Here is a 55,436-nt window from a genome sequence, read left to right on the forward strand (position 1 = left end):
TGAGCATTTTTCCGACCTCGGTCGAACCGGTAAACGTCAATTTCCGAACACGTGTGTCTTGTTGCCACGCTTTGACGATGTCGGAAGCCGTGCCCGTCACCAAGTTGATGACGCCCGGCGGGAAACCGGCCTTTTCTGAAAGTTTGACGAGGTCGATGGCGGTCAACGGTGTGGCCGACGCGGGCTTGATGACGACGGTGCAACCCGAGGCGAGTGCCGGACCGACTTTTCGCGTGATCATGGCCGCCGGGAAGTTCCATGGCGTGATGGCTGCGACAACACCGACCGGTTGCTTGATGGCGAAGATGCGTTTGTTGTTCGCCGATGCGGGAATCGTCTCGCCATAGACGCGCCGTCCTTCAGCCGCGTACCACTCGATGAAGCCGTTCGCATAACGGATTTCTCCAATCGCTTCTTTTAGCGGCTTGCCTTGTTCTTCGACCATCGTCCGGCCGAGTGTTTCCGCCTCCTCTTCAATCAAGCGATGCCACTCGAGTAAAAGCGCCCCGCGTTCCTCGGCCGTCTTTTGTTGCCACTCCGCCAACGCCGCATGAGCGGCATCAACGGCACGACGGGCCTCCGTTTCTCCGCTCTTCGTGACCGTTGCCATAATATTTCCGGTCGCCGGATTTCGGACTTCGATTGTTTCATCCGTCTCGATCCATTCCCCGTTAATCCAGTTATGTTCAGCTCGCATCTTGATTTCCCCTTTCATCTAGGTGCACAGTAAGAAAGTACCCGTTTTCAAAAATCATACACAATTTTACAAAGGGGAGACGAATCATGTGGATGATTCTCATTGGTTATCTCGTGGGCAGTGTGCTCGGGGGACGCCTCTACGGTTTAATAAGTGGACACGACCTCTCGAAGAGTGGATCCGGTAATACAGGGGCGAGAAACGCGTTTCGCGCAGGTGGAGTCAAAGCATTTTTATTTGTCTACGGGTTCGACGTCTTGAAGACAGTCCTCGTCTTATCGTTTAGCGGAACGTATTTTTGGGAGACCGCCCTCGCTTTGACGGTGGGGCACATTTATCCTCTCTGGCAGATGAGACGTGGTGGGAAGGGATATGCCGTTTTTTCTGGAATTATTTTAGCGTATAGCCCGCTTTGGTTTGTGGCAGGTCTTTTGCTTTTACTCGTCTTCATCAAACTGACGGGCAACTCTCGGGAGACAGGGCTCGTGATGCTCATCTTGTTGCCTCTTGCGGCACTCGGTGAATGGAGCGACGTGATGATTTCATGTGTCATCCTAAGCATCATCTGGTGGCATCATCGAAAGGGGAAAACGACATGATTGAATTTCGACAAGCAACGCCGGAAGATGCGCCGGCGATTCATCGGTTGAATTATGAGACGTTCGTGGAAGAGATTCCACAGCACCAACCGAACGAGGAACGACGCCTCGTCGACCGGTTTTATGACACGAGTACATATTGGGTCGGGGAACAGGATGGCCATCTCGTCGCGATGTGCGCCTTACGTACAGCGCATCCTTTTTCATTGGAACAAAAAGGGGTCCGGCTACCGCCGGGGGAATGGATGGAAATTCGTTTACTCGCGGTGACCCGTTCTTATCGAAATACGCGTACGTTCGCCGGTTTGATGCGCGCCGTGATGGAAGACGCATTAGCACGAGGTGTCGAGGGCGTCGTGATTAGCGGGACGACACGTGAACAAAAGCTGTATCGCCGTTTCGGATTTGTTCCGTTCGCCCCTCCAGTCGGTCCGGTGGAAGCCCGATACATTCCGATGCTGTTGACGCGCGCTGGCTTCTTTGAGTCGGAGACGTCTGCAGTTTTACGGCCGAAATTGCTACTTGCCGGTCCGGTCGAACTTTCTTTGAACGTACGTCAAGCCCTCACGTCACAGCCGATGCCCCATCGTTCGAACGAAGCGAAGCGATTATTGCAAAACGTGCAGGCGAAGTTATCCCGTCTCGTGAAGTTGCCATACATGTATACATTACTCGGTAGCGGGACCGTCGCGAACGACGCGGTGGCGGTGCGTTTAGCGGGACGCGGGCTCATCTTGGATACGGGCGAGTTCGGAAAACGGCTCATGGATCATGCGAGACGTGCCGGCCTTTTATTTGACGTGCTCGCGATGCCCCATTCAGAGGCAGATTGGCGCGAAGTGGAACGGTATGCACCGAGATGGATTTGGACCGTTCACTGTGAGACGTCGACCGGAGAACTTGTCGACATGGAACGATTGCGTCGCTATGCAGGCGAACACGACACAATCGTGGCGATCGATGCCATCAGTGCGGTCGGAACGTTTGAGATCGACTATTCATTTGCCGATCTGGTGACATTCGTTTCTGGAAAAGCGCTCCGGGCCGCTCCGGGCCTCGCTTTTGTCGCCATGAAGAAACGAGCTGAACCGATTCGACGGATTCCTCGCTATCTGGATTTGGCACAGTATGATCCCATCGCGTTCACGCAGTCGATGTCTTTAATCAAAGCACTCGAGGTGGCGTTGGATGAACTGACCGAGGCCGAGATTGAGACACATCAACGAAAGATGGACGTTCTGCAGGAGACGTTCGCAAAGCACGGTGTCCCTTTCAAAAAGAAACCGAATCAAGCGCCTGGGATTTTAGCTCTTCATTTACCCGATCCTCTCTCGTCATCTGAACTTGGGAACCAACTGCACTATCATGGGTACCGCGTCCAATTTGAAAGTGACTACTTGAAGGCGGCGAACTGTCTACAAATTTCAACGATGGGCTGGACGACAACGCGCGACGTACGAGCGGTCGCCACGCTCGTCGCGACATGGATGCAACAAAAAACCGCCACGATGGAACGTGACGGTGTTAAACCCGAAAGTCTTGCCGGGCCAAATGACGAATCTTACGACCGAGGCGTCTTGAGTTGAAGTAGGCGACGACGGCGACGACACCGCCGGACCAGAACAACCATTCGTCAGGACGGATGTAGCCGAGAAGACCGACGAGCAGGCCGAGGAGAATCAATCCTGAATTGAACAGCTGACGGTGCAACAGTTCCTTCGATTCGAGCTGACGCTGGAACATCGCTTGTTCGGATAAACGTTTACGGGTTGGCTCTTTTAAAAAGTTGTCGAGTAACGGTGGCACGTTCAACAACTTTTTACCGTAGTTGAGTGCCGTCATGACATACCGGTTTTGAATCGTCGTCCCGTCCGCTTCGAGCCACTGGATGACGATTGGCTTCCCGAGCGTAAAGAGGTCAATTTTCGAGTCGAGGATTTGTAAAATCCCGAGTAACGTTGAGGCGGCCCGCCCGAAGAAAGCGAACTCGGCCGGCAACTGAATCGGCTCATTTTTAACAAGCAATTGAATATCTTGCAACACTTTTTCGATGAGCTTCGTATCGACCGTGTCGATGTCGGTCTCTAAGTAAAAGGTGACGGCTTTCTCGAGCGCTTGGCGAATGTTATGTTTATTCGCTGTCGGTAGAAGGAACCGCAAATCTTCCAGTCCATCGACGACCCCGTCGTAGTCGAGAGAGATGAACGCCTGCAAGATTTTTCGAATCGTCGCCATGTCTTGCGGTGTCGTCGAACCAACCATCCCGAAGTCGAGCAAGATAATCGTTCCGTCGGCCCGAATTTGGACGTTGCCAGGATGGGGATCGGCATGAAATTTCCCACCGAACAAGAGTTGCTCAGCGGCCATCGTGAACAGACGTTCGGCGAGCGCGGAACGGTCGATGTTGTTCTCTTTCAAGAAGGCGAGGTCCGTGATGCGACGCGCGTCGACCCAGTCCATCGTCAATACCCGGTTCGTACAGAGGTGCTCGTAATAGTCCGGGATATATACGTTCGGGTTTTCGGCATATTTCGCTTTAAAGTAGTGTGCATTTTTTAATTCGGTTTGAAAATTTAATTCATCCCCGATGACAAAAATCATTTGGCGATATAAGCTATCTAAGTCGGTCGATTTTGCGAGCGAGGTCCGTTTGAGCATCGTCGTGACGATGCGCATCGCTTTAAAGTCCGTCCGGATGATTTTTTCGATGTCTGGGCGTTGGATTTTCAAGGCGACCCGCTTGCCGTTCTCGATTAGTGTGGCGCCATATACTTCACCGATCGAGGCCGAAGCGACGGCGTCGATGTCGACGTCTTTGACGACCTGTGTGTACGGGACGCCCCAATCCGCCTCTAAAATGGCACGCGATTTCTCCCAACCGGACGTCGGGACACGGTCGACGAGCTCGGACAGTTCATTTAAAACGGACGTCGGCAATAAGTCGGCCCGAATCGATAAGAATTGCCCGAGCTTAATCAAGAGCCCTTCTAACCGCAAGGCGTTCCGCTTATACTCGCGGGCGAGACTGAGCATGAGTGCCTCATATTCTTCTTGATTTGTCAGGCCTTGTTGTTGCTTGCGCGAGAAGGCGTAAATTTTAATGATGAATCGGGTGAACATTGTGACGATTATCCATATGCGGAACAAGGCGATTCGTTTCATAAAAGTACCGACATCCTTTACAAGCAGTCGCATGACTGTTCTGATTTTTTGTATCTTTACTGTACCATACAATGCTTAAGAGAAAGGGCCAGGGATGTTCATGGAATGGGAATTACTCAACGTCGTCGGAACGGTCGCGTTCGCGGCGAGTGGTGCCATCATCGCGATGGACGAAAAGTACGATATCTTTGGGGTATGGCTGCTCGCGTTTACGACCGCGTTCGGCGGCGGGGCGATTCGAAACGTCCTGCTTGGCAATCCCGTCAGTTTAATTTGGCAACAAAATGATTTATTTATTCTCTGTTTTCTCGTCGCTCTCCTCATCTTCCTGCTACCGAGCGTCGTCTTGCCACACTGGGAACGCTGGGGCGTCATCGTCGATGCCATCGGACTCGTCGCTTTCGCGTTCCAAGGGGCGCAAGTCGCGATTAAACTCGATTTGCCGCTATCAGCAGCGATTGCGGCGGCCGTATTGACCGGTGTCGGCGGCGGTGTCGTCCGTGATTTACTTGCGGGTCGAAAGCCGCTCGTTTTGCAATCGGAAGTGTATGCGATTTGGGCGATCATTATCGCCGTCGTCACGTACTACTTTCGTCTCGAGAGCGGATTGCCCGTCTATGCGTTACTCATTGTCGTTGCAACCCTTCGAGTGATATCCTACTATCGAAAGTGGAATTTACCAGCACGACAAGTTAGATAAGGGGGAACGAATTATGAAAGTCTTACTCATCATCGGCGCAGCACTCATGGCGCTCGGCGTCGCACTTGGTGCGTTCGGTGCGCATGCATTGAAGGAACGCCTCACACCAAACATGCTCGCGAACTGGCAGACGGGTGTACTCTACCATATGATTCATGCAATCGGGATTATTGCTCTTGCCTCGATTTTAATGCGTGTCAGCATCAGCCAATTCAATACGGCAGGCTGGCTCATGTTCGCTGGAATTATCTTTTTCTCGGGTAGTCTATACGTCATGGCGCTTACAGGCATCACGAAGCTCGGTGCTGTCACGCCGATCGGTGGCGTTCTCTTCATCGCAGCCTGGGTCTTCGTCATCCTCGGCGCTTTGAAATTGTAATCAAAAATCCATAGCAGGTTAATAATCGAGCGGTATACTTCATCTTGTAAGACCCTCGTGTTCATTGCAACGAACCACTCGGTCGTCCTTCATGTACACCTTCGGGCTGATTGAAGGATGACCCTTTTTACGTTTTTTGGGAATGGTGAATTGTAGAAACGTTGGAAAAGATGTTTTTTGAACATAAGGGTAATACGTTGCTATTTTCAACTATTATTACAAGAACATTTCGAAATATCACAAATGATTAGATCGCTGACAGTAAGCGAAAGTGGGTGTACCAGGAGGTACACCCACTTTTTTATCGTAATAAAAGTGAAATATAACTTTAACAGGAAAACATTGAACTCTTCGATATAATTAATCGTGTTGAAACTGAAAATTTAATCGTTTTTGTTACATAGCAAAATCGACCTCATAAAAGACCGTTATGTATACTCTGTTTAGTTTAGAAAGGATGTCCGCATTGATCAACTGGAAACGCACCGTCTCGACACTGACGCTCAGTGCCTTGCTTCTTGGATCACACTCGGTGGCTGATGCCTCGACGACAATCAAAGAGAAACAAGAGCAACAGAAGAAAGTTCAAGACCAACGTAAAAACGTAAAAGACAACCAAGCGAACACATCTTCAAAAATTCAAGCGAACAATCAAGAAATTTCGAAGGTGCAAGAAGAAGTAAATAAAATGGACGCGCAGCTCCAAGATATCATCTATGATGTCGCAGCGAAGCGCCAAGAAATCAAACGTACTGAGATGAAGATTGAAGATCTCGAAGCAGACATCAAAGCATACCAAAAGAAAATGGAAGCGCAAGAAGCGATGATGCGTGAACGAATGGCCACGATGCAAATCAATGGCGGAGGCTCAATCAACTGGGCTGAGTTCATTTTCGGTTCAAAAAACTTCTCTGACTTGATTACTCGTATGATCACGGCGGGGACGATTCAACGCAGTGACCAAGAGCTGTTCGATGACTACGAAGCGACACGCCAATCCCTTCAAGAGGCACAGGCCGCATTGAAAGAGCAACGTGCATCGCTTTTAGAACAACAAAAAGCGCTCGAAGCGCGTCAAGCCGACCTCGAGAAGAAAATGAAACAGCGCGAAGCACGCATCAAAGAGCTTGAAGAAAAGAACATCGAGTTCGAGACACAAATCTTTGACCTTCAAGAAATCGAAGCGACGTTAATCGCGCAAGAAGAAGCAATCGCAGCTGAAATCGAAGCACAACGCCGTGAAGAAGAAGAAGCACGTCGTCGCGCCGAAGAGGCAGCGCGTCAAGAAGCGGCTCGTAAGGCAGAAGAAGCGCGTCGTGCCGAAGAAGCTAAGGCCGAAGCAGCTCGCCAAGAGGCAGCGCGCCAAGAAGCAGCCCGTCAAGAGGCTGCACGAGCAGAAGCAGCGCGTCAAGCTGCTGCTCAGCAAAAGCAGAACAATAATAATAGTACCCAGTCGTCAACATCTTCAAACCAAACGACACAAAATTCGACGCCGGCACCAAAACCGGCTGCGCCAGCGCCGAAACCAGCTGCACCGGCTCCGAAGCCAGCAGCTCCAGCACCAAAACCAGCACCGAGCACACCGACTGCATCGACGCCAGCGCCAACTGGTGCGATGTTTATCCAGCCTGCAGCGGGACGCTTCTCGCAAGGGTGGGGACCGGCAAGCGGTCAGTTCGGCTATACGTTCCATAACGGTGTGGACATCGCTGGACCTGTCGGCACGCCAATCCGTGCATCAGCAACCGGTACCGTGATCCGTGCAGGATGGGGTGGGGCTTACGGGAACCACGTCATGATTGCACACGTCATCAACGGACAAGTGTGGACAACAGTTTACGCCCACATGAACTCGGTGTCTGTTAGCGCCGGACAGCGTGTAACGCAAGGTTCGAACATCGGGACACTTGGAAACACTGGGAACTCGTCAGGCCCGCACCTCCACTTTGAGATTCATAGAGGGAGCTACTCGTACTCGTCATCGAGCGCGGGGAACACGGTCAACCCACGTCAGTTCTTCTAATCAAATGCCACGAGCACCTGTCGATTGCGATAGGTGCTCGTTTTCATGAAAAAAATCGCTCCTACCATAACCGGTAGGAGCGATTTTTTAGTTCGCCTGTTCGATGTCATCGGATGGGTTCTCCGATTTCCGGAAGCGTTCCCGGACGAAGTAGACGATTGTTAAGCCAATCAACCATGGAATCCCAAACTTGAGCAAGATGTCAAAGTCGGTGAACCATGTCGTGATCATCAGGCTGAGCAGCAAGACGGCTCCGAGGAGCGGCAAGACCGGGTATCCGAGCATGCGGACCGGGAGCTTACGGCCGGTCCATTTCTTGCGGAAGAACAAGTGGGAGACGAATACCATGAACCATGTGAAGATCGCACCGAACATCGAGATGCCCATGAGGAACGGATACGACGTCTCCATGAAGATTTGCAGGAGTGCCGCGAGAACGATTCCGCCTGTTGAGACGAAAAGCGCATACGTCGGGATGCCGTTCTGGCTCACTTTTTTAAACACACGTGGTGCGTCGCCAGCTTCGGCGAGCGAATACATCATCCGAGTCGAGGCATACAATTGGGCGTTCATCGCCGAAAGTGCGGCAATCAAGATGACGAAGTTCAAAATACCGGCTGCGCCAGGCACGTCGAACTGTTGCATGACGAGGACGAACGGGCTTTGATCGATGCCCGCCTGCTGCCATGGGATGAGCATGAGCATAATCGCAATCGTGACGAGATAAAAGAACGTCAAGCGGAATACGGTCGCCCGTAACGCTTTCGGGACGGCGCGGTCCGGGTCTTTCGCCTCGCCTGCCGTGACGGCGACGAGTTCAGTCCCGAGAAAGCTGAAGAGCGAGATGAAAATCGTTACCCACATCCCATAAAAACCGAAAGCGAAGAAACCTTCGTTCCCTGTCGTAATCGATTCAATCGGAGAACCGGGCTGGCCGAACAACGTGGCCGTACCGAGAATGATGAATAAGAAAATGGCGCTAACTTTGATGAAGGATAACCAGTATTCGGTCGTGCCGAACGTGTGGACGTGGCGGGCGTTGATGTAGATGAGGAGCCCACCGAACAAGGCGACCCAGACGAAACCGTTCACATCCGGGAACCAGTAACGCATATAGATGGCAATCGCACTCACCTCGACGCCGATGGCGAGGACGTTGGCGACCCAGTACGAATAACGGACCAAAAAGCCGGCGAGCGGATGCACGTAACGTTCGGCAATCGTGCCAAACGAACCAGATGTCGGATGGGCGACCGTCATTTCTGCGAGACAGCCCATGAGTAAGAGGACGATAAACGCCCCGATGGCGTAGCTGACGAGCACGCTCGGTCCCGCTGTCTGGATGGCGAGCCCGCTTCCGAGGAAGAGGCCCGTCCCGATGGCGCTCCCGAGCGAAATCATCGTGAGTTGCCGGGTCGACAGCTCACGTTTTAGTTTGCTTGTTTCCAATTGTCTTATCTCCTTTAGCCAAGTGAAGTGTTGTTGGGGACGACTATAGCAGACGAAAAAAACGTATGTCAACTTGCCGGGTTGCGAAAAACGTCGCCTTTTTCGTGTCACTTATAGAAGCAAACTTTTTTTGCACGCTTTTGTTTGACAGGGGAGTCCGTCCCCTGTATAGTACGAGTTAACTTAATTGAAACGAACAAAGGCGTTGACGAAGAGAAGTAACGACAGGCCCCGCATGACAGAGAGCTGATGGTTGGTGTGAATCAGTATGTGGGACGTCGCGAATGGACTTCCGAGCTCTAAACCGAAACTTTGAGTAGGCTTTAGCGGGTGACCCACCGTTATCACGGGGAAGCGGATGATCGTCCGTGAAGTGGGTTCTACGGAACCAACGAAGGTGGCACCACGGGGTTACTCGTCCTTCTCATAGCGTAAGCTATGGGTAGGCGAGTAACCCTTTTTTCGTTTCACATAGAAAATCGATGATTGAGAAGAGTAGCATGGAGCAGTCTCGTCCAGAGAGTCAGGGGTGGTGAGATCCTGACCGAGACCTTTATGCGAATGGGCTCATGAGAGCACGGCCGAATGCAGTAGGTCGTGACGGTTTCCCCCGTTATCGGGATACGATGTGATTGCATCGGAAAAAGCGGGATCTTATGCATGATCCAACGAGAGGTGGCACCGCGGTCCATACCGTCCTCCATACGACAGACGTCGTATGGAGTTTTTTTGTACCGAAAATTAGAGGAGGAACTATACATGTTGACACGACTACTGACGAACCGAGTGACAGCGACAGAGATGAAACAAGCCGCGGAGGAACTGTTCACGGCGGACACGGCCCGCATTAAAGAAGTGCTACTCACGTTAAAAGCGCGAGGTGAGACAGCCGACGAGATGGCAGGACTCGCCGCCTACATCCGTGAAGCGGCGACATTCCCCGAGACGACGTTGCCTGTCCTTGACGTTTGTGGCACGGGCGGGGACGGCGCCCATACGTTCAACATCAGTTCGACCGTCGCGTTCGTCTTGGCGGGGCTCGGCATCCCAGTCGCAAAACATGGGAATCGGAGCGTGTCGAGCCGGTCGGGCAGCGCGGACGTGCTTGAGGCGTTAGGCGTCCCGATCGTCCGGACAGCGGAAGATGTGCTAGCGGACCTCGAACGAGCCAACCTCAGTTTCTTGTTCGCTCAACACGTTCATCCGATTATGAAACATGTCATGCCGGCACGAAAAGAGCTCGCGACCGCCACGATCTTTAACCAAATCGGGCCGCTCACGAACCCGCTTAAACCGAGACGACAATTGATTGGCGTGTATCATCCGTCGCTCCTCGAGAAGATGGCGGCGGCGATGAAGCAACTTGGCGTCGAACGCGGCATGGTCGTCCACGGCGCCGGCGGTCTCGATGAAGCAAGCCTTGCCGGTGAGAACGACGTATTGTTCTTTGACGGCAATCAGACGGCGCGCTATAAAGTTGACCCACGCGACGTCGGGTTGATGCGGGCCCCGCTCTCGGCACTTCGCGGCGGAACACCATCAGAAAACGCGGAGACGCTCGTCGCCGTGTTGAACGGACAAGAAGGACCTGCCCGGGACGTCGTCCTCTTGAACGCGGCACTCGCCTTATGTACGTATGGGGCAGTGAAGACACTACGTGAAGGAGTCGCAAAAGCGAGCCATAGTATCGATGAGGGCCTCGCGCTTGGCGTACTCAACCAATTACAACAAACGGAGGTTCGACTATGAGCTACTTGACGAAAATCATCGGGACGAAGCTAGAAGAAGTGAACGAGATGAAGGCGATGGACGTCGTCCGGACCGAGCCGATTCGATTGCTCGACGTGATGAACGACGGCTTCCACGTCATCGCCGAAATCAAGCGGGCGTCCCCCTCAAAAGGGTTGATTCGGGACCGAGTCAATGTCGCGGAACGTGCCCGAGCGTATGAAGCGGCCGGGGCGACGATGATTTCCGTCTTGACCGATGCGACGTATTTCAAAGGATCGTTCGACGATTTAAAGCTCGTCGCGGAGGCGGTCGAGATTCCGGTTCTCTGTAAAGACTTCATCATCGACGAACGACAGCTCGACCGGGCGAAAGCGGCCGGTGCGAGCGCGGCGCTTTTAATCGTCGCGGCGCTTCATCCGAGTCGGCTCACCGCGCTCACAGCATATGCCCGAGCGATTGGCCTCGACGTTCTCGTCGAGGTGCATGATGAGACGGAACTCCAAACGGCGCTCGAACTCAAGGACGTATTGATTGGCATCAACAATCGTAACTTGAAAACGTTCGAGGTCACGCTCGAGACGTCAATCAACTTGATGCAGAAATATCCGAACGTCACGTTCGTCAGCGAGAGCGGCGTGGATCGAAAAGAAGCGGCCGAGCGGCTCCAGGCAGCCGGTGCGAGCGCGATCCTCGTCGGGGAGGCGCTCATGCGTGAAGAAGACCCGACGTCACTCATCGAGGAGTTGACAGCATGTTCGTTAAAATATGTGGAGTGAAGACGGAAGAAGCCGTCCGGGTTGCGGTCGAGGCGGGGGCTGACGCGATTGGATTCGTGTTTGCCGATAGCTCCCGGCGTATCGATGTGGAGACCGCAAAGCGGTTACGTCAGCATATCCCAGAGTCGGTACGCGTCGTCGGGGTGTTCCTCGACCCGTCACCGGAGGAAGTCGAACGTACGCTTCCCGCCGGGTTGACCGATCTTCAACTCCATCGCCGGACATGTCCGCTTGACGCGTTCCGACGTTTTGGGTTACCGATTATCGAAGCGAGTCGTGAGGCGGAAGCGGATCTTGTGCTCTTGGATGCACCCGTTCCAGGAAGCGGGAAAACACTCGACTGGGCGACGTTAAGACGACCAAATCAACCGTTTTGGCTCGCCGGAGGGTTAACCCCAGAGAATGTCACCACGGCGATTCAAATCGTAAGACCTGATGGGGTCGACGTTTCAAGCGGCGTCGAGACGGACGGAGAGAAAGATGTTGAGAAGATTCGCACGTTTGTCAAACGTGCCAAGGAGGAGTATGTATGTACAGCCAACCAGTGAACGGAAAGTTTGGACCTTACGGAGGGAAATATATACCGGAGACACTCATGCAAGCGGTCGAAGAGTTAGAGGTCGCTTACGAGGAAGCGAAGCAAGACCCGGCATTCCATGAGCAGTTCGAGGAACTTTTAAGCGAATATGTCGGGCGTGAGACACCGCTTTACTACGCGGAGAACATGAGCCGCCGCCTCGGGACGAACGTCTATTTGAAGCGAGAAGACTTGAACCATACCGGCGCCCATAAAATCAACAATACGATCGGCCAAGCGCTGCTCGCCAAACGGATGGGCAAGCAGAAGATCGTCGCCGAGACCGGAGCAGGACAACACGGTGTCGCGACCGCGACGGTGTGCGCGTTACTCAATCTCGAATGTACAATCTTTATGGGCGAAGTAGATGTCGAGCGCCAACAGTTGAACGTGTTTCGGATGGAGCTACTCGGCGCGACGGTCGTCCCGGTCAAGTCGGGGAGCCGGACGTTGAAAGATGCAGTGAACGAAGCGTTACGCTACTGGGTCAAACACGTCGACGATACGCATTACGTCATGGGTTCCGTGCTCGGACCGCACCCGTTCCCGGCGATGGTCCGTGATTTCCAAAGTGTGATTGGCATGGAGACGCGTCGTCAAATGCTCGACAAGACCGGTCGCTTGCCGGACGCGGTCATCGCTTGTGTCGGCGGCGGCAGTAACGCGATGGGTATGTTTTATCCGTTCTTGAATGATGAAACGGTCGCCTTATACGGTGTCGAGGCAGCGGGGAGCGGAATTGACACACCGGAGCATGCGGCGACGCTCACAAAGGGTGAGGTCGGCGTGCTCCACGGGTCGCTCATGTACGTGCTCCAGGACGCGGCCGGGCAGATTCAAGAAGCGCACTCGATTTCAGCCGGACTCGATTATCCTGGCGTCGGGCCGGAGCATAGTTTCTTGAAAGACATCGAGCGGGTTCGCTACGCTGCCGTCACGGATGATGAGGCGCTTGCGGCTTGCATGTCGCTCAGTCGGAATGAAGGCATCATTCCAGCGCTCGAGTCATCGCATGCACTCGCCTATGCCGAGACGCTTGCTGAAACGATGACGGAGGATGAGATTCTCGTCATCTGCTTATCGGGACGAGGAGACAAAGACGTACACACGATTCGAGAAAGGGTGACAGGATGATGCGCTTAGATGAAGCGATTCGGGAGCGGAGTGAAGGGACGGCGTTCGTCCCGTATATCATGGCAGGAGACGGCGGACTCGACAACTTGATTCCGACGATTGAACGGCTTGAAGCGATGGGGGCGACAGCGATTGAACTCGGCATCCCGTTCTCGGATCCGGTAGCGGACGGACCAGTCATCGAGGCGGCCGGTATGCGCGCCCTCGCCGAAGGCGTGACGCTCGCACAAGTGCTCGACCGTTTAATAGAAGGAACTGGACGTTTTTCAGTCCCGATTGTCCTCATGACCTACTTGAATCCGGTGTTTCGCTTCGGAGTGCAACCGTTCTTTGAAAGAGCGGCAGCATGTGGAGTGAGCGGGGTGATCATCCCGGATTTGCCATTTGAAGAAAGTCTCGAACTGTTCGCCGAGACGGATCGCCACGGCGTTGCCTTCATCCCGCTCGTCACATTAACGAGTAGCGCGCAGCGGGTCGAGACGATATTGAATCAGGCCGAGGGATTCGTCTACGCGGTCACGTTGAAAGGAACGACTGGGAAGGCGGATGTGTTTCCAGACGAGTTGCTCGGACATTTACAGGCGCTCACGGCTCGTTCGCCGGTGCCCGTGCTTGCCGGATTCGGCGTTCATCTGGCCGAACAAGTCCGAGTACTCGGCGAGGCGTGTGATGGCGTCGTCGTCGGCAGTTTTATCGTCGAGGCGCTCCACGAAGGACGAGACGAGGAAGTGGCAGCTTTGATTCGAGCGGCGAAGACAGTGGACACAAAAAGGTAAGGAATGTGCCGAGGCACACCCCTTACCCTTCAATTTCAATCGTACGTGTCGTCGACCCGTCATCAGCTTTTGGAATCGTCAAATGCAGCACCCCGTCCGCGAGCTTCGCTTTGATGCCGTCCTCTTTCACGTTCGGCAGATAGAGTGAACGTTGCATTGAGGTGACACGGCGCTCTCGGTACACATAATCTTTGTCTTCTTCTTTTTCTTCGCGTTGATCGACCGAGAGGACGAGGTGGTCTTTGTCATAACGGACGTGGATATTCTCTTTTTGAATGCCCGGCATCTCAGCTTCGATGACGTATTGGCTTTCTTGGTCTTTGACGTCGAGTTTGAACGAGTCGAGGAACGAGGTCGCCCCTTCTTTTGGGTCGAACAATTGATTCATCCGTTCAAACATATCGCCGAACAAGTCTTTGCGGAGCCGATCGAGTTCATTCTTTCGAAATGGGGTCAAGTCGAACATATGAATCCCTCCTCCATTAAAAAACGAACATGGCAGAAGTGTTGTCACTTCTACTATGTTCGTTTTTTATATGGTCTAAACCTGATTCACGTGACGAAATGATGAAAAGAAATCGTCATAACTCGACACGTTCGAGCCCGTCCTCCCCGAACTTGCGGTCGAGTTGGTCGTGGCGGTATGTCGAGGCGAGGACGTATAACAAATCGCCCGGCTCGATTTTCGTCTGGCCCGTCGGCGGGATCAGATAGTCTTGGCGCACAATCGCGTTCACGACCGTGTTCGGTGGAAGCGTGATGTCGGCAAGCGTCTTCCCAATCATCGACGACTCTTCCGTCGCGACGTACGGAACGAGTTGATGTTGCGACTGTTTGCTCGAGACGAGCGCAATCGAGTACGGAGACCGAATCTTATCGGGTCCGAGTAAGTCGAGTTTCGCCGCAAGCGGGGTGAGCGTCGTGCCTTGAATCAAGGCGCTCGTCACGACGACGAAGAAGACGGCGTTAAAAATCAATTGGGCGTTATCGATGCCTGCGATGAGCGGGAACGTCGCGAGGACGATCGGGACCGCGCCTTTTAGCCCGGCCCATGAGATGAACAGCTTCTCTTTATTCGTAAACGCCATACCGAGCGTCGACAAGTAGACGGCGATCGGTCGTGCGATGAACATTAAGATGAACGAGATGAGCAAACCTTTCCAAATCAGTTCGAGGTCGAGCAACTGTTTTGGGAAGACAAGCAAGCCGAGGATGACGAACATGATGATTTGCATAATCCAGGCGAGCGCCTCAGAGAATTGGACAATCGTCACTTCGTGAGCCGTATGCGCGTTTCCGACAATCATCGCAGCGATATAGACGGCGAGTAGTCCACTGCCTGCAAAGTATGCAGCAGCCCCGTACGTCATGAACGCCATCGAAATCATGAGGACGGCGTGTAGTCCGCTCGAGTCAAGTTTCAAATGGTTGAGCATGAGGCGAGAGACGTTTCCGAGGAGATATCCAAGGAGTGCCCCGACGACAATTTGCAAGACGAACATCCAAATGCCGTCCCAAATGGTCGTGCCCGGTTTCATCATGAAATCGAGGGCAAGAATCGTTAAGAACATCGCCATCGGGTCGTTCGTGCCGGACTCGGCTTCGAGTGTCGCACCGACGTTCGGTGCAATGTTTTTCCCTTTGAAGGCGGCGAAGACGGCCGCCGCATCGGTCGAACCGATGATGGCACCAAACAGGAAAGATTCAATCCAATCTAAACCAAATACGAAACGAACGGCAACCGCGACGACAGCCGTCGTGAGCAAGACGCCAATCGTGGCAAGCGAGGCGGACGGGGCGAGGACGCTCCGAATCGAGGACCATTTCGTTTGAAGTCCCCCCTCAAACAAGATGACGATCAGCGCCGCTACCCCAATCATCTGTGCAAGGCCCGTATTGTCAAAGAAGATGATACCGGTGATATCGCTCCCGATCACCATGCCGATCCCCATGAACAAAATCAAGGCTGGAAGGCCGAAGCGGGTGGAGACGCGCGTGGCGAGAACCCCTGCAACGAGGAGCAGGCCGAACAATAAAATCAAACTGTCTGTACTGATTACCGAACCATTCAAACACATCACTTCCTTATAAAATTTGTCGCTTTTCTCAGTTATTATTAAGTTCATTATACCATGAAATCATTATTAATTAAGAAATAATGCATTGTAAGTTATGCACATTGGAATAATCGGATATGGCTATGGTAAAGTGAGGATACGAAAAAAGGGAGGTACGTATGGCTAAAATTTATGTCTTACACGAAAACAATGAATGGACAGACCATCTCGTCAAACGACTGGACGAATTAGCTTTACCTTACGAATTGTGGCATTTGGATGAGGGAATGATTGATCTCGAGGCGACCCCGCCCGAAGGTGTGTTTTATAACCGGATGAGCGCCTCGTCCCACACGCGCGGACACCGTTACGCCCCGGAGCTTACGGAAGGGGTGCTCGCTTGGCTTGAGGCGAATAACCGGACTGTCTTTAACGGGACGCGTGCGATTCGTCTTGAAGTGAGCAAAGTGAATCAGTATACGGCACTTCGCCGCGAAGGAATCCGTGTACCGAAGACGATTGCGGCCGTCGGGAAAGAACAAATCATGAACGCGGCAGAGACGCTCGGGATGACGCCGTTTATCACCAAGCATAACCGAGCCGGCAAAGGGCTCGGTGTCCAGTTGTTTCATTCGATTGAGGCGTTACGTGAATATGTATATGGACCGCAGTTCGAAGACTCGGTCGACGGCATCACGCTCATTCAACAATATATTGAGGCGCCACAACCGTTCATCACACGCTGTGAGTTTATCGGCGGGAAGTTCGTCTATGCCTTACGCGTCGACACGTCGGAAGGATTCGAGCTGTGCCCGGCTGACGCTTGCTCGATTGAAGATCAGTTTTGCCCGGTCGGTGAGACGCCGCCAGCGAAGTTCGAGATCGTCGAAGGGTTTACGCATCCGATGATCGCGCAACTTGAGACGTTCCTCGCTACGAACGACATCGCCGTCGCCGGCATCGAGATCATCGAGGACCGAGACGGTAACGTCTACGCCTACGACGTGAACACGAACACGAATTATAACTCCGACGCTGAGGCGAAAGCGGGCACGTACGGTATGCTCGAACTCGCGACGTTCCTCGGGGACGCTCTTCATGCGAAGGCAAAATAAAGGGTCAGGCTTTTGCCTGACCCTTTCGCTGTGTATGTTTTAATTGTTGTTCAAATCGAAGTTGGACTAGCTCGGCTGTCGGTGCCATTCGCTCAATAAACGAATCTAAACGTTCCGCAGTGTCTCGATCTGATTCCTTGAACACGCGCATCGTTGTTCACCTCATTGATCATAATTTATGGAGTTGCCTCTATAAACTATGGTTCCCGAGGGAGCGTTTGCATAAACCTAGATTTAGCCTAGGAATGTGCCGAGTTCTTCTTTTGGTAAGATGTTTCCTACATAGAATTCGCCGAACTCGCCGTACTTCGCGCTTACTTCATCAAAGCGCATCTCGTAAACGATTTTCTTGAACTGGAGCGAGTCTTCTGCGAACAAGGTCACGCCCCATTCCCAGCCGTCGAATCCAGTTGAGCCGCCGATAAACTGTTGAATCTTGCCGGCGTAGCTACGGCCGATCATGCTGTGACGATACATAAGGTCTTTCCGCTCATCCATCGATAGCGTATACCAGTTATCCCCGTCACGGCGAGCCTTGCTCATCGGATAGAAACAAATATGCGCCGCTTTCGGGAGCGTCGGATAGAGACGAGCCCGGATATGCGGGTTCTCATAAGGGTCCCCGTCACCTGAACCACGGTACATCCCGAGTTCAATAACTGAAACGTAAGAGTATGACGGAATCATGTAATCGTACAATCTCGTCTTCCGGAGCGCGAGTTCGACTTGTTCAAGTTCTTTGAACGTCGGACGAAGGACCATCAAGACGATATCTGCTTTTTGTCCGAGAATCGAATAAAACGCGTGGCTTCCTTCCCCGCGCGCTTCGACCTCTTCAAGTGAAGCGAGGAAGGCGACGAACTCCTCGATCATCTCTTGCCGAGAAGTTGCGTCAACGGTTTTTAAACGAGTCCAATCAATCGTACGAAAATCATGGAGCGTATACCATCCGTCTAATGTGGCGGCGGCGTGCTGTGTCTCTGTAGTAGGGGTTGGTGCAGGACGTTCTGACATAAAAAAACTCCTTTCAGGAACTTAGGCTTCGCTGTTAGTTTACCATAGTCGCTTCACGGCCTGGCAAGTTTGACGTCATGTGTGAGCGTAGTCACAGACCAAAGCGGGTAAAGGGAAGACGACACAAAAGATGAAAACGGCTTCACAACTACCTGTACCAGTCGTTTTAGTCTAACTGTTCTATTCGTATAATGATTGATTTCAAGCGATTTATGACGAAATGGGCAGAATAGTTTATTTTAAAAATGGTCCTGTGTATAATTGAAATCGCATAAAGACAGCAGTCGGTCACAGAAACGTGACACTTATTTCAAGAAAAAAGGGGTTCATTCGTTATGAAACTATTTGATACGTTGAAACAAAAAGTCAGCCCGATTCGTCCTACGATCGTCTTGCCAGAAGGTGTCGACGAGCGTGTGCTCGGCGCCGCGGTCCGTTTGAAAAATGACGGCATGGTCGAACCGATCGTCATCGGCCCGAAAGCAGAGCTTGAAGCGGTCGCTTCAAAGCACGGATTTGATATTTCAGGTTTGACGCAATATGATCCAGCAACATATGAAGACATCGATACACTCGTCGAAGCGTTCGTCGCGCGTCGTAAAGGGAAAGCGACGCCAGAGCAGGCGCGTGAATTGTTGTCGTCAGACGTAAACTACTTCGGCACGATGCTCGTCCACACTGGCAAGGCAGAAGGTCTCGTCTCGGGAGCGATGCATGCGACAGCAGACACGGTCCGTCCGGCCCTTCAAATCATCAAGATGCAAGAAGGCATTAAAAAGACGTCTGGTGTGTTCATCATGGTACGCGACAACGAACAGTACGTCTTCTCAGACTGTGCAATCAACATCGCACCGGATGCGGCCGACCTCGCGGAGAACGCTTACTTGTCTGCTTTGACAGCGAAGACGTTCGGCATCGAGCCACAAGTCGCGCTCCTCAGTTTCTCGACGAAAGGTTCGGCGAAGTCGCCTGAGACGGAGAAAGTCATCGAAGCGACACGTCTCGCCAAAGAGAAAGCGCCACACCTTCCAATCGATGGGGAGCTTCAGTTCGATGCTGCGTTCGTCCCGAGTGTTGCAGCGAAGAAGGCGCCAGGCTCAGATGTAGCCGGTAACGCGAACGTGTTCGTCTTCCCGAGCCTCGAAGCGGGGAACATTGGATACAAGATGGTGCAGCGTTTCGGCGGATTTGAAGCGATTGGCCCAATCCTTCAAGGTCTCAACAAACCGGTCAATGACTTGTCGCGTGGCTGTAACGAAGAGGATGTCTACAAATTGACACTCATCACAGCGGCACAAGCAATCGACGAGCGCAACGAAGCGTAAGTCACAAGCATCCTTCCTTAGTGGGGGATGCTTTTTTTCTATGAGCAAGAAGCGTTTGTATGATGAAAATCTGAGGTAAACTAGTACATGACCAAGCAAAGGGGGAAACGATATGCAAAGCATCCATGCAACTGAATTACGTGAAAAGCTCGAGAATGGAGAATCGCTCCACATCATCGACGTTCGCGAACAAGACGAGTACGAGGCAGGACACATCCCACACGTGCCGCTCTATCCACTTTCTGAATTTCCAGACGTGACCGAGAAACTTGCGAAAGACAACGTCTATCACATCATTTGCCGTGCTGGTGGGCGGAGTCACACAGCAGGTGAGTATTTAGAGTCGCAAGGGTACACAGTCGTCAACGTCGAGGGCGGCATGCTCGCTTGGGACGGCGATATCGAAGCGTGATGCTCGAGAACCCGTGGGTCGTCATCCCGCTCCTCATCGCCCTTTATGTAACCGTGTACGCGTTCGTCAAACGGCTTGATTGGGCCAAATGGCGTCTCGTTTGGGCGCTATGGGTGATCTTGATTGTGGTACTATTGACGATACGTCTCGTCCAAAGCATATAAAAAAGAGTGAAGCCGATGACGGCTTCACTCTTTTTAGTTGTCGCGTTTATCAAACGTGATTGAGGCGATCGCGTCGTGTTGGTGAATCGATTCTTCGTTTCGGCATTCGACGAAGAAGTTGACGACTTGCTTCATCTCGTACAAGTCAGCCGCGATTAAACGGACCATGTCTTCTACGAAGCGTGGGTTTTCGTACGCGATTTCTGTCGCACGTTTCTCATCCGGACGTTTGAGGACCGGGTGGAGCGGGGCAGAGGCGTTCGATTCGGCTGCATCGAGCAACGCGACGCGCCAGTCGAAACCGTCGAGCGACGTCTCGTCGAGGCCAGCCTCGATTGTGATGTAGCCACGCTGATTGTGGGCGCTATATTCACTAATTTCTTTTGAGCATGGGCAAAGCGTTGTCACGTTGATGACGAGCCCGACCGTGACGCTCGCTGTACCGGTTTCAAGGTTATACGACACACGATGCATGACGTCCGCGTTCATAAGACCGCTGAGGCCGGTCGCTGGTGCTTTCCGGCTGAAGAACCACGGGTAGCGGATTGTGAGTTGCCCTTCTGTCTGTTCCATTCGCTCGGCAAGTTCTTGTGCGAACTCGATGAGCGACGCGTTCGAGACGGTCCAACCTTGGTTATGGTACGCGTCAAGTTGCTCAGTAAGGCGCGACATGTTGATGCCTTTTCGGTCTTGGACGAGGGACGTCGTCAATTCGAACGTTGCGACCGTCGCTTGAATCCCGTTTGGCGTATCAATATTGACAGGGTGTTTCACGTTTGAGATGCCGACGCTGTCAAGCGCGAACAAAAAGTTCTTCGGTGTATTTTGCAAATCGACCATCTTATCTTTCTCTGTCGGTTTCGTTCCTTTAATTGGTGGGACCGAACCGAATAATTTATGTCGTTCTGCTTTAGTAGGTAAAGCGACATGGCTTGTAGACATAATCGGATTCTCCTTTTTGAGAGGGTGGAATGCCACCACTCGTTCTTGTTAGGATTTTATCACGAAACGTATGTGAACCGGGTACCAATTTGCTCTATTAACATGCTTTGAAACTGTTTTTTGTGAGAAACTTCATAGTCTGAAAAAATAACGATTGCTTTTGAAAAGAAATCGGAATAGAATGTTCTCGTGAACTTAAAAAAACAGTCACTATTAAATATGAAGGAACACAATTAAAAGGAGATGGATTTACATGGATTGGCAGTTAATTCTGCAGTATGCTTGGATCGTCGTCGTCCTCGTCGGTCTTGAAGGGCTATTATCTGCAGACAATGCGCTCGTCTTGGCCGTCATGGTCAAACACTTGCCGCGTACGGAACAAAAGAAAGCATTGTTCTACGGCTTACTTGGAGCGTTCGTATTCCGCTTCCTCGCGCTGTTCCTGATTTCATTTTTAATCAACGTTTGGCAAGTGCAGGCGCTCGGTGCCCTTTATTTGATTGGGATGAGCGCGAGACACTTGTATATGACGTATAAGGTGCGTCATACGGCGCCGCATCAAGACTTGGCCGCAGAAGCGAAAGCGGAGACGGCCGTGACAGAAAAGCCCGTCTCACGTAAAGAGTTTTGGTGGACGGTCGCAAAAGTCGAATTCGCGGACATCGCCTTCGCGGTCGATTCGATTTTGGCGGCGGTCGCGCTCGCGGTCAGTCTTCCGGCGCTCGGTCTCGGTGAGATCGGTGGGATCGACTCTGGACAATTCTTTGTCGTGTTGCTCGGTGGACTCATCGGCGTCGTCTTAATGCGTTTCGCAGCTCGGATTTTTGTGAAACTCTTGCACCAACGGCCGACGCTTGAGACAGCGGCTTTTATCATCGTCGGTTGGGTCGGGGTGAAGCTGACGGTTCTCGTTTTGGAACACGAAGGCTTCAAACGATTAATCGAAGGAACGCCCATCGAGTTCATCGGACTCCCGCACGGGTTCGTCCATTCGACCGGTTGGACGCTATTCTTCTGGTCGGTCATGGTCGCCATTGCCCTTTGGGGTTGGTTCTCTTCGAAACCGTCGGCGGTCAAGCATTGAGTCAACATGTGTCTCTTCGGAGGCACATGTTTTTTGTTTGATCGTTTCATGATCGGGTATATATCAAATAGATAGTATCTTTTTGATATAGGAGATGACGGATGCCACGCGAAAACTCGACACGATATGCTCTGTTAGGATTATTGACGACATCTTGCCGAACCGGTTATGAGATGAAGCAGATGATTGATCACAGCTTAAACCACTTTTGGAAAATTAGCTTCGGGCAAGTTTATCCGACGTTAAAAGCGTTAGAACAAGACGGGCTGATTGTACTGTCAAATGAAGAAGACGATCGAAAAGCGTATGAACTGACCGAGTCAGGCGAGACAGAGTTACGTCGTTGGCTCGAGGAGAAGCCGGCAGAACTACCGGTTCAACGAAATGAACTGTTGCTTAAACTGTTCTTTGCGAGACACGAACCTTTAGAAGAAACGATTGAAAAGATTACCCATCATGAAGCGTTATTACGTGGACGATTGGAGACGTATGAAGCGATTGAGACGATGATTCGCTCGAGCGAAACCCAGTCACCGGACGCGATGTATTGGCTGATGACGCTTGACTATGGAAAGACTCAGACCCGTGCCCTCATCGAATGGTGTGAACGGACAGTGCGGATGATTGAAGGGGGAACAGACGATGAAACGGAAGATGGCCGTACCGAATGAAGACGTCGTCGTATTTGTCATCGGAATCCGAGTGAACCGGTTGCGCTCGATTCGAAAGTGGTGGCCCACGTTCAACGCCATGCCAGGCATGTTGAAAGAGCTGTATGCCCATTCGGATTTAGGGTTCCTGTCACATTAGACGAGCATCGGATGGCGTTCGGTTACGCTCATTCAATATTGGCGTTCGAGCGAACAGTTACTTCAATACGCTCACAACAATCAGCATATGAAAGCATGGAAAGCGTTCAATCAAAAAGCACGGTCAAGTGAAGTCGTCGGAATTTTTCACGAGACATACGAAGTGAAAAACTACGAATCGATGTACGTGAATCTTCCGACGCGTGGATTAGGAAAAGCAATTGGTGAGGTCGATGTCTCGAAGATGCGCGAGTCGGCAAGGGAACGATTGGCTGAGCGTGAAGCCAAATAAAGAAGCGGACGAGTGATTCGTCCGCTTCTTTATTATGCGTTTACGTTTTCTTTCTCGTAAATCGGCACCCAGCCTTCCGTCGTCACGAAGATTCGGACGGCGACGACTTTGCGGTCGTCTTGGAGCGTGAAATAGTGGCGTGTGTTCACCGGCACCGAGATGAGGTCGCCTGGGTTCAGTTCGATGTTGAAGTAGCCACGCTCGGCGTCATCGATTGCGAAAATCCCGTGACCGCTCACGATGAAGCGGACTTCGTCATCCGTGTGATGGTGTTCTTTTTGGAAGTTGACGAGCAGTTCGTCCAAGTTCGGTGTCGCCTCTGACAACGAGATGACGTCGGCCGTCTCATAGCCACGGCGTTCCGATACGTCTTTAATCTCGTCATGGAACGTCGCGAGAATCGCCTGTTTGTCCTCATCCGTCAACTGGTAGTTCTCTTGCAGGTTTACTGGGAGCTTGTTGATGTCCCACTGTTCATATAGAATGCCGCGTGACTCCAAAAACGCGCTCACTTCAGTTTGGTCGACGTAACGTTCTTCAGATTGTTGGAAATAGATTGTGGCCATGGATGGTTCCTCCTTATGAATGGACGCCTAAGGCGTGTAATTTTAACGTGTAGCTGAACAAAAACTCATAGGCTTCTAAATAGCGTTTCGCTGCCGCGGGTGTCTCGCCCCAGACGGTGATGCCATGGTTGCGGATCAAGACGGCACCCGCATTGGAACGGACATGAGGGGCGAACGCCGCGGCGAGCGTCGGGATGTCGGCATGGTTCTCGATGATTGGGACACGGACGACAGCATCTTCTTCCCAATAACCGAGCGCCTTGATGATTTCTTGACCGGTGAAGGCGACTTCGCCACGGGCGGCATAAAGCTCGGAGATGACGTTGTTGTCAATCGTATGGACATGAAGCGAGCATGTCGCCTGCGTCCGGTTAAATACTTCGACATGCAGGAGCGTCTCAGCGGAGGGCTTACCGTTCTGTGCTCCGATCAAGTGCCCGGACGCATCGACGAGGACGAAATCTTCTGGCGTGCGTTTTCGCTTGTCACGTCCGCTCGCAGTGACTAAAAAGGTGAGCGGCTCCTCTTCGACGCGAATCGCCAAGTTTCCGCTCGTTCCGGGGAACCAGTCGCGGGCGGCGAGCTCGTCTTTAATGTCGGCCAGTTCAAGCCAACGGTCGGTCACGCTCATACGGACACCTCCTGCAAATGATGGGTAATGTCATGGAACGTCTCGAACGGGGCGAACGGGATGGCTTCAGCCTCACAGAGCGTAATGAGTTGTCCACGGGCATAGACGAAGTCCGCACGCTTCGCAATCTCGAAATCGGTCACCGAATCCCCGATGACGATCAACCGGTCATTGGAATCGACGATGCGGCGAGCGATCGTCGGTTTACAGCAACCGCACTCGTTCGTGCACTGCGTGTCACACGCGTGTGGCCACGTGACGGTCACGGTCTCGCCTGAGAAGTCGGCGACGTTGCAGTAAATATGTTCGGAACCGACGAGGCCGTCTAAAATCGGGTGGACGAAGAAGTCCATCCCGCCGCTGACGACATCAAAGTGCCATCCGTTTTGATCCACTTCGGTCAAAAAAGCAGAAAACCCAGGGCGTAACGCGATGCGTTCCACCAAATAGTCTCGATATGCGGTACGCCCGCTACTCGGCAACAAATCGAATAGTTGACCGACGCCGGAGCGAATCGAGATGTCTTGGGTGAGGATGGCGTCTTTCAGCTCGACCCATTCGGGAGGGGCGAACGCCTTCATCAAGGCGATGATGTTGTCCTCGGCCGTGATGGTTCCGTCAAAGTCGCAGAGAATATGGACCGTCATCGGGTCGTCCACGCTTTCAAGGCGGTCTCAAGCTCGACTGCCTCGCCTTCACTTGTCCCGAGCGCGTGGGCGATGGCTTGTCGGAACGCACGCGCTCCGGCAGCTGCGCCTTCTGGATGCCCATGGATGCCGCCGCCTGCATTGATGACGACATCGGTTCCGAAATCACGGATGATGTCGGGAACGAGTCCTGGATGAATTCCGGCCGACGGGACCGGTAGGATCGGTTTTCTTGCGCTCGGTTTCGCACTGATGTCGCGGATGAGGAGTGCCTCATCACGCGGCGTCGCAAGCGACCCGTACGGTGAAGGGAAGAGCGTCAAGTCGGCACCCGCGAGACGAATGAACGTACCGAGTAGAAGCGAGTGATTGATTGAACCGGTCAAGGCACCGGCGAACGCCGGGTGCGCTAAAATCGGCACGTTGACGTCCGGATCTTTCGAAAGTTCACGTAGCGCATCAAGTCCATATGTATAGACGTTGAAGAGAAGGGCCGTTGCCCCGGCGTCAATCAAGCGTAGCGCTTGGTCACGTAACGTGAATACCGGTCCGCTTAGCGTAATGGCATACAAGGCGCGCCTCCCCGTCGTCTTGTAATGGTCGTCCAACACGATGCGACCAATCCGTGCCCGTTCGAGTGAAGGCGTGAGCGGATTGTCATATAAAATCTCATCGTCTTTGACGATATCGATGCCGCCTGCGAGTTGGTCACGGAGCTGCGCTTCCAAAAAGGTCAAGTCTCGTCCGATGACGCCTTTGAAGATGCTCATGACGAGTGGTCGGTCGTAGACGCCGAGTAACTCACGAACGCCTTCCACGCCGAACTTGGCACCCGGAAACGCGTCGCGGATGGTTTCGGGTAAGTCGAGGTCGACGAGACGGACCGAGTCGTCGAGTGATAGCTTTCCGAACGTCGTCGTCAGGATTGAGGAAAAGTCCGTGCTGACGTTATGGAGCGGATAACGTATCGTGAAGCGACTCGTCGTTTCCGTGTGTGACGTCGAGACAACCTCGGCGCGATACGCTTGTAACTGTTCTTGTTCTAAGTGTGGCAAGTCCGTCCACGTGCCGACGGTCAGCTCGAGTGCGATCTTCTCGGCGACGTGCGCGACGTGTTCGGTACGTTTGATTTCATAGGTGGCTGTGATGCCCATCGTCTTCCTCCTTCCGGTCAAACAAAAAATGACCCCATGCCGAGGCAAGAGGTCATCGTAAAAAATGAACTCTTATCTCTCAGCGTCTGCTGCAAGAATTAGCACCGTGCCCATGCGGGTCGGTTGCTGCGACATCATCGGGCTTGTCCCTCCGTCTGCTCTTGATAAGAATATGATTTGAAGTTGTGAAATTTAATTGAATTTTTGCATAGATTCGTCACAGCGTCAATTCCTTTTTTTGAAAAATTTTATTTTTGAAATTTCTTTCCATATATGCAAACGAAAAGTCGCTTGTAGGGCAAAAAAACAACGTTGACAACCATAGTGTCGACTCCGTAATATTCAGCTCATAGTCACGAAAATCGAATAACACACTCTTATCGCGAGTTGGCAGAGGGAATTGGCCCGATGACGCCGCAGCAACCGACCAGTACGGCACGGTGCTACATCCACCAGACGAATGTCTGAAAGATGAGAGGAACAACCAATTTGGCTGTGCCTCTTTCTCGCGGAGAAAGGGGCTTTTTTTGTGGAGATTATCGAAAGGGGAAATAGATATGGCGTATCAACCATTTACTGAACAGACAGTCGTCGACCACGTCCGGGCACTTGGACTGATTGAAGAAGGGGGTATCGCACAATGCGAGGAAATCGGGGATGGAAACTTAAACCTCGTTTTCCGCATCCGACAAGGCGAGACGAGTCTCATCGTCAAACAAGCGCTTCCATATGCGAAAGTCGTCGGGGAGAGTTGGCCGCTCACGCTCGAACGGGCATGGATCGAGCAGCTCGCTTTGCGCCAGTTCACAGAAGTCGTACCACGTTTCGTGCCGAGCGTACTCGGGAGCGACCGGACGCTCGCTTACACGATTTTAGAAGATTTATCCGTTTATGATATCGTCCGCACCGGTTACCTCGAAGGGAAGACGTATCCTGAACTTGCCCGCCACGTTGGGGAGTTTTTAGGAGAGACGTTGTTCGCCACGTCCGACTACGCGGCCGGCCCGATTGAGAAAAAACGGAAAGAGCGGGAGTATTACAATCCCGAGCTCTGCGATATCACAGAAAAGCTTATCTTTACCGATCCGTATAAAGACGCCGAGTCGAACAATATTGAGGCGGCACTGCGTCCTGACGTCGAGCGCCTCTGGCAAGACAAGGCGCTCAAAGTCGAAGTGGCGAAACTGAAGGTCGGGTTCGTCACGAAGCATGAAGCGCTCCTTCACGGCGACTTACATACTGGAAGCATTTTTGCGACGACGCAGGAGACGAAAATCATCGATCCAGAGTTCGCCTTTTACGGACCGTTCGGCTTTGACGTCGGACAGATTATCGCGCATTTAACGCTCGCGACGTTCCACGATCCGCTCAAGCGGTTCGAACGATTCACGGACGTCCTCACGGTATGGGAGACGTTTGAGAAGACGTTCCGCCACAACTTTACGAACGCCGTCGAACCGTTCAACACGGACGGATATGTCGACGACTTGATTGCGACAATCTTTACCGACACGATTGGATACGCTGGGTGTGAACTCATTCGCCGAGCCATCGGTCTTGCCGGTGTCGCGGATCTTGAGACGTTACCTGAGGCGACACGTCTCGAGCGGAAACGCGATGCGCTCGCGCTCGGTACAGCCCTCATCAAAGAACGCCGCGACGTCAACTCGATCGACGATCTCGTCGCGCTGTTATCGGGGGTGCGCGTATGACGGTACAAAACATTCGCTTTGACGCCTCGACCCATGAGTTGGTCATCTTGGACCAGACGCTCCTTCCGCATGAGGCGCGTTACGTCACAATCGAGACGCTTGAAGAAGCAGAGCACGCGATCGAGACACTTCAAGTCCGCGGCGCCCCAGCCATCGCGTATTTCGGGGCGTTTGTCCTAGCCAAAGAGGCGTCACGTCTCGTCGATGATCTCGACTTCTCGCGGCGACTTGACATCGTCGGTCGCCGTCTGATCGCGACACGGCCGACGGCGGTCAATCTACAAAACGTGATTGAGTCGCTCCTCGAATTGAACGTCGGGGACGACTTCGAACAGATTGCCGGGGAAATAAACCGACGCGCCATTGCCCTTTATGAACGAGACGTCGACACATATCGCGCGATCGGGGAGCATGCATTGACGGTGTTACCGGCAGGGGGGAACGTCTTAACAATCTGTAACGCCGGTGCCATCGCGACGTCGCGTTACGGCACGGCCCTTGCCCCGTTTTATGTCGGGAAAGAGCAAGGCGTCACGTTCAACGTGTTCGCGTGTGAGACCCGTCCTCTTCTCCAAGGAGCACGCCTCACCGTATGGGAGCTCGACCAAGCGGATATCGACGTCACGCTCATTACGGACAATATGGCCGCTTGGACGATTCAAGCGAAGGGCGTCGACGCGATTATTGTCGGAGCTGACCGCATCACGCGAACGGGACACGTCGCCAATAAAATTGGGACACTTCAACTCGCCGTGCTCGCCAAACATTACGGCATCCCGTTCTATGTCGCAGCGCCGCATTCGACGTTCGATTTGTCCGCGGACGATACGATTGAAATCGAGGAACGGACTGCGAACGAAGTGACACATATCGGCGGCCAGCCGACGGCACCTGTCGGCATCACCGTCTTCAATCCGGCGTTCGATGTCACGCCGCCTGAACTCATCACAGGACTCATCACCGAGGCAGGTGTGTTCGAAGCGAACGAGACGACCATCACACATCATGTAGGGGGAACGATTCATGTCTAAGAAACTATTGATTTTACTCTTCACGTTCGTCTTGGCGCTCGTCGGTTGCACGAACGAACAAGCAGCCACGACGAAACCGGCCGAGAAGACACCGGAAACGAAACCGGTGTCCGTCTCGAACGGGACATTGCCGAAAGACATCGACGTCGCCCTCATCATGCAAATGTCGATCGGGACGTTCTCGTCGCAGTACATTAACGGCGTGACCGAACAAGTCGAGTCGTTCGGCGGCAACGTGAAAGTGTATAACGCCGACAACGATCTTTCGAAGATGGCGAGCTATGTCGACACGGCGACGACGCAAGGTGTCGATGTCATCTTAATTGACCATGGACGCGCCGATGCGTTGAAAGAACCCGTCCAACGCGCGCTCGACAAAGGCATCAAAGTCGTCGCGTTCGATAACGATTTAACGAACGAAGGCGTGACGGTCATCGACCAAGACGACTATTCGCTCGCGTGGCGTTCGCTCAAGGCACTCGCGGAAGATTTGGACGGGGAAGGAAAAATCGTCACGATTTGGGTCGGCGGTTTCACGCCGATGGAGCGTCGCCATACGATTTATGATGCCTTCTTGAAGCGTTATCCAGGCATCGAAGAAGTGGCCAAGTTCGGTTCGGCGACGAACAACACCGCGCTCGACACACAGAGCCAGATGGAAGCCATCCTGAAGAAGTACCCGGAAGGTGAGATTGACGCCGTCTTTGCGATGTGGGACGAATTCGCGAAAGGGGCGAGCCGTGCCATCAAGCAAGCCGGACGCGATGAGATTGCCGTCTACGGCATCGATTTGAGCGACGAGGACCTTCAGCTCATGCAAGAGGACGCAAGCCCGTGGAAAGTGACGGCAGCGACCGATCCAGCTGAGATCGGACGTGTCCAAGTCCGTTACGCTTATCAAAAACTAGCCGGTGAAGAGACACCGTCCATCCACTCGATTGACCCGTACTTAGTCGACCGAGACGTCTTGCCAGACGAGAAAGTGACGATGGATGACCTCGGTCAATACGTACCGAACTGGGGCGCCTCGGACGCGGCTTGGTCTGACTGGATGAAATGATGATTCGGCTTGAACGCGTCACCAAACAATACGGGGACGTGACAGTGCTCGAAGACGTCACGTTCGGGCTTCGTCGCGGCGAGGTCCATGGACTTCTCGGCTTGAACGGAGCCGGGAAGAGTACGTTAATCAAACTATTGAACGGCACGACGACACCGTCGTCTGGGTCCATTTCCATCGATGGCGAAACGGTCGTCTTCACGCCGGCCGAAGCGATTCAACGCGGGGTCATCACCGTGTCGCAAGAAGTCGATGATGCGCTTTATCTCGACTTACCGGTCTATGAGAACGTCGTACCGTGGCAAACGGTCAAACGGATTCAACCGCAGGACTTAAAGCAACGGGCGACGGCATATTTGAAACGCGTCGGTCTCGCAATCGATGTGACGAAACCGAGCGGGCATTACCCGCTCAGCGTCAAGCAACGCATTTTAATCGCACGGGCGCTTGCGAGCGAGGCGACATATCTCTTGCTTGATGAACCGACGGCCGCTTTGTCAACGGAGGATGCGGCGGCACTGCTTTCCCTCTTGCAGTCGCTCGCAGAAGACGGCGTCGGCATCCTCCTCATCACGCACCGTTCCGAGGAACTCTCACGCGTCACGACGACGACGACGTTTCTCCGGGACGGGCGACTCGTCTATGAAGGACCGTTCCAGCCGTTGTCGACCGAAGACGTTCATACATTATTGAGCGGGACGGTACTTGGGGATGCGTTGGAAAAGGCAATACCGACAGCCGAGGTTCAACTAAAAGCGACGCTCACGTTACCGGCGTTTGGGACCGAGTTGTCATTCACCGCTTATAAAGGCGAAGTCGTCGGGATCGGCGGGGTGACGGGAAGCGGGAAAACAGAGCTCGTCGAGGCGTTATTCGGTTTATCAGACAAGAAGCAACAGATCGAGCTCGACGGGAACGTGACGACAATCCACTCCCCGCGACAAGCGGTCCGCGCGGGGTTCGCCTTCGTCCCGGAAGAACGACGCAAACAAGGACTCTTTCTTGACGACTCGATTGAACGAAACGCGTTAGTCGTCGAAGGCGAGACGGGGAGGTTACAACGCGTCTTGTCCTCCCTACGTGTCAAATATGCCGATGTTCGACAGCCGGTCCGAGAATTGAGCGGCGGCAATCAACAAAAAGTCGTCCTCAGCAAATGGTTGTTTGAAGACCGCGACGTCTATTTACTCGACGAGCCGACGAAAGGCGTCGATGTGACGGCGAAACGGGATATTTATGAACTCGTGACACGACTGGCCAAACAAGGCAAAACGGTCATCTTCACGTCGAGTGAAGCGCACGAACTCGAACTCGTCGCCAACCGGACGCTCTGGCTCGATCGCGGTCGCTGGCAACAGAAAGGAGGGGCATGATATGGCCCAACTCGTACTCAAACAGAAGGCGAAACGATTCACGGGAATCGGACAATACGGGACGTTATTCGCAATTGTCGCCCTCATTGCCGTCTTCGGCGTGACAAATGACCAGTTCCTCACGTATGCGAACTTCAGCGATATCATCAAATCCGTCTCAATCGTATCCCTGCTCGCGCTCGGGGTGACGTTCTCGCTCATCGTCGGCGGATTCGATTTATCGGTCGGCTCGACGGCAAGTCTCGCGACGGTTGGCGCAGCTGCGAGCCTCGTGTTACATAGTCAAGAACTGCTCGTGGCGCTACTTGTCCCAGTCGTGCTCGGCGTGCTCGTCGGGCTGTTGAATGCCCTTGTGACGATCAAGTTTCGACTGCCGGACTTGCTCGCGACACTCGCCATCATGTACGTCATCAACGGCGTCCAATTGACGTACACGAAAGGGTTCTCGATTTATGACAACATGCCGATTGACGGAGGAACGGCGCCGGGTCGGTTCATCCCGTCGTTCCTCTTCATCGGTCAAGGCTCGATCGGTCCCGTTCCGTTCGTCGCCATCTTGATGATTCTCTTCTTCGCCGGGGCGCATCTGTTCTTGACGTATTCGAAGACGGGGCGTGAGTTCTATTATGTCGGCTCGAACGTCGAGGCGGCCCGTCGTTCCGGTATCGCCGTCAACCGAATCAAGCTGTACGCTTACGTGCTAAGCGGACTATTCGCCGCGATTGGCGGCATCATCCTGGCGTCGCGCATTGGCACAGGACAAGTGTCGGCCGGGGCCCCGCTCCTTATGGACGCCGTCGCGGCCGCATATATCGGCTACGCCGTCTTCGGGACGGGCCGCCCGAACGTCGTCGGCACGTTAATTGGTGCCATCTTAATTGGCATCTTGTTGAACGGACTGACGATGTGGGACGTGCCGTATTACGCCCAAGACATCGTCAAAGGCGCCATCTTGATCGTGGCACTCGGCTTGTCATACATCCAAAAGAAACAGTTCGCATAGGAAAAGTCCTCAGAAATCAAACGTTCTGAGGACTTTCTTTTCGTTCCATTCGGACAAAATCATACACACTCCCGTTCGTCGGTTGTTGAAACGCTCCACTCTGTCTGAAGCCGCATGCTTCATATAAGCGAAGCGCTCGTTCATTGAAGGCGGCGACGGCGAGCGTAATGCGACGCGGCGCGTACGTCGTCTCGATGAAGTCGAGAATCGATATGAGGAACGCCCGTCCGTTTCCGTTCCCGGTCAAATCGGGCCTCATCCCGAGACCGATATCGACCGTCAGAGCATCTGTTTGCGAAATGCTAACGAAACCGATGAGTTCGGAGTCAGACGTGATGGCGAACACCGACTGGCCACGCTGATTCGCATCTAAAAACTCAGCCAAATCGTCTGCATCGGCCTCTAGATCGTAAAACGCATACGCGCCGTCGTAATGCCACGTGTAGGCGATCGTTTCGGCTTGGGATTGGGTCAGGATGGAAAAGTGATACGTCATGGAAATTTCCTCGTTTCAACGGTAAGGTGAAGTGCTACACTTTTTATAGTACCATCAACTTGAAAAATGAGGTGACTACATGGGCATCAAGCTAGATATGGTCGGCATCGTCGTCGAAGATATGAAACGGGCGCTCGATTTTTATCGTCTGCTCGGTTTATCGATCCCGGAAGCGATGGATGGGGAAGCGCACGTCGAAGTGAATGACGGCAGCGTACGGCTCGCGTTTGACACGGTCGACGTGGCCGAGTCGGTGTATGGGGAATGGAAACAGGCGACAGGACATCGGATCGAACTCGCCTTCTTGTGTGACAGTCGGGAGGCGTTGGATGCTTGCTATGAAGCCATCGTGCAACATGGCTATACCTCGCACCGTGAACCGTGGGATGCATTCTGGGGGCAACGATATGCCATCGTCATCGACCCGGACGGCAACCTCATCAGTCTATTTGCAGCATGACAAACGCTTCTTCGGATTGAAATCCACCTCGATGGTTAGACCTGTCTATTCATCGAGGTGGATTTTTTATGACCAACTTGATCGCCCGTCAAAAGATCGAGGACGTCATGACGTTGCGGTGATGGAAGACTTCTTGAAGAATTTGCTTGACGCGCACGCCTTAAAAATTGTTTAAAAAATTCAAATGATTTAAAGTTAAACAAACAAATGAAGGAGAGTAGATCATGTTAAATTCAGATTTGGATTTACGGTTAGAGCCGCGCATTCAAGAATTATATCGACTACATAAAGAACGCTCTGCAAATATTGATTGGAGCTATCACGAGTTCATTCCATGGGACAAGGCCATGTCTTTTAAACGCGTGCCTTGGGATGAGAGTCAAGTCACGCTTCCAGAAGGGGTCATTATTGCGGTAGAAACAGCATTACTTACCGAAGTGAACTTACCTTGGTATACGTCGCATTTGGATTATACATTTAAAAATTCAATGGAAGTCATCAACGATTTCGTACGTACTTGGACGGCTGAAGAAGACCAGCACTCCAACTTACTTGAAACATATTTATTGGTGACCCGAAACGTCAATCCGACCCGATTGCATGAGTTAAGAAAACGAGTCGTGGAAAGTGGCTGGTTCCCAGATTTCACGAATCCACTAGCTACGATGGCGTATACATCACTGCAAGAGTTAGCTACTCTCGTTTTTTATAACAACGTAGCGAGAATAGCGGGAGCTCACGACAAAGATTTAGCCACATTACTTCGACGTTTAGCGAAAGATGAAGCGCTTCATTATGCATTCTATCGCGACACGGTGAAAGCACACCTCGAACTGGATCCGAATTTCATTGTGTATTTTGAGAATGTGATTATCAACTTCTCGATGCCAGGTGCCGTTATGCCAGACTTTAACGAGCGAATGAAGACCATCGCCATTGATGCGAACTATGGACCATTACAATACTTTGATCAAGTGTTAGATGTAGTCGTTAAATACTGGGATATCGCCAACTTAGAACCTACAAGCGAAGAAGCCAAACAATCGCAAGCGAATATCATGAAATATCATGGCCGTTTAAAGCGACTGAAAGACCGTCAGCTAAGGAATAAAGAACAGATGGATGCGTAAAAGGAGGTATGTAGAATGAAAACGACTTGTGAAGTATGTGGAACAGAAACGAAGGATAAAGTAAGTTACTTGGAACTTGAGACGTGGGAATTTGATTTCTTGAAGCAAGACCAAAAAGACTTTTACTCGATTTGTTTTAATTGTTTTGACACACATACAAATCATTTCATTGATCAAGAGATGGATCTCGAATTGAGAAAGAAGCGTTCTCTCTTAGTAAATAAAGAGATTGAAGAAGAGATTGAGGCAATTCTCGAAATCAAAATGTAAAGATTGGACTTTTTTAGAACGGGGTAACACGTATAGGACGTCATGAACGTTGTTTCGAAGGGAGCGGATTGATTATGAAAGCATGGTTACTCGATCAACCAGGACTCGAACATTTACATCTCGGTGAGACGGAACGACCGATACCGGAAGCGGGTGAACTGCTCATCAAAGTCGAAGCGGTCGCCCTGAACCCAGTCGACTATAAAGTCGGCACGAACGGCAACCCGAGCTGGTCGTACCCACACATCCTCGGGGTCGATCTCGTCGGGGAAGTCGTTGAAGTCGGCTCGAGCATCGCCAATATCATCACCGGTTCACGTGTTGCCGTCCATACAAGCCTCGGGAAGAACGGTGGCTTCGCCGAGTACGCGGTCGTCGACGCGCGCGCCTGTGCCGTCGTCCCGCCAGACGTGAGCGACGAGGCCGCTGCAGCTATCCTTTGTGCCGGGATGACGGCATATGAGGCGGTCATGCAGAAGTTGAACACGCGTGACAAAGAGACGATTCTCGTCCACGCCGGAGCAGGCGGGGTCGGCGGATATGCGATTCAACTTGCGAAGAAACTTGGACTCACCGTGTTCACGACGGCGTCCCCGGAAAACGTGGACTGGGTAAAAGAACTCGGTGCCGATGTGGTCATCGACTATAACACGGAAGACGTGACGACGCGGGTCATGGAAGAAACGGACGGGCGCGGCGTCGACCTCATCTTGAACACAGTCGGTCGTGACGTCGCGACAGCCGACCTCGACCGGCTCGCCTTCAGCGGACAGCTCGCCTATATCGCCGGTCCGCCGGATACGTCGAACGTGAAAGGGTTTACGCTCTCACCGTCCATTCATGAAGTCGCCCTCGGTGCGGCCCATGCGAGTGAGGACGAGCGCGCCATTCGCAACTTGGCATATATGGCGGAGGAATTGATGAAATTACTCGAGGCCGGCGAACTGAACGACCTCGTCACGGACGTCTTACCGTTTGAACGATTAAAAGACGGGCTTGAGCAACTGCAAACACGAAAAGTACGCGGGAAACTGATTGTCCGGGTACGCGATTAATCATCGTGCCTCCTATCTATGGATAGGGGGCTATTTTTGGAGGGGATGAGATGGATTTACGGACATCGTATCAACAGACGTCGCAGCAATTGAGTGGTCACGGAAAACGGACCGTCGACGTCTTGCAGCAAGCGTTCATTGAAGTCGACCCAAACCTGGCGAGCGACCATTACGGCACGGGTGAAGTGATTGAGCGGTTCGAGCAAAAACTGGCACAAGAACTCGGGACAGAAGACGCTATTTTTTTCCCGAGTGGCACGATGGCGCAACAGATCGCGTTACGCATTTGGGCGGACGAGACGGGGAACCGACGTGTCGCCTATCACCCGCTCTGTCACTTGGAGATTCACGAACAGGATGGCTTGAAGGAACTGCATCACCTTGAGTCAATATTACTTGGGGACGACAAGCGGTTGATGACGATTGAGGAAGTACGAGCACTTCCAGACGTCGCTTCGTTGTTGATTGAGTTGCCACAACGGGAGCTCGGGGGATACTTGCCGCCTTTTGATGAGCTCGAGGCAATCAGTCACTTCTGCCATGATCGAGGGATTCGACTGCACCTTGACGGGGCACGCCTATTCGAGACGCTCCCCTTTTATGAGAAGACGGCAAAAGAGGTGTGTGCGTTATTCGATAGCGTCTACGTCTCGTTCTATAAAGGCATCGGCGGTATTGCAGGCGCCATCTTGGCCGGACCGAAACCGTTCTGTACGGAAGCGAGAGTGTGGAAACGGCGATACGGTGGGGATTTGATTGGCCTATACCCCTATATCATCTCGGCCGACTATTACTATGCGCTTCGGAAAGGTCGGATGGCGGACTATTACGCACAAGCGAAGGAGTTAGCGCACCATTTCAATGCGCTCGACGGCGTATGGACGACACCCGAAGTTCCGGTGACGAACATGTTCCATCTGCATTTTGCTGGGGAGTACGAAGCGGTCGCGGCACGAATACAAGCCGTTCAAGTCGCGACCGGGATTGGGATTACCGGTTATCTCGTCTCCCATGACGGCTATTGCTCGACCGAGATCAGCGTTGGCGATGCATACCGGGAAATTCGTGATACAGAGCGCGTCCGTCTATTTGAAACACTAAGAAGTGAATGAGGATGTCGCAACAAACAAGCACCGCGCCTAAACAGAAGGCTGCGGTGCTTGTTGTTATCTCGAGACGATTGCGTCGAGCCGGTCGAGCTGTGAGGCGAACCCTTCAACGGCGCCCATTTCGACGACTTTCTCAAGCGATTCGTCGTCCGAGAACTCGGAGCGGCTGACAAGTAGCGTGCCTCCTGAGATGTCTACAAATTCATTCGTGATCGTCATGACAGGAAAGTCTGCATTGATGTTCCCGTCCGCATCCGAGAAGGCGTCCGTATAGACGATTTTTTGATGCGGGTGAATCTCGACGAACGTCGATTTTCCCCATGACTCCATCCCATAGTAATCTCCTTGATTCTTGTCGACACAGGTCATGCAATAGTGCCATGTGCCACCAGGCTTGAACTCGAACGTGCGAACCTCGGTCTTCCATCCAGCAGGTCCCCACCAAGATTCGAGATGGGTCGGACTCGAGAAGGCTTCGAACACGAGTTCACGCGGTGCTCGGAAGCTACGTTCGACGACAAGCGTGTTGCCTTCCACATGTGATTTGACGGCCCCCATTGAAATGTCCCCTTTCGTAATAGTATTGCATCTCAACGTAGTCTCTATTCCCGGTTTTTGGGCAAGCACAACCTGTTCAGTCAAACAACAAGTCGAGGACCGCCTCACCGATGGGCCGTTCTTTTCCTTCGTATGGGAACGAGTGGATATGGATAGCGGGGTTAAAGTTAAGCTCGATGATGCCGTAGTCGCCTTCACGCTCGAGCGACGGAATCATCATGTCGACGCCGCAAATCGTCGCACCGACCGCCTGCGCCGAGGCGACGGCAATCTGTTTATAGGAGTCGGCAATGCGATCGGTATAGTCGATGCTGTCGCCGCCGGTGCTGATGTTCGAGTTTTCGCGGAGAAAGACGCGCTCCCTGTCCGCGAGTACACTGTCCGGCGTCTTGCCTTGAGCTCGCAAGAACGCCACGACGATGTCATCCATCTCGATTTTTTCGAGCGGGGTCTTATAGCCTTTTCCGCGTAGCGGGTCCTCGTTCTTCTTGGCAACAAGCTCACGAATCGTTGATTTGCCATCTCCGGTCACATTCGCGGGGACACGGTGCAAGATGCCAGCAACCGTGTCGCCGATGACGAGGAAACGGTATTCTTTTCCAGGAAGGAACGTCTCGAGTAAGACGACGTCGTCAAACGTTTTCGCATGATGGAACGCCTCGAGCGCCTCGTCGAACGTCGTGCCGTCTTTAAAGATATGGATGCCGATTCCGAAATTCGTCGACTTCGGTTTTAAGACGATGGCGCGTCCCGTGAAAGAGGGCCACACCGCGCGCAAGTCGTCTTCATCGCGCAACTCGACGCCGCTCGGAACGCGGATGCCTTGTTCGGCGAGCACATGTTTCGTCACCGTCTTATTCTCCATCATGAGCACCGACACGTAATTGTCTTTCGACGTCTTCGTTGCCTGTTTGACGTATTCGGTCCTTGAGCCGTTACGAATCCGGATGAATTGATCGCCCCGGTCGAGGACGTCAACTTCAAAGCCTCGTTTTATGGCCGCCTTCATCAAAATCTGTGTTGATAACTCCATGTCGGTATAGCCATGCATCCGGAATCGGTTGGCGTAGGCGTCTTGATAAAATGCCTCGGCCTGGCGAAGCGACCAGTCCGTATAGCCTTCTGTCGTCATGGCAAGTGTCAGGCGTGACGCATACGTCATCTCGACTTGATTGATGCGCGCTCGGATAGAGGGGAAGAGCTCATCGAACCCGAGCGCGTAGCGGGCGTTGAACGCTTCAATGTCATCTAACAGTTCGTTCGTATACGTGTGTAAGGCGACCGAGTCGCCATCTCGGTGCAACGTAAGCGTCGGGGACAGGCCTTTTTTGGCGACACGTTGCTGGTTGTGGAACGCCTCGGCCTGCCAGTTTGCAAAGTTCGTTTCGTCTTTTAACGCCAAGTAAAGTAGGAAGATGTGCAAGAACTTCAAATCGTCGAGGGCGACGCCTGTCTTTTCAAACGGGTTCAAGTCGATGTTGCGAATTTCGAGATAATCGATGCCGTTCGTTTCAAGTCGATTTAAATCGTTGCCGCCCCGAGACGTCTTCAGTCGAATCGGCGAGTACAACTCGTTTGGGTTGGTGATGTCACCTTTCGAAATGAAGCGTCGGACGCTGTCGGTATACTCGGCGAGCGTTGAATAGTCCGGGTAGAGCGGTTCGACGTTCGTGTAGCCACAATCGCTATTGCGGTAAGACAGGGCGGTCGTATTCGAATACACGTCCTCGCTTAAGGCCTGCATCTGACTGACGCAACGTTCCTCATAACTCGTATGGACGGCAGGTGTCGCGCCGAGCAAGTAGACGATAAGCCAACGCATACGCAAATAATTGCGGACCAATTTCATGTAGAGTTCGTTTTTGAATCGATTATACGGCTCGGGCGACCCTTCATGGAAAGCGGCAATCAACTCGTCTGAAAATGAGAAGTTGAAATGAATGCCGGAGATAAGCTGTTTTTTCGCCCCGTATTTTTGGAGAAGATGTGCCCGGTAGCGTCCGGCCTCGAGCCCCGAACTGCCGAAGTCGGCGAGTGGGATGACCCCGCCATCCGGGAGGGCGCACGGCATCGACTGCGGCCAGAGCCGTTCATCGCCGATCGTTAAAGCCGTGATGTCGTATAGCGTCTCTAAAAAGTTATGCGCCGCTTCGACGTTCGAGAACGTCGGTGTGATCAACTCGATTTGACTTTCGGAAAAGTCGGTCGTGATAAAGGGATGCGTCGCTTTATCACCGAGACTGCTTGGATGTTTCGTGACAGCGAGCGTCCCTTCTGAGGTGACGCGGAGCATCTCACGTTCGATGGCAAACTTACCGCTCGTGAGAAGAGGCTTCGATAACTGTTCAAATCGCTTCGGCAAGGGAAGTCACTTCCTTTTTTGTTAGTTGGACGTACAATGCGGAGACGAGCCCTTTGACGATGCTCGAGATGGCGATGCTCCACCAGATGGCGTTGATGCCGAGGTACGGTTCAAGGACGATGGCGAGCGGGATGCGGGCGACCGTGAAGACGATCGAAATGGTCGCCGGGATTTTCGGTAGGCCGAGTCCAGAGAAATAACCGTTCCCGATCATCTCAAACGAGGCGAAGATGAGCGAGACACCAATGATGCGTAAATAACTGACCCCGATTTCGATCGTCATCGGATCGACGACGAAGGCACGAATGAGCATGTCCGGGAAGACGAGGAAGACGAGTGTGATCAGCCCGGTATAGAGAATGCCGAGGCGTGTCGTCACCCGGTATCCTTCGTGTACGCGGTCAATTTTCCGGGCACCGAGATTTTGTCCGGTATAGCTTGCGATGGCGCCGTTCAGTCCGCCAATTATCATATAGGCGATCGATTCGATTTGGAGGCCGATGCGCTGCGCCGCAATCGCTTCGGTCCCGTATGAACCAATCATCCGGGCGAGGAAGATGCTGATGACGGTGAAGAGAACACGTTGCGTCGCCATCGGAAACCCGAGGCGGACAATCTCAACGTAGTCAGCACGGACCGGTGTGATCGTCTCGTTCCAATCAAATAACGCTTTGGAACGATGCCAGAAAAAACCGAACATGACGGCGTTGGCGACGAGTGTCGCGAGACCGGCTCCGAGAACGCCAAGCCCGAACGGATAGATGAAGAGCGGCGATAAGATCATGTTGAGGATGACACCGGTCGCGTTGATCCGCATTGCCGTCGTCGTGTTGCCATAGGCGCTGAACAGACGGGCGAACAGCAAGTTGAAGAATGAGAACAGAAGCATGGGGGCGCTGACGAGCAAGTACTGATAGGCAAGATGCTCAACGGTTGGCGCGTTCATGTTTAAAAAGCCGATTAGCGTCGGCCCGAGTGAGACAAGTAGGAGCGCAGCCGAAAGTCCAAGGCCAACGTTCAACCGTCTGCCGCTCCGAACGTAACGTTGAATCCGGGCATCGTCATGCTTGCCGACGGCTTGAGATACTTTGATGCCGGCGCCCACAACAATCAACGATTGGATGGCTTGGGCAAGCATGATATAAAAGCTAGCGGCGCCGATGCTCGCGACGGCGTCGCTTCCGAGCGCACCGACCCAGAACATATCGACGAGACTGTACGTGAATTGTAAGAGCGAACTGCCGACGAGCGGAAGGGCGAGCGCTACGATGACGCGTTGCACGTTTCCGGTCGTCAAATCAACGGTTTTCACATGAAAAGACTCCTTTAACTCTTTATATAACCATTTAGTTATATATAAGCATGTGGCAATGAACTTGGCAATCGTGACGTTCGATTCGACGAAAAATCGACACAAAAAAAGGAATTCGTTGTGAATTCCTTAACGGGTATAGGCCCGAATCCATGTCGTCATATAGACGAGGTTCGCGATAATGAGCGTGGAGACGAGCGCGAATACGGGATATGTCGGCCACGCCGTCTGAAACAGCGGATAAAAGAAGAACGTGAGCATGAAGAGCGGGACAGAGATGCTGAACGAGACGTACGCCGCTTTCGTCGCTTTCGCCGTAATCAGCGCCTCTCGTTCATCGACTTCACTGAATTCAGTCATCCGGACCGACCATTGACCGAAGCCCATCTGTTGATTTGGCCGTGTGCGGAACGAATAGATCGTCCAGACAACAAAAAAGATGATCAATAACAAGAATGGGAGAAAGTTAAACTCTAGCACGAACACACCGGATTTTAGCGCAGCTAATGAATGCGTGACTGTTGAGGCGAACGAGGCAATCGTAAACGCCATTAGGATGTACAAGATAATACTTGATAGGGATTGGATGATGACGCGTTTCATTCTGTTTCCTCCTCGATTGTGAAAATGAATTCGACGGGTTCCTCGAACACGCGGGCGATTTGCATCGCGAGCATGAGAGAGGGCGTATAGCTACCTTTCTCAAGCGAGATGATTGTCTGTCTCGTCACACCGACCTTGGCCGCAAGGTCGCCTTGCGTCAAGTGATGTCGAGCCCGCAACTCTTTGACGCGATTGACTAATGGCATGGGGCCACCTCATTTCCTGTTTCTAACAATAGTGTAAAACAAACTTTACTTAATGTAAAGCGAACTTTACTATGAAACGATGGTACAATGAAATCAAAGAAAGAAAGGGAGATGATGCAATGAAGGCGATTTTAGGGCAACACCATGTCTCAGCGATGACAGGGGACGCAAAGAATAATTTACGATTCTATACAGAAGTGCTCGGGATGCGTCTCGTTAAAAAGACGGTCAACCAAGATGATCCGTCGATGTATCACTTATTCTATGCAGATGAGACGGGGACACCAGGAAGCGATTTGACATTCTTCGAACTGCCGTTTCTCGGACAGACGTATCGTGGGAGCAGCAGCATCTCACGGACGGCGCTTCGTGTGCCAGCGGGAGCATTGACCTACTGGTTGGAGCGGTTTGCTGAATTCGATGTCCTTCATGATCCTGTAGAGGAGGTACTCGGTCGGCCGACGCTTTATTTCGAAGACGGGGAAGGGCAACGGCTCTGTCTCGTCGAAGGTGGGTCGGGCACACCGTGGTCAAACGGTCCGGTTCCTGTTGACGTCGCCATCTTCGGTCTTGGTTTCAGTGAATGGACGGTACGACGCATCGAGAAAACGGAACGCGTATTGACGGACGTGCTTGGCTATCGGTTCGCCTCTGAATTTGAGCGGAATGAGCAAACGGTTCGTGTGTTCGAGACAGGAGACGGGGGCGTGGCGACCGAGATTCACCTCGTCAACCGTCCCGAGGTCCCGTCGGAGCGGCCGGGCCGAGGGAGCGTCCATCACGTCGCCATTCGTGTCGAGGACGACTTGGAGATGGAGCACTGGGTCGAGCGGCTAAACGATTTTGGCATCAGCCATTCCGGACTGATTGACCGCTATTATTTCAAGTCGATTTATTTCCGTGAGCCGAGCGGTATTTTAGTCGAACTCGCGACCGATGGACCGGGATTTGCGACCGATGAGTCCGTCGAGACGCTCGGGGAGCGCTTGGCGCTACCGCCATTCCTTGAGCCGCGCCGGGATGAAATCGAAGCGAAGTTAAAGCCACTCTAATTCAAAAGCCGACAGACTCGTTTAGTCCGTCGGCTTTTGTGCGCCTAAAAGTATAGCCAGTTCGTTTGTCCGATTCGCAACGAGATCGGCAACCGTATAGCGGTCGAGCACATGGAGGAACGCAAGCATCGCCTCGTTCAACACGCTCCGGAGGTCGCAGGCAGGGGCGATGACACAGCGGCCTTCCCCAAAACATTCGACGAGTTCGAACGGTTCCATCGTTCGGACCACTTCGCCGACATTGATGTCTTCCATCGGGCGGGCTAATCGGAAACCACCACCGCGACCGCGCACCGACTCGAGATACCCATGCTTACCGAGCTCGTAGACGACTTTCATCACATGGTTTTTTGAAATGTGGTACTGGTCCGCCACTTCTTGAATCGTCACGAGACGATGGGAGAACGTGGCACTATACATCAGCGTTCGGAGTGCGTAATCGCACGATTGCGTGAGCCGCATGAAATCACCTCTTCGTTCGTTTATTGTACAAGACATCTTGCGAAAGCGCGATGATGGAAGATGTGAAGAGAGCGTGACGGATTCAAGTCGGAAATTTGAACTTGTTTTAAACTAGTATTTTATATATTGCTTTTAAAGTGATTTCTCTCACATAATGAACGTGTACATGTGAAAAGGGGGAAATATTGATGTTAGACCAACAGACCATCGAAATCGTCAAAGCGACCGCACCCGTCTTGAAAGATCACGGTGTCGCCATCACGAGCCATTTCTATAAACGGATGTTTGAGAACAATCCGGAAGTCCGTCATTTCTTTAACCACACGAACCAAAAACGAGGGCGTCAGCCAGAGGCGCTCGCGAACGCGGTCTATGCAGCCGCCGTCCATATCGATCGGCTCGAAGCAATTTTACCGGCCATCCAACCGGCGCTTCATAAACATAAGAGTTTGAACATTCGTCCAGAACATTATCCAATCGTCGGTGAGAACTTACTCGGCGCGATTCAAGACGTACTCGGGGAAGCCGCCACGCCGGACATCATCGATGCATGGGGGAAAGCATACGGCGTCATCGCCGACGTCTTCATCTCACTCGAGAAACAGATGTATGACGAAGCGCCTTGGCTCGGTTTCAAACCGTTCACGATCGCTGAAGTGATTGAGGATACGTCGGAAGTGAAACGATTCCGCCTTGTCGCGAGCGACGGGGTCGTCGGGACGGCGATTCCAGGTCAATACATCTCGGTTCAAGCCCGCATCCAAGGTGAAGCCATTTTGCACCATCGGCAATATAGCGTCGTCGAGACGACAGAAGACGGCTACTGGATTGCGCCGAAAACGGAAGGGCTCGTCTCGAACTGGCTCCATGAGCAGACGGTCGGCACCGAGATTCCTGTGAGCGCCCCAGCCGGTGATTTCGTACTCGAAACATCGGATCGCCCGCTCACCCTCGTCGCCGGTGGCATCGGCATTACGCCGCTCTTCAACATGGCGAAGACGGCGCTCGGTCAAGGTCGTTCCGTCACGTTGCTTCATGCGGTTCGTAGCACAGCACTCCGTCCACTCGGTGAAGAGCTCGACGAACTTGTGAACGACGGACTACAGCTCATCACACACGTCGACGACGTATCAGGCTGTATGGGTGCGCCACAACTTGAGGCGCTCGACGTCGACGGGCATGACGTCTACACGTGTGGCCCGACGGCAATGATGGAGACGGTCGTCAAAATAATTCCGCAAGCCCGTTACGAGTTCTTCGGTCCATCAGCCGTCCTCGCCAACGCATAAGAAAAGACGACCGCGAGAGCAGTCGCCACAACACCGCAGACCGGTCATCGGTTTGCGGTTTTATATTTCGTCAGCGTGTATCACGTTTTTGTCGCGGTCGAGCGTCTCGATTGTCTCAGCTTTACCCCGTTGTGATTCATCAAGCGTGATTAAATAGGACATGACGTATCCTTCATCTCGAGGATCGTTCACGATGTACGTCTCGCTCCAGTCCGAGCCGTTCAGTCGCACATACGCCACGTCCTCTGGTTTTTCGTTGAAGCGAATTCCGATATATTCGTCAGTCGTATTACCAAAGTGAATCGAATCGAACGGTTTTTGTTCAATCGTATCCCATGTCGACGCACTGAAGCCCCCATCTGATTTCATGATGCCGAGACCGAGGATGGTGTCGCCTTCATTCGTAAACAAAACGACGGTCGATCCGTCTAGCTTGTGATACTCGTAGGCGTACCAACCTTGAGTGCCCAACTGTTCATTCAGTTTTTGTTGCGACTGTGCCGAAGCTTGTTTTCGTTGTTCGTCTTCATAATATCGAACACCCGCTGTTACTGAGATTCCGATGATAATCAGCATACCCGTCAGTAAGAGGATGAGTCCACGTTTTGACATCTTCTTTTTCCTCCTAGTAAAACAGCCCATGCCTCGACTGAGTGCATGGGCTGTTTGTTAATATGTCAAGCTCGCGGCGACGATGATGCCGACGACAAGTGAGGCCGAGAAGAGGCTGATGCCGACGGCGAGGTTGCCGTTCTCGACTTCTTTTTCTAAGTTCACACCAGGCGTGAGTACGTATTCAAACGTCCAAAACGCGAGCACTTGTGCAAGAATCCCGACGATGCCCCAAATGAACGCATCGAGCAAGTTGACGCTATTCGCCCATACCGTATAGATGACGATAGCGAGACCGAGCGCCTTGCCCCAAAGTTTCAAGGCGACGGCGACGTTGCCGGCTTTGATGAGCTTTCGTTCCGAATACTTTGTCGTCAACGCGAAGACGACGAGACCAATCAAGATGAGGCCAAACCCTGTACCGAGGTGGGCCAAAAAGCTCAAAATCGAATCGAGCGTGATGAACGTCATGAGTTATTCTCCTTTTGTGTGCCGATGGCTAAGTAGTAGGACTGGTTGTTCGTGATCATGCTGCCGGCCCGCGCACCGAGCGCGGACGGGCGACCGTTCAAACAGAAACAACCAATCATATAGTGTGTGTCGATCGTGCCGTTCACCGTGTTCGTTTTCCGAACCGGTAATTCATCGAATTGTTGATAGACAGCCGTCTCGTCTGCGTACGTTTGCAGCACTTCTTTATGGAACGGCGTACCATCCTTTTCGTACAAGATGACCGAATCCCCTTCTCGTCCGAACGCGGGCTTTTGCACGTAAGCGCACTGACCTAAAAACGGCTCAGGCTCGAGATAGGTCGGTAAAAAGTATGTGCGGATGACGGTCCGCTCTGTCTCATTGAAGAATAGCTCGTTTTCATAAAGCTCCCAAATGAACGCTTGTACCGCCTTGGACTGCATGAGGAACGCCGATAACGGATTGAGGAGCGAGACGTGTTTTGCCTCGTTCTGTTCAAGCAGGCGAACACCAATCTGTGTCCCGTCCGGTGCTAAGTCGTCGACCAAGTGCTCAATCGGATACGTCTGCCGATACAACACATCGACCCGTTCACCCGACGGCGTATACACTCCATCCTCTTCGACGAGTAGTTCGTGCAGAGCAACGAACTCGGACGGTAAGTCGAGCGTCTCTTGCAAGAAACGCGTCGTCCATTTATCTTCGATATTATCATCATGGGCCGTGAAAACGATTTTCGGTGTCCCGTCTTTGTGTAATCGCTGCCACGCAGCGATGACCGCTTTTCGTAATTCACTTTGAAGCAGCTTGGTCGCACCGACGTTTGGGTCGTCGAGTCCGAATTCTGTCGTCACGTACCGATTCACGTCAAACAGCTCTTTAATGAACGTCGGTGTGTCGGCGTTGAACTCCATCAACTTGAGCGAGCCGTCTTTCACGATCCAGTCGTAGCGACCGATAATCGTCTCTTGCGGAATCGCCTTGTCTCGAAGAAACGGTAGGCTCGCCTCCGGGTAGCCGAGAAGATGGAGCGTCTCGTCCGGAAGCGTCCGGAGCAGGCGGTTTGTCTTGCGAAAAATGACGTCGACGTCACGTGTCGCCGCACGAATCCGTTCGACTTCTTCTTTCGAATAGATGAGGCAGTCATAAAGCGCATACTCTTCCTCGTTCAAGTCCGGCCAAAAATAAGGGACTTGTGCGAACAAGGCGTCTCGGTTCATCCGCCGAAACCGCCTTTTGATCCGCTACCGAGACCAGAGTTCGAACCGGGGTTTGAACGGTTCGGGGTGAGGCTACTCGCTCCACCGTTCGAGCGATAATTTTGATACGTTGACGAGTTTTTCAATGCGCTCTTGGAGTTGAAAAGGCTTCCGAGTAAGAAGAAGCTGCCGAAGTGCGGGGAACGTCGGTCGTCACAATAGTAGGACTCGGTTTCTGCATCCCATTCCCAATCGTCGCACTCATACCCGGTCGGTTCGTCGGGAAGCGTCGCTTGTTCCGTCTCGTCCATCCCGCAGGCGGCGAGTGAGGCGGTCAATACAGCGGCGGAGAGGCCGCTCAAAATTTTCTTGCTTGTCTTCATGTTGTTTCCTCCAATGTATAACCAGTCGGGGTGACATAGAGCACATACGTGCCACGGTCCTCATCCGTTTCGGCTGAGTCACGTTCATATTCATTGCCGCCGACATACACGTACTGGCTACCGAGCATGGCGAGGGCGTCTAAATGGCGATCGACGAAGTATGCTTCAAGAAGCGGGTTGTCGAACCGATCGTCGAGCGTGCGAATCTCGACTTTGATGTCGTCAGTTTCTTTCTTGTCGACCGGGCCTTCTGTATAGCGATCGACGTAAATCAAAAAGTACTGCTCGCCTTCGAGTGCGGACGAACGTTGTTTATACGTCATGCCGTCTTTGACAAAAAACTCACATTCGCGGCGGGCAAGTACTTCATCGAGCCCGAGCGATGTATAATGGTAGAGCGGCTCAAACGACAGCTCATTTTTATAGAGTCGGTATTCTAAAACGATGGAATCCATAAGTCAGTCCTTTCTTTTTTCTTTCTATACGGAACCGAGTCGAGACGGGTTTCGTAAACAAGTTGAGTTGTTACTAGTATATCTGAGAAAGCGAGTGATTTCAGTGCATATCTTTTTTCGCGTCTGGCGCGGATTGTCTAAGCTGTCCTTTTTAAACATCGTGCTCGCCTCGCTCGTCATCATTTTGACGGGCACGCTCGTCGGACATTGGGTGGAGCCGGAGACGTTCCCGTCCATGTTCGACTCGTTCTGGTGGACGATGACGACACTCACGACGGTCGGTTACGGGGACTTTTTCCCGTCATCGGTCGCCGGGCGTTGGCTCGGGATTTTCTTATTCTTATTCGGAATCGGGATAATCGGGGCATTGATTGGAAAACTCGTTGAAGTCGGTGCGACGTTTCAACGGTTAAAACGGGAGGGGAAGCTTATGTATCGAGGAGAAGGCCATTACGTCTATATCGGGTGGTCGCCGAAGACGAAGAAGGCGATTGACGAGGTGCTCGGCTACGAGCCGAACGCGGACATCGTCTTGATTGACCAGTTAAAGGAAGAACCGTACGACCATGACCGCGTCCATTATGTGCAAGGAGATGCCTCTGACGAAACAGTGCTCCTGCAGGCGAATATTCTTCGTGCGCGCCGTGTCGCCATCTTCGCGGACGCCCGGATCGCCGAATCATTACTTGCGGATGGAAAGTCACTCCTCATTGCGTCGGCCGTCGAGGCGTTGTCGCAAGCGCAAGGCGTCGATTTGCATACGGTCGTCGAAGTGTGTGAAGAGCGGAACATCTCGAAGTTCAAACACGTCCGCATCGATGACTTCATCTTAGCGAACGACTCGGTGTCGCTCCTCATGGCGAAGGCGACGCTCCAACCGGGGACGACGTCGATTTTCCGGCAGCTACTTAGCAAACAGTCGGGCGGTAACATTCATGCGATGACGCCGAGACAAGAGTGGACGACGGTACGGCTAGCCGCGGAGGCGTTGCTACAACAAGGGATCACGCTCATGGCCGTCTCGACTATGCGACTACGCTCGAAGCACCACTTCAAGCGAACGACACGCTCTACGTCGTCTGTCACGATGATACGTGGGACCGATTGAATAAACAAGGAGGGGTTTGATGCATAACGGAACGTTTATCCGTAAGATGACGCGCATGCAAAACGTTCAACGCTGGGACGAATACGCGCCGCACTATCACGACAATGCGGCAAGCCATAGTTTTCGTGTCGCGGTCTTCAGTTTGCTTGCGGCCTATTATGAAGAACAAAAAGGACGTTCGGTCAACTTGCTCGATGTGTTAGGTAAGGCGCTCTTTCACGATATGAATGAGGTCCAGACGGGCCCGATTATGCATCGGACGAAAAAAGAGCCGACGCTAAAAGAACATATCGAGCGAATGGAGCGGACGGCGAGCTTAGGTCTCGTCGACTTATTATCACAGTCGCTGCGTCCTGACTTCTACCGATTCCTTGTCGAGGCAGAAGACGACTCCTTTGAAGGGCGAATTGTCGACGGCATCGACTCGTTCGATGCGATGTTGTTCGTTCGCCGTGAAGTCGCCCACGGGTCGCCTCACTTCGTTGCGAAACTCGAGGAGATGAAAACGGCGCTCCGGGAGCATCCGCTCGCTTCTGTTCGCTGGTTATACGATCAAGTCGAAGAAGAGACAGAAGTGTTGACGTTCATTGAGAATGTCATGCGCATGGATAGCGTTCGGCGCTGGAAGGGCCGCTTCAACACGATTGACGATAACGACGCGATTCACGGATTCCGAGCGGCGGCGCTCGGGATGTTCAGCGGATTGTTGGAGCAGAAGAAGTATGGTGTCGACGTGGATGTGGCGGAGCTCGTCGCGCGCTTACTTTGCCACGATCTCGTCGAAGGGGTGACCGGGGACGTGCTCGGTCCTGTGAAGCATTCGACGACCGAGACGGGACAGGCGTTCGAGGCGTATGAGCGGGCTGAAAGTGAGGCGCTGTTGTCGTTCCTCCCGGATTACATGCAATCGGCATTTCGCCGCTATATGGCCGACTCAAAAGACGATACGTATGAAGGCAAACTCGTCGACATGATGGACAAGCTCGACGCCCTCATCAAGATGAATATGGAGCGGAAGATGAACGGGGCCGAGTACGAGGTCATCTATCGGGAACAACTCCGGAAAGTACAGATGCGTTACGAGAACCCGAGCATGATTTTCTTTTTGGCGTACATTTTGCACGACCTCGATTATGTAACGAGTTGACAATGTCACGGACAAATTAGTCCGTGACTTTTTTTTATATCATTCATTGACATATATCATTCAACGATATATAGTAAGAGTAAGAAATGTATCATTGAATGATATAGGAGGTGACCTAATGCCACGTAATGACACAATCGAGCTCGGTGAATTGACTGACAGCACATTTTATATTTTGCTCGCCTTGACCGAGCCAAGACACGGCTACTTGATCATGCAGTTCGTCGAGGAGTTGACGGCTGGCCGGATGCAAATCGGACCAGCCTCGATGTATACGATTATCAAGAAGCTCGTCGCTGCAGGGCTGATCCACCCGCTCGACGGGGACGGAAAGAAGAAAAGTTACTTGATTACAGATGCGGGACGCGACTTGCTACGCGATGACGTGAAACGACGCCAAGCGATTGTCGAGGATGCACGGTTTATTTTAGAAGGGGAGGGACACGTATGAAACGGAAGTACATGTCGAGCTGGGGGCTTGCGTTCGCCGAAGAGCGTGAGATGAGAAAGCTCGAAAAGATGGCCAAACAGGGCTGGCACTTAGAAAAGTTTGCACCACTCGGCTATTCATTAGTCAAAGGCGAGCCGGCGGACGTCCAGTACAGCCTTGATTATCGGACGCGTCCGGACGAAGAGTATTTCGAGATGTTCGCATCGAGTGGGTGGGAGCACGTGACCTCGACCGGGGACGAGATTCACATCTTCAAAGGCCATCCCGGAGCGCGGCCGATCTATTCAGACCGAGAGACGATGGTTACGAAGTACGCGACAGAAGAGCGGACAATGGGGCGTGCGGCGCTCACGCTGTTGATTGTATGGCTCGGCTTGTGGATCATCATGCAACTCGATTGGTCGAGCGTGATGGCGACAGCGCTTCTTATGGTCCATCTCCTCATCACAATCGGACTCATCTTCACCGGACTCCCGTACCTTGGCTTTCTCGCGAAGCGAAAACGGATGGAACGCGACAGCTGACTAGGCGGATGGCACAAGCCATCCGTTTTTGTTTTGGTCGAGTGAACTATTCACGAAAAAAATAGTTAGGCGGGAAGCACCGTTTTAGGAAAAGCCTCTGTTCAACTAAAGTGAAATGATGCATGATAATTAATGAAAGCGCTTGCATAAAATGTATGAGGAGGAAAAGGGATGGGTAAAGGACGGAAAGGGACGGCGCTCACGGCAGGGGTCACAGCGATTGCACTGCTCGCAGGGCAACCGGTCGCACAAGCAGCGACCCCACAGAACGGCACAATGATGCAATATTTTGAATGGTACGTCCCGAACGATGGGTTGCATTGGAACCGGCTATCGAACGATTCACAGCATTTAAAAGACATCGGAGTGACGACGGTTTGGATTCCGCCGGCGTATAAAGGCACGTCACAAAACGATGTGGGGTATGGTGCGTATGACTTGTATGATCTCGGTGAGTTCAATCAAAAAGGGACGACCCGGACGAAGTATGGGACGAGAGCACAGCTCCAATCAGCGATCACGAATTTACGCGGTAAAGGCATCGGCGTGTACGGTGACGTTGTCATGAACCATAAAGGCGGTGCTGATTACACCGAATCTGTCCAAGCCGTCGAAGTCAACCCATCGAACCGCAACCAAGAGACCTCTGGACAATATGCAATTTCAGCATGGACCGGCTTCAACTTCGCAGGACGGAACAATACATACTCCCCATTCAAGTGGCGCTGGTACCACTTTGACGGCACCGATTGGGACCAGTCGCGTAACTTGAGCCGAATCTACAAATTCAAGAGCACGGGGAAGGCGTGGGATACGGACGTCTCGAACGAGAACGGGAACTATGACTACCTCATGTATGCCGACGTCGATTTTGAACATCCAGAAGTTAGACAGGAGATGAAAAACTGGGGCAAGTGGTACGCAGATTCGCTCGGCCTCGACGGCTTCCGTTTGGATGCGGTCAAACATATTAGCCATTCGTACTTGCGCGAGTGGGTGACGAGCGTCCGTCAGACGACCGGTAAAGAGATGTTTACTGTCGCCGAATATTGGAAGAACGACCTTGGCGCCATCAACGACTACTTGGCGAAGACCGGCTACACGCATTCCGTCTTCGATGTGCCGCTCCATTATAACTTCCAAGCAGCTGGGAACGGCGGCGGGTTTTATGATATGCGCAACATTTTGAAAGGGACGGTCGTCGAGCAACACCCATCTCTCGCGGTGACAATCGTCGATAATCATGACTCGCAGCCAGGGCAATCGCTCGAATCGACGGTCGCCAACTGGTTCAAGCCGCTCGCCTATGCGACGATTATGACACGCGGACAAGGGTACCCGACGCTCTTTTACGGCGATTATTACGGGACGAAAGGGACGACGAACCGGGAAATTCCGAACATGTCGGCGTCGCTACAGCCGATTATGAAAGCACGGAAAGACTTCGCCTATGGCACACAGCATGACTATCTCGACCATCAAGACGTCATCGGTTGGACGCGTGAAGGCGTGGCGGACCGTGCCAAGTCGGGACTCGCAACGATTCTATCGGACGGACCGGGTGGCTCGAAGTGGATGTACGTCGGTCGTCAAAACGCCGGCGAGGTATGGAAAGATATGACCGGCAACAACGCTCGTCTCGTCACAATCAATGCCGACGGCTGGGGCCAGTTCTTCGTCAACGGAGGATCGGTATCTATTTATACGCAACAATAAGAAAAACGAGTCGCGAGACTCGTTTTTTAGCGTTTCCATACCCATTCATCGCTCTCATACTTTAAGACGAGCTGAGAGATTTCTTTTTGTTGCGCCTCGGTGAAGACGAGCGGTTCGAACGTCAAGTCGAACGCGTCACGGAAGCCATCCGTGAAGGCTGCGGCGACCTCATCGAACGACACATTGCGGCCGAGCGTCTCGTTTAACGAGACGGCCTTATCCCCAAACCGTGCTTTCGCTTCCGCTTTTTCCTCTTTTTCGAGGTTGAAGCAGTCGAACAACACGTCATCGTTCATCGATAAGGGGATCGAGCCATGTTGCAAGACGGCGCCCTGATGGCGCACTTGGGCGCTGCCGGCAATCTTCCTCCCGTCAACGGCAAGCTCATAATAGGAGGCGGCGTCAAAACAGACGGCCGATTTCGGTTTCCGAAGTGCTTCACGGTCGGCTTCTGTCAGCGGGACAGAGAACTCGGCCGGGACGTTGAGTGCGCGATATCCGCGTCGTACGCCTTCGGTCAACAAGCGATAGCTTTCGATGACGTTCGTCGGGAGAGACGGCATCGTCTCCGGCAAGATGACGCTATACGTCAGTTCATCCGCATGGAGCACCGCGCGGCCTCCGGTCAAGCGCCGGACGACCGGAATCTGGTTTTTCATCAATGTGTCCCGGTCAAGGTCACGCGTCGCCCGTTGAAAGCGGCCGACGCTGATGGCATGCGGAGCCCACGAATAGAAGCGGAGTGTCGGTTTCAGTTCGCCTCGCGCGACGAACGTCGCGACGGCTTCATCGATGGCCATATTTTCGGCCGGTGAGCGGCCTTCGGTCGTGATCAAATGCCACGTCGTTCCATTCATAAACGTCTCTTCTTTCTCTTAATCGATTGGGAGCATCGTGTGGCGACGCGCCTTGTGGACTTGTTCGTCGGCATGATATGAGGAGCGGACGAGCGGACCGGCCTCACAGTGTGAGAAACCTTTCGCGAGGGCGATCTCTTTCAACTCGGCGAACTCGTCGGGATGATAATACCGTTCGACGTCTAAGTGTTTCTTCGTCGGTTGCAAGTATTGGCCGAGCGTTAAAATATCAACGTGGTGAGCTCGGAGGTCATCCATCGCTTGAATCAACTCGTCTTTCGTCTCACCGAGCCCGACCATGATCGACGACTTCGTCGGGATGTCCGGGTTCAATTCTTTTGAACGCTTTAAAAATTCGAGCGTACGGTCGTACGTCGCTTTCGCCCGGACTCTCGGCGTGAGACGACGGACCGTCTCCAAGTTGTGGTTCATGATGTCCGGACCGGCATCAATCAACGTTTGGAGTGCCGAGAAGTCGCCCATCATGTCGGACGGCAAGACTTCGATAGACGTCTCCGGGTTCATCGCCCGGACGGCCCGGACCGTCTCGGCGAACACGGTTGCCCCGTAATCGCTCAAATCGTCGCGCGCGACAGCGGTGATGACGACGTGCTTTAAGTTCATGAGGCGGACCGATTCGGCGACGCGCTTCGGTTCTTCCCAATCGAGCTCGTTCGGTTTCCCGGTCGTGACCGCGCAAAAACGGCAGGCGCGGGTACAGATGCTACCGAGAATCATGAACGTTGCCGTGCGGCGGACGGCCCAACACTCATGGATGTTCGGACATTTCGCTTCCTCACAAACCGTATGTAAGTTTTTCTCGCGCATCATGTTTTTCAAACCAGTGTACGTCTCGTTCGTGTTTAGTTTAATCTTTAACCATTCCGGCTTTCGTTTCAGTTCCCCTCGTGCCAAGATGATTTCCCCCTTTTTAAAGTTAACCCCTAACAAAAAGAGTTTACCAAAGATGGAGACGAATTCGAACCACCGAAATTATTGGTTTTGCCAATACAGTCATGGCTTGTTACAAGACAGAACGTTTATTTCAAATTGGTTACGCTTTCATGAGAAATGTTGTTTCTGAATTTTGGAGTTGCTATACTGACGGTGACCACCTGAATAAGGACCATATGTAACTGATACGATCAGGCATGGGGTGAACGAGCGTTGATGAGGCAACGCTTCTTCCTCCGTGCCTTTTTGTTTAGGGGTCGGGGATAACTTTCAAAAAAGGAGTGGGAACATGAACAAAGCATTGAACTGGACAGCGACACTTGGGCTGACGACGGCACTACTCGTCTCATCGGTGCCGATGGCGAATGCGGTCGTGGCCGAGGAGGCACCGCCGTTATCAATTGAACAGCGGGTGTCGAGTAAGCTTGACGCCATGACGCTCGAACAGAAACTCGGGCAAATGATCATGCCAGACTTCCGATTATGGAACGGGGCGAACCATACGGCACTTGCGCCGGACGTGGCACGTGTCATCGACCGATTCGACCTCGGAGGCGTCATCTTGTTCGCGGAGAACGTAACCGAGACCGAACAGACGACGAAACTTGTTCACGACCTGCAAGAAGTCATCAAACAAGATGAGAGCAACGACATTCCGCTCTTTATCACCATCGACCAAGAAGGCGGCATCGTGACGCGGCTCGGGACCGGCACGAACCTGCCGGGTAATATGGCGCTCGGCGCGACGCGAAACAGCCAGTACGCCTATGATGCGGGGAACATCATCGGTTCGGAATTGAA

59 protein-coding genes, 1 pseudogene, 2 riboswitches and 2 other annotated features (2 of these 64 only partly in view) are annotated in these 55,436 nt (G+C 52.7%); of the genes and pseudogenes, 35 read left to right on the forward strand and 25 right to left on the reverse strand.

Translation table 11 applies throughout. From position 1 onward, the window contains the following. On the reverse strand, positions 1-697 hold the 5' portion of the coding sequence (locus tag KNP92_RS00655; protein WP_214835478.1) for an NAD-dependent succinate-semialdehyde dehydrogenase. Its footprint begins 716 nt before the window's first position; only the first 697 of its 1,413 coding nucleotides appear in the window; its start codon is at positions 695-697; its stop codon lies off the left edge, out of view. Positions 698-783: 86 nt separating this feature from the next. Here KNP92_RS00655 and KNP92_RS00660 point away from each other — a divergent pair, with 86 nt between their 5' ends. Further along, entirely contained in the window at positions 784-1,296 is a 513-nt protein-coding gene (locus KNP92_RS00660) for a glycerol-3-phosphate acyltransferase (protein ID WP_214835480.1), read from the forward strand. After that, a complete protein-coding gene (locus KNP92_RS00665) occupies positions 1,293-2,882 on the forward strand; it encodes a GNAT family N-acetyltransferase (RefSeq protein ID WP_214835482.1) in 1,590 nt (529 codons plus the stop codon). The genes KNP92_RS00660 and KNP92_RS00665 overlap by 4 nt, the downstream gene beginning before the upstream one ends. On the opposite strand, the gene KNP92_RS00670 is transcribed toward KNP92_RS00665, so the two are convergent. Continuing rightward, complete coding sequence (locus KNP92_RS00670) at positions 2,821-4,458, reverse strand: ABC1 kinase family protein (RefSeq protein ID WP_214835484.1); 1,638 nt, start codon at positions 4,456-4,458, stop codon at positions 2,821-2,823. The genes KNP92_RS00665 and KNP92_RS00670 overlap by 62 nt on opposite strands. Positions 4,459-4,552: 94 nt before the next feature. On the opposite strand from KNP92_RS00670, the gene KNP92_RS00675 reads away from it, so the two are divergent. From KNP92_RS00675 to KNP92_RS00685, 3 genes are all read left to right on the forward strand, one after another. Continuing rightward, entirely contained in the window at positions 4,553-5,158 is a 606-nt protein-coding gene (locus KNP92_RS00675) for a trimeric intracellular cation channel family protein (protein WP_034806933.1), read from the forward strand. A gap of 13 nt (positions 5,159-5,171) precedes the next feature. After that, positions 5,172-5,537, forward strand: coding sequence for a DUF423 domain-containing protein (locus tag KNP92_RS00680; protein ID WP_214835486.1), 366 nt, complete (start codon positions 5,172-5,174; stop codon positions 5,535-5,537). 457 nt (positions 5,538-5,994) lie between these two features. Beyond that, positions 5,995-7,560: a murein hydrolase activator EnvC family protein gene (locus KNP92_RS00685; RefSeq protein ID WP_214835488.1), complete on the forward strand. Its 1,566-nt coding sequence runs from the start codon at positions 5,995-5,997 to the stop codon at positions 7,558-7,560. 87 nt (positions 7,561-7,647) lie between these two features. Here the strand turns inward: KNP92_RS00685 and KNP92_RS00690 are convergent, their stop codons facing one another. Next, on the reverse strand, positions 7,648-9,009 hold the full coding sequence (locus KNP92_RS00690) for an amino acid permease (protein ID WP_034806936.1): 1,362 nt from the start codon (positions 9,007-9,009) through the stop codon (positions 7,648-7,650). Between the two features lie 196 nt (positions 9,010-9,205). After that, positions 9,206-9,435 (forward strand) — a binding site (T-box leader). Between the two features lie 47 nt (positions 9,436-9,482). After that, positions 9,483-9,713: a binding site (T-box leader), on the forward strand. A gap of 55 nt (positions 9,714-9,768) precedes the next feature. Between KNP92_RS00690 and trpD the strand changes: the two genes are divergently transcribed. Genes trpD through trpA form a run of 5 tightly spaced genes read left to right on the forward strand, consistent with a single transcriptional unit; the run spans position 9,769 to position 14,003 of the window. Then, positions 9,769-10,758 (forward strand): anthranilate phosphoribosyltransferase, encoded by a 990-nt coding sequence (trpD, locus tag KNP92_RS00695; RefSeq protein ID WP_214835490.1) that lies wholly within the window; start codon positions 9,769-9,771, stop codon positions 10,756-10,758. After that, positions 10,755-11,516 carry an indole-3-glycerol phosphate synthase TrpC gene (gene trpC, locus KNP92_RS00700; protein WP_214835492.1) on the forward strand — a complete coding sequence of 254 codons (762 nt, stop codon included), beginning with the start codon at positions 10,755-10,757 and terminating at the stop codon, positions 11,514-11,516. The genes trpD and trpC overlap by 4 nt, the downstream gene beginning before the upstream one ends. Then, entirely contained in the window at positions 11,492-12,064 is a 573-nt protein-coding gene (locus tag KNP92_RS00705; RefSeq protein WP_214835494.1) for a phosphoribosylanthranilate isomerase, read from the forward strand. The genes trpC and KNP92_RS00705 overlap by 25 nt, the downstream gene beginning before the upstream one ends. Next, on the forward strand, positions 12,046-13,227 hold the full coding sequence (trpB, locus tag KNP92_RS00710) for a tryptophan synthase subunit beta (protein WP_214835497.1): 1,182 nt from the start codon (positions 12,046-12,048) through the stop codon (positions 13,225-13,227). Before KNP92_RS00705 ends, trpB begins: the two co-directional genes overlap by 19 nt. After that, on the forward strand, positions 13,227-14,003 hold the full coding sequence (gene trpA / locus KNP92_RS00715) for a tryptophan synthase subunit alpha (RefSeq protein ID WP_214840139.1): 777 nt from the start codon (positions 13,227-13,229) through the stop codon (positions 14,001-14,003). Before trpB ends, trpA begins: the two co-directional genes overlap by 1 nt. A 22-nt stretch (positions 14,004-14,025) precedes the next feature. On the opposite strand, the gene KNP92_RS00720 is transcribed toward trpA, so the two are convergent. Beyond that, positions 14,026-14,469, reverse strand: coding sequence for an Hsp20/alpha crystallin family protein (locus tag KNP92_RS00720; protein ID WP_034806948.1), 444 nt, complete (start codon positions 14,467-14,469; stop codon positions 14,026-14,028). Between the two features lie 115 nt (positions 14,470-14,584). Beyond that, positions 14,585-16,075, reverse strand: coding sequence for a potassium/proton antiporter (locus KNP92_RS00725; protein WP_371816174.1), 1,491 nt, complete (start codon positions 16,073-16,075; stop codon positions 14,585-14,587). 164 nt (positions 16,076-16,239) lie between these two features. Between KNP92_RS00725 and KNP92_RS00730 the strand changes: the two genes are divergently transcribed. Continuing rightward, on the forward strand, positions 16,240-17,175 hold the full coding sequence (locus KNP92_RS00730) for an ATP-grasp domain-containing protein (protein WP_214835499.1): 936 nt from the start codon (positions 16,240-16,242) through the stop codon (positions 17,173-17,175). Positions 17,176-17,409: 234 nt separating this feature from the next. Here KNP92_RS00730 and hemQ read toward each other — a convergent pair whose 3' ends face one another. After that, positions 17,410-18,189: a hydrogen peroxide-dependent heme synthase gene (gene hemQ / locus KNP92_RS00735; protein ID WP_214835501.1), complete on the reverse strand. Its 780-nt coding sequence runs from the start codon at positions 18,187-18,189 to the stop codon at positions 17,410-17,412. 335 nt (positions 18,190-18,524) lie between these two features. Between hemQ and pta the strand changes: the two genes are divergently transcribed. From pta to KNP92_RS00750, 3 genes are all read left to right on the forward strand, one after another. Beyond that, positions 18,525-19,514 carry a phosphate acetyltransferase gene (gene pta / locus KNP92_RS00740; protein ID WP_214835503.1) on the forward strand — a complete coding sequence of 330 codons (990 nt, stop codon included), beginning with the start codon at positions 18,525-18,527 and terminating at the stop codon, positions 19,512-19,514. Positions 19,515-19,626: 112 nt separating this feature from the next. Beyond that, positions 19,627-19,926, forward strand: a complete 300-nt coding sequence (locus KNP92_RS00745; protein ID WP_214835505.1) for a rhodanese-like domain-containing protein — start codon at positions 19,627-19,629, stop codon at positions 19,924-19,926. After that, complete coding sequence (locus KNP92_RS00750) at positions 19,923-20,090, forward strand: hypothetical protein (protein WP_214840334.1); 168 nt, start codon at positions 19,923-19,925, stop codon at positions 20,088-20,090. Before KNP92_RS00745 ends, KNP92_RS00750 begins: the two co-directional genes overlap by 4 nt. Positions 20,091-20,123: 33 nt before the next feature. Here KNP92_RS00750 and folE2 read toward each other — a convergent pair whose 3' ends face one another. After that, positions 20,124-21,032: a GTP cyclohydrolase FolE2 gene (gene folE2 / locus KNP92_RS00755; RefSeq protein WP_214835507.1), complete on the reverse strand. Its 909-nt coding sequence runs from the start codon at positions 21,030-21,032 to the stop codon at positions 20,124-20,126. 253 nt (positions 21,033-21,285) lie between these two features. Here folE2 and KNP92_RS00760 point away from each other — a divergent pair, with 253 nt between their 5' ends. The 3 genes and pseudogenes from KNP92_RS00760 to KNP92_RS00770 all read left to right on the forward strand — a co-directional run bounded on the left by KNP92_RS00760 (position 21,286) and on the right by KNP92_RS00770 (position 23,217). Further along, positions 21,286-22,116 carry a TerC family protein gene (locus KNP92_RS00760; protein ID WP_214835508.1) on the forward strand — a complete coding sequence of 277 codons (831 nt, stop codon included), beginning with the start codon at positions 21,286-21,288 and terminating at the stop codon, positions 22,114-22,116. Between the two features lie 101 nt (positions 22,117-22,217). After that, positions 22,218-22,787, forward strand: coding sequence for a PadR family transcriptional regulator (locus KNP92_RS00765; protein ID WP_034806967.1), 570 nt, complete (start codon positions 22,218-22,220; stop codon positions 22,785-22,787). After that, positions 22,759-23,217: pseudogene (locus KNP92_RS00770) on the forward strand (DUF4188 domain-containing protein). The gene KNP92_RS00765 and the pseudogene KNP92_RS00770 overlap by 29 nt, the downstream one beginning before the upstream one ends. A gap of 32 nt (positions 23,218-23,249) precedes the next feature. Here KNP92_RS00770 and KNP92_RS00775 read toward each other — a convergent pair. From KNP92_RS00775 to KNP92_RS00790, 4 genes are read right to left on the reverse strand one after another with little or no spacing between them, the layout of a single operon-like run. Next, entirely contained in the window at positions 23,250-23,783 is a 534-nt protein-coding gene (locus tag KNP92_RS00775; protein ID WP_214835510.1) for a 1,2-dihydroxy-3-keto-5-methylthiopentene dioxygenase, read from the reverse strand. A gap of 13 nt (positions 23,784-23,796) precedes the next feature. Beyond that, on the reverse strand, positions 23,797-24,414 hold the full coding sequence (locus tag KNP92_RS00780) for a methylthioribulose 1-phosphate dehydratase (RefSeq protein WP_214835512.1): 618 nt from the start codon (positions 24,412-24,414) through the stop codon (positions 23,797-23,799). Next, complete coding sequence (locus KNP92_RS00785; protein ID WP_214840140.1) at positions 24,411-25,061, reverse strand: 2-hydroxy-3-keto-5-methylthiopentenyl-1-phosphate phosphatase; 651 nt, start codon at positions 25,059-25,061, stop codon at positions 24,411-24,413. Before KNP92_RS00785 ends, KNP92_RS00780 begins: the two co-directional genes overlap by 4 nt. Next, positions 25,058-26,215 carry a 2,3-diketo-5-methylthiopentyl-1-phosphate enolase gene (locus KNP92_RS00790; RefSeq protein WP_214835514.1) on the reverse strand — a complete coding sequence of 386 codons (1,158 nt, stop codon included), beginning with the start codon at positions 26,213-26,215 and terminating at the stop codon, positions 25,058-25,060. Before KNP92_RS00790 ends, KNP92_RS00785 begins: the two co-directional genes overlap by 4 nt. A gap of 69 nt (positions 26,216-26,284) precedes the next feature. After that, positions 26,285-26,386, reverse strand: a riboswitch (SAM riboswitch). Positions 26,387-26,589: 203 nt separating this feature from the next. Then, a riboswitch (SAM riboswitch) is annotated at positions 26,590-26,693 on the forward strand. 79 nt (positions 26,694-26,772) lie between these two features. Between KNP92_RS00790 and mtnK the strand changes: the two genes are divergently transcribed. Genes mtnK through KNP92_RS00815 form a run of 5 tightly spaced genes read left to right on the forward strand, consistent with a single transcriptional unit; the run spans position 26,773 to position 32,394 of the window. Beyond that, a complete protein-coding gene (mtnK, locus tag KNP92_RS00795; protein ID WP_214835516.1) occupies positions 26,773-27,927 on the forward strand; it encodes an S-methyl-5-thioribose kinase in 1,155 nt (384 codons plus the stop codon). Then, complete coding sequence (gene mtnA, locus KNP92_RS00800; RefSeq protein WP_214835518.1) at positions 27,924-28,958, forward strand: S-methyl-5-thioribose-1-phosphate isomerase; 1,035 nt, start codon at positions 27,924-27,926, stop codon at positions 28,956-28,958. Before mtnK ends, mtnA begins: the two co-directional genes overlap by 4 nt. Beyond that, positions 28,951-30,018: a sugar ABC transporter substrate-binding protein gene (locus tag KNP92_RS00805; RefSeq protein WP_214835520.1), complete on the forward strand. Its 1,068-nt coding sequence runs from the start codon at positions 28,951-28,953 to the stop codon at positions 30,016-30,018. The genes mtnA and KNP92_RS00805 overlap by 8 nt, the downstream gene beginning before the upstream one ends. Further along, positions 30,018-31,391 (forward strand): sugar ABC transporter ATP-binding protein, encoded by a 1,374-nt coding sequence (locus tag KNP92_RS00810; protein WP_214835522.1) that lies wholly within the window; start codon positions 30,018-30,020, stop codon positions 31,389-31,391. Before KNP92_RS00805 ends, KNP92_RS00810 begins: the two co-directional genes overlap by 1 nt. A gap of 1 nt (position 31,392) precedes the next feature. Further along, a complete protein-coding gene (locus tag KNP92_RS00815; protein ID WP_214835524.1) occupies positions 31,393-32,394 on the forward strand; it encodes an ABC transporter permease in 1,002 nt (333 codons plus the stop codon). A 16-nt stretch (positions 32,395-32,410) separates the two neighbouring features. On the opposite strand, the gene KNP92_RS00820 is transcribed toward KNP92_RS00815, so the two are convergent. Further along, complete coding sequence (locus KNP92_RS00820; RefSeq protein WP_214835526.1) at positions 32,411-32,890, reverse strand: GNAT family N-acetyltransferase; 480 nt, start codon at positions 32,888-32,890, stop codon at positions 32,411-32,413. A 79-nt stretch (positions 32,891-32,969) separates the two neighbouring features. Between KNP92_RS00820 and KNP92_RS00825 the strand changes: the two genes are divergently transcribed. The 5 genes from KNP92_RS00825 (at position 32,970) to KNP92_RS00845 (ending at position 36,917) form a co-directional block, all read left to right on the forward strand. After that, entirely contained in the window at positions 32,970-33,350 is a 381-nt protein-coding gene (locus KNP92_RS00825) for a VOC family protein (protein WP_214835528.1), read from the forward strand. Positions 33,351-33,574: 224 nt separating this feature from the next. Continuing rightward, positions 33,575-34,480 carry an acyl-ACP desaturase gene (locus tag KNP92_RS00830; RefSeq protein WP_214835530.1) on the forward strand — a complete coding sequence of 302 codons (906 nt, stop codon included), beginning with the start codon at positions 33,575-33,577 and terminating at the stop codon, positions 34,478-34,480. A gap of 15 nt (positions 34,481-34,495) precedes the next feature. Next, entirely contained in the window at positions 34,496-34,750 is a 255-nt protein-coding gene (locus KNP92_RS00835; protein WP_214835532.1) for a hypothetical protein, read from the forward strand. 74 nt (positions 34,751-34,824) lie between these two features. Beyond that, complete coding sequence (locus tag KNP92_RS00840) at positions 34,825-35,805, forward strand: zinc-binding dehydrogenase (protein WP_214835534.1); 981 nt, start codon at positions 34,825-34,827, stop codon at positions 35,803-35,805. A 50-nt stretch (positions 35,806-35,855) separates the two neighbouring features. Beyond that, entirely contained in the window at positions 35,856-36,917 is a 1,062-nt protein-coding gene (locus tag KNP92_RS00845) for a threonine aldolase family protein (RefSeq protein ID WP_214835535.1), read from the forward strand. Positions 36,918-36,971: 54 nt separating this feature from the next. On the opposite strand, the gene KNP92_RS00850 is transcribed toward KNP92_RS00845, so the two are convergent. The 5 genes from KNP92_RS00850 to KNP92_RS00870 form a co-directional block, all read right to left on the reverse strand. Beyond that, on the reverse strand, positions 36,972-37,472 hold the full coding sequence (locus tag KNP92_RS00850) for an SRPBCC family protein (protein ID WP_214835537.1): 501 nt from the start codon (positions 37,470-37,472) through the stop codon (positions 36,972-36,974). A 76-nt stretch (positions 37,473-37,548) separates the two neighbouring features. Then, positions 37,549-39,834: a bifunctional glutamate--cysteine ligase GshA/glutathione synthetase GshB gene (gene gshAB, locus KNP92_RS00855; protein WP_214835538.1), complete on the reverse strand. Its 2,286-nt coding sequence runs from the start codon at positions 39,832-39,834 to the stop codon at positions 37,549-37,551. Then, positions 39,818-41,251, reverse strand: a complete 1,434-nt coding sequence (locus KNP92_RS00860) for an MATE family efflux transporter (protein ID WP_251136343.1) — start codon at positions 41,249-41,251, stop codon at positions 39,818-39,820. Before KNP92_RS00860 ends, gshAB begins: the two co-directional genes overlap by 17 nt. Positions 41,252-41,275: 24 nt before the next feature. After that, positions 41,276-41,749 carry a hypothetical protein gene (locus tag KNP92_RS00865; RefSeq protein WP_214835540.1) on the reverse strand — a complete coding sequence of 158 codons (474 nt, stop codon included), beginning with the start codon at positions 41,747-41,749 and terminating at the stop codon, positions 41,276-41,278. Next, positions 41,746-41,955, reverse strand: coding sequence for a helix-turn-helix transcriptional regulator (locus KNP92_RS00870; RefSeq protein ID WP_214835542.1), 210 nt, complete (start codon positions 41,953-41,955; stop codon positions 41,746-41,748). Before KNP92_RS00870 ends, KNP92_RS00865 begins: the two co-directional genes overlap by 4 nt. Before the next feature lie 119 nt (positions 41,956-42,074). Between KNP92_RS00870 and KNP92_RS00875 the strand changes: the two genes are divergently transcribed. Continuing rightward, positions 42,075-43,007 (forward strand): ring-cleaving dioxygenase, encoded by a 933-nt coding sequence (locus tag KNP92_RS00875; RefSeq protein WP_214835544.1) that lies wholly within the window; start codon positions 42,075-42,077, stop codon positions 43,005-43,007. Positions 43,008-43,028: 21 nt separating this feature from the next. On the opposite strand, the gene KNP92_RS00880 is transcribed toward KNP92_RS00875, so the two are convergent. Further along, positions 43,029-43,469, reverse strand: a complete 441-nt coding sequence (locus KNP92_RS00880) for an RrF2 family transcriptional regulator (protein ID WP_214835545.1) — start codon at positions 43,467-43,469, stop codon at positions 43,029-43,031. Positions 43,470-43,657: 188 nt separating this feature from the next. Between KNP92_RS00880 and KNP92_RS00885 the strand changes: the two genes are divergently transcribed. Next, positions 43,658-44,758: a globin domain-containing protein gene (locus KNP92_RS00885; RefSeq protein ID WP_214835547.1), complete on the forward strand. Its 1,101-nt coding sequence runs from the start codon at positions 43,658-43,660 to the stop codon at positions 44,756-44,758. 60 nt (positions 44,759-44,818) lie between these two features. On the opposite strand, the gene KNP92_RS00890 is transcribed toward KNP92_RS00885, so the two are convergent. Genes KNP92_RS00890 through KNP92_RS00910 form a run of 5 tightly spaced genes read right to left on the reverse strand, consistent with a single transcriptional unit; the run spans position 44,819 to position 47,878 of the window. Next, positions 44,819-45,370 carry a hypothetical protein gene (locus KNP92_RS00890; protein ID WP_214835549.1) on the reverse strand — a complete coding sequence of 184 codons (552 nt, stop codon included), beginning with the start codon at positions 45,368-45,370 and terminating at the stop codon, positions 44,819-44,821. A 57-nt stretch (positions 45,371-45,427) separates the two neighbouring features. Then, complete coding sequence (locus tag KNP92_RS00895; protein ID WP_034807010.1) at positions 45,428-45,841, reverse strand: DUF350 domain-containing protein; 414 nt, start codon at positions 45,839-45,841, stop codon at positions 45,428-45,430. Beyond that, positions 45,838-47,061 carry a glutathionylspermidine synthase family protein gene (locus KNP92_RS00900; protein ID WP_214835551.1) on the reverse strand — a complete coding sequence of 408 codons (1,224 nt, stop codon included), beginning with the start codon at positions 47,059-47,061 and terminating at the stop codon, positions 45,838-45,840. Before KNP92_RS00900 ends, KNP92_RS00895 begins: the two co-directional genes overlap by 4 nt. Beyond that, on the reverse strand, positions 47,058-47,423 hold the full coding sequence (locus KNP92_RS00905; protein WP_214835553.1) for a hypothetical protein: 366 nt from the start codon (positions 47,421-47,423) through the stop codon (positions 47,058-47,060). Before KNP92_RS00905 ends, KNP92_RS00900 begins: the two co-directional genes overlap by 4 nt. Next, on the reverse strand, positions 47,420-47,878 hold the full coding sequence (locus tag KNP92_RS00910; protein ID WP_214835555.1) for a hypothetical protein: 459 nt from the start codon (positions 47,876-47,878) through the stop codon (positions 47,420-47,422). The genes KNP92_RS00905 and KNP92_RS00910 overlap by 4 nt, the downstream gene beginning before the upstream one ends. A 103-nt stretch (positions 47,879-47,981) precedes the next feature. Here KNP92_RS00910 and KNP92_RS00915 point away from each other — a divergent pair, with 103 nt between their 5' ends. From KNP92_RS00915 to amyS, 5 genes are all read left to right on the forward strand, one after another. Then, positions 47,982-48,986: an ion channel gene (locus KNP92_RS00915; protein ID WP_260564015.1), complete on the forward strand. Its 1,005-nt coding sequence runs from the start codon at positions 47,982-47,984 to the stop codon at positions 48,984-48,986. A gap of 19 nt (positions 48,987-49,005) precedes the next feature. Next, positions 49,006-50,133, forward strand: a complete 1,128-nt coding sequence (locus KNP92_RS00920) for a YfbR-like 5'-deoxynucleotidase (RefSeq protein ID WP_214835557.1) — start codon at positions 49,006-49,008, stop codon at positions 50,131-50,133. 118 nt (positions 50,134-50,251) lie between these two features. Continuing rightward, positions 50,252-50,584 (forward strand): PadR family transcriptional regulator, encoded by a 333-nt coding sequence (locus KNP92_RS00925; RefSeq protein ID WP_214835559.1) that lies wholly within the window; start codon positions 50,252-50,254, stop codon positions 50,582-50,584. Next, complete coding sequence (locus tag KNP92_RS00930) at positions 50,581-51,108, forward strand: DUF2812 domain-containing protein (protein WP_214835561.1); 528 nt, start codon at positions 50,581-50,583, stop codon at positions 51,106-51,108. Before KNP92_RS00925 ends, KNP92_RS00930 begins: the two co-directional genes overlap by 4 nt. 171 nt (positions 51,109-51,279) lie before the next feature. After that, positions 51,280-52,824: an alpha-amylase gene (amyS, locus tag KNP92_RS00935; RefSeq protein WP_214835563.1), complete on the forward strand. Its 1,545-nt coding sequence runs from the start codon at positions 51,280-51,282 to the stop codon at positions 52,822-52,824. A gap of 26 nt (positions 52,825-52,850) precedes the next feature. Here the strand turns inward: amyS and KNP92_RS00940 are convergent, their stop codons facing one another. Together KNP92_RS00940 and lipA are read right to left on the reverse strand one after the other, a co-directional pair. Next, a complete protein-coding gene (locus tag KNP92_RS00940; protein WP_214835565.1) occupies positions 52,851-53,681 on the reverse strand; it encodes a lipoate--protein ligase family protein in 831 nt (276 codons plus the stop codon). An 18-nt stretch (positions 53,682-53,699) separates the two neighbouring features. Then, complete coding sequence (gene lipA, locus KNP92_RS00945; RefSeq protein WP_260564018.1) at positions 53,700-54,599, reverse strand: lipoyl synthase; 900 nt, start codon at positions 54,597-54,599, stop codon at positions 53,700-53,702. Between the two features lie 325 nt (positions 54,600-54,924). On the opposite strand from lipA, the gene KNP92_RS00950 reads away from it, so the two are divergent. After that, a protein-coding gene (locus tag KNP92_RS00950; RefSeq protein ID WP_214835569.1) for a glycoside hydrolase family 3 protein crosses the window boundary here: on the forward strand, positions 54,925-55,436 show its start. Its footprint extends 1,438 nt past the window's final position; the window shows 512 of its 1,950 coding nt (coding positions 1-512); its start codon is at positions 54,925-54,927; the stop codon falls past the right edge of the window.

Source organism: Exiguobacterium sp. s122 (genome assembly GCF_018618475.1).
Lineage (GTDB): Bacteria > Bacillota > Bacilli > Exiguobacteriales > Exiguobacteriaceae > Exiguobacterium > Exiguobacterium himgiriensis.

What these genes read in the sequence shown, in the direction of transcription:
- KNP92_RS00660 (WP_214835480.1), top strand. Translation starts at nt 784, where the DNA reads ATGTGGATGATTCTCATTGGTTATCTCGTGGGCAGTGTGCTCGGGGGA.
- KNP92_RS00665 (WP_214835482.1), top strand. Translation starts at nt 1,293, where the DNA reads ATGATTGAATTTCGACAAGCAACGCCGGAAGATGCGCCGGCGATTCAT.
- KNP92_RS00670 (WP_214835484.1), bottom strand. Translation starts at nt 4,458, where the DNA reads ATGAAACGAATCGCCTTGTTCCGCATATGGATAATCGTCACAATGTTC.
- KNP92_RS00675 (WP_034806933.1), top strand. Translation starts at nt 4,553, where the DNA reads ATGTTCATGGAATGGGAATTACTCAACGTCGTCGGAACGGTCGCGTTC.
- KNP92_RS00680 (WP_214835486.1), top strand. Translation starts at nt 5,172, where the DNA reads ATGAAAGTCTTACTCATCATCGGCGCAGCACTCATGGCGCTCGGCGTC.
- KNP92_RS00685 (WP_214835488.1), top strand. Translation starts at nt 5,995, where the DNA reads ATGTCCGCATTGATCAACTGGAAACGCACCGTCTCGACACTGACGCTC.
- trpD (WP_214835490.1), top strand. Translation starts at nt 9,769, where the DNA reads ATGTTGACACGACTACTGACGAACCGAGTGACAGCGACAGAGATGAAA.
- trpC (WP_214835492.1), top strand. Translation starts at nt 10,755, where the DNA reads ATGAGCTACTTGACGAAAATCATCGGGACGAAGCTAGAAGAAGTGAAC.
- KNP92_RS00705 (WP_214835494.1), top strand. Translation starts at nt 11,492, where the DNA reads ATGTTCGTTAAAATATGTGGAGTGAAGACGGAAGAAGCCGTCCGGGTT.
- trpB (WP_214835497.1), top strand. Translation starts at nt 12,046, where the DNA reads ATGTACAGCCAACCAGTGAACGGAAAGTTTGGACCTTACGGAGGGAAA.
- trpA (WP_214840139.1), top strand. Translation starts at nt 13,227, where the DNA reads ATGCGCTTAGATGAAGCGATTCGGGAGCGGAGTGAAGGGACGGCGTTC.
- KNP92_RS00720 (WP_034806948.1), bottom strand. Translation starts at nt 14,469, where the DNA reads ATGTTCGACTTGACCCCATTTCGAAAGAATGAACTCGATCGGCTCCGC.
- KNP92_RS00730 (WP_214835499.1), top strand. Translation starts at nt 16,240, where the DNA reads ATGGCTAAAATTTATGTCTTACACGAAAACAATGAATGGACAGACCAT.
- hemQ (WP_214835501.1), bottom strand. Translation starts at nt 18,189, where the DNA reads ATGTCAGAACGTCCTGCACCAACCCCTACTACAGAGACACAGCACGCC.
- pta (WP_214835503.1), top strand. Translation starts at nt 18,525, where the DNA reads ATGAAACTATTTGATACGTTGAAACAAAAAGTCAGCCCGATTCGTCCT.
- KNP92_RS00745 (WP_214835505.1), top strand. Translation starts at nt 19,627, where the DNA reads ATGCAAAGCATCCATGCAACTGAATTACGTGAAAAGCTCGAGAATGGA.
- folE2 (WP_214835507.1), bottom strand. Translation starts at nt 21,032, where the DNA reads ATGTCTACAAGCCATGTCGCTTTACCTACTAAAGCAGAACGACATAAA.
- KNP92_RS00760 (WP_214835508.1), top strand. Translation starts at nt 21,286, where the DNA reads ATGGATTGGCAGTTAATTCTGCAGTATGCTTGGATCGTCGTCGTCCTC.
- KNP92_RS00765 (WP_034806967.1), top strand. Translation starts at nt 22,218, where the DNA reads ATGCCACGCGAAAACTCGACACGATATGCTCTGTTAGGATTATTGACG.
- KNP92_RS00775 (WP_214835510.1), bottom strand. Translation starts at nt 23,783, where the DNA reads ATGGCCACAATCTATTTCCAACAATCTGAAGAACGTTACGTCGACCAA.
- KNP92_RS00780 (WP_214835512.1), bottom strand. Translation starts at nt 24,414, where the DNA reads ATGAGCGTGACCGACCGTTGGCTTGAACTGGCCGACATTAAAGACGAG.
- KNP92_RS00785 (WP_214840140.1), bottom strand. Translation starts at nt 25,061, where the DNA reads ATGACGGTCCATATTCTCTGCGACTTTGACGGAACCATCACGGCCGAG.
- KNP92_RS00790 (WP_214835514.1), bottom strand. Translation starts at nt 26,215, where the DNA reads ATGGGCATCACAGCCACCTATGAAATCAAACGTACCGAACACGTCGCG.
- mtnK (WP_214835516.1), top strand. Translation starts at nt 26,773, where the DNA reads ATGGCGTATCAACCATTTACTGAACAGACAGTCGTCGACCACGTCCGG.
- mtnA (WP_214835518.1), top strand. Translation starts at nt 27,924, where the DNA reads ATGACGGTACAAAACATTCGCTTTGACGCCTCGACCCATGAGTTGGTC.
- KNP92_RS00805 (WP_214835520.1), top strand. Translation starts at nt 28,951, where the DNA reads ATGTCTAAGAAACTATTGATTTTACTCTTCACGTTCGTCTTGGCGCTC.
- KNP92_RS00810 (WP_214835522.1), top strand. Translation starts at nt 30,018, where the DNA reads ATGATTCGGCTTGAACGCGTCACCAAACAATACGGGGACGTGACAGTG.
- KNP92_RS00815 (WP_214835524.1), top strand. Translation starts at nt 31,393, where the DNA reads ATGGCCCAACTCGTACTCAAACAGAAGGCGAAACGATTCACGGGAATC.
- KNP92_RS00820 (WP_214835526.1), bottom strand. Translation starts at nt 32,890, where the DNA reads ATGACGTATCACTTTTCCATCCTGACCCAATCCCAAGCCGAAACGATC.
- KNP92_RS00825 (WP_214835528.1), top strand. Translation starts at nt 32,970, where the DNA reads ATGGGCATCAAGCTAGATATGGTCGGCATCGTCGTCGAAGATATGAAA.
- KNP92_RS00830 (WP_214835530.1), top strand. Translation starts at nt 33,575, where the DNA reads ATGTTAAATTCAGATTTGGATTTACGGTTAGAGCCGCGCATTCAAGAA.
- KNP92_RS00835 (WP_214835532.1), top strand. Translation starts at nt 34,496, where the DNA reads ATGAAAACGACTTGTGAAGTATGTGGAACAGAAACGAAGGATAAAGTA.
- KNP92_RS00840 (WP_214835534.1), top strand. Translation starts at nt 34,825, where the DNA reads ATGAAAGCATGGTTACTCGATCAACCAGGACTCGAACATTTACATCTC.
- KNP92_RS00845 (WP_214835535.1), top strand. Translation starts at nt 35,856, where the DNA reads ATGGATTTACGGACATCGTATCAACAGACGTCGCAGCAATTGAGTGGT.
- KNP92_RS00850 (WP_214835537.1), bottom strand. Translation starts at nt 37,472, where the DNA reads ATGGGGGCCGTCAAATCACATGTGGAAGGCAACACGCTTGTCGTCGAA.
- KNP92_RS00865 (WP_214835540.1), bottom strand. Translation starts at nt 41,749, where the DNA reads ATGAAACGCGTCATCATCCAATCCCTATCAAGTATTATCTTGTACATC.
- KNP92_RS00870 (WP_214835542.1), bottom strand. Translation starts at nt 41,955, where the DNA reads ATGCCATTAGTCAATCGCGTCAAAGAGTTGCGGGCTCGACATCACTTG.
- KNP92_RS00875 (WP_214835544.1), top strand. Translation starts at nt 42,075, where the DNA reads ATGAAGGCGATTTTAGGGCAACACCATGTCTCAGCGATGACAGGGGAC.
- KNP92_RS00880 (WP_214835545.1), bottom strand. Translation starts at nt 43,469, where the DNA reads ATGCGGCTCACGCAATCGTGCGATTACGCACTCCGAACGCTGATGTAT.
- KNP92_RS00885 (WP_214835547.1), top strand. Translation starts at nt 43,658, where the DNA reads ATGTTAGACCAACAGACCATCGAAATCGTCAAAGCGACCGCACCCGTC.
- KNP92_RS00890 (WP_214835549.1), bottom strand. Translation starts at nt 45,370, where the DNA reads ATGTCAAAACGTGGACTCATCCTCTTACTGACGGGTATGCTGATTATC.
- KNP92_RS00895 (WP_034807010.1), bottom strand. Translation starts at nt 45,841, where the DNA reads ATGACGTTCATCACGCTCGATTCGATTTTGAGCTTTTTGGCCCACCTC.
- KNP92_RS00900 (WP_214835551.1), bottom strand. Translation starts at nt 47,061, where the DNA reads ATGAACCGAGACGCCTTGTTCGCACAAGTCCCTTATTTTTGGCCGGAC.
- KNP92_RS00905 (WP_214835553.1), bottom strand. Translation starts at nt 47,423, where the DNA reads ATGAAGACAAGCAAGAAAATTTTGAGCGGCCTCTCCGCCGCTGTATTG.
- KNP92_RS00910 (WP_214835555.1), bottom strand. Translation starts at nt 47,878, where the DNA reads ATGGATTCCATCGTTTTAGAATACCGACTCTATAAAAATGAGCTGTCG.
- KNP92_RS00920 (WP_214835557.1), top strand. Translation starts at nt 49,006, where the DNA reads ATGCATAACGGAACGTTTATCCGTAAGATGACGCGCATGCAAAACGTT.
- KNP92_RS00925 (WP_214835559.1), top strand. Translation starts at nt 50,252, where the DNA reads ATGCCACGTAATGACACAATCGAGCTCGGTGAATTGACTGACAGCACA.
- KNP92_RS00930 (WP_214835561.1), top strand. Translation starts at nt 50,581, where the DNA reads ATGAAACGGAAGTACATGTCGAGCTGGGGGCTTGCGTTCGCCGAAGAG.
- amyS (WP_214835563.1), top strand. Translation starts at nt 51,280, where the DNA reads ATGGGTAAAGGACGGAAAGGGACGGCGCTCACGGCAGGGGTCACAGCG.
- KNP92_RS00940 (WP_214835565.1), bottom strand. Translation starts at nt 53,681, where the DNA reads ATGAATGGAACGACGTGGCATTTGATCACGACCGAAGGCCGCTCACCG.